Below are 55,741 nucleotides of genomic sequence, written 5' to 3'. Positions count from 1 at the left end.
ACACGTTGTAGCTGGTCGAGCCGTCGCTCGCGCGAATCTCGCGCTTGCCCCAGCCCGATTCGAGCGCGGCCTGGCCGACGATGAAGCGCGCCGGGATGCCGGTCGTCGCGCTCGCCGCCTGGGCCGGGCCGGCGAGGCGGTCGACGAACGCGTCGGCGTCCTGCACGCCGCTCGCGCCCTTGAGCGGCGGCGTCAGCGCGCTGCCGGCCGAGTAGCCGCGCGCGCCGGCGAGCCCGCCGTTGTTCGACGCGTTCGCGTACGCCCGCGCCATCGCGTTCATCGCGGCGAGGCTGCCTTCGTTGCCCGACGTGCCCGAGCCGGCCGCACCGAGGCCGCCGAGGCCGAGCCCGGCCGCGCCGGCATCGGCCGCCGGATCGGTGCCCGCGCCCTGCCCCGCGTTGCGCAGCAACTGCTTCATCAGCGCGTCGGCCACGCCGATTCCGCGCTTCGACATCTGCTGCGCGAGCTGCTGGTCGAGCATCGACGTGTACATCTTCGACGTGTGCGAATCGAGCAGCCCGCCGTCGGGCGTCGCGTCGCGCATGCTTTTGAGCATCATCTCGGTGAACATCGCGTCGAACTGGCCCGCGACCGCCTTCGCGCCGGCCTGCGGCGACTGCTTCGCCTGCGCGCGCAGCGCGTCGAAGCCCTGCACGTCGAGCGCGAAGCGCTGCGTGAGGTCGTTTGCGTTGGGGAGGTTCGCTGCCATTTAGATGATCTCCAGATCGGCGCGCAGCGCGCCGGCCGCCTTCATCGCCTGCAGGATCGACATCAGGTCCGCCGGCGTCGCGCCGAGCGTGTTCAGCGCCTTCACGACGTCGGCGAGGTTCGCGCCGGCCGTCACCATCTTCAATGCGCCGTTGTCCTGCTTCAGCTGGATCTGCGACTGCTGCGCGACCACCGTCTGCCCGTTCGAGAACGGCCCCGGCTGCGATACCACCGGCTGCGTGTTGACGACCACCGACAGGTTGCCGTGCGCGACCGCGCAGCTTTGCAGCGTGACCATCTGGTTCATCACGATCGAGCCGGTGCGCGCGTTCAGGATCACCTTCGCGGCGGCCTTGTCCGGGCTCACGTCGAGGTTCTGCAGGCGCGCCATGAACGCGACCTGCTGCGCGGAATCGGCCGGCGCGGCGAGCTGGATCGTGCGGCCGTCGAGCGCCGTCGCAGTGCCCGGGCCGAAGCTCGAATTGACCGCGGACACGATCCGCTGCGCGGTGCCGTAGTCCATGTCGTTCAGCTGCAGCTGCAGCACGCCGTTCATCTGCGCGATCGCATTCGGCACCGAGCGTTCGACGATCGCGCCGCCGACGATCCGGCCGGCCGCGAGCTGGTTCACCTGCACGCGGCTGCCGTTCGCGCTCGCGCCCGCGCCGCCGACCGCCATGTTGCCCTGCGCGAGCGCATACACCTGGCCGTCCGCGCCCTTGAGCGGCGTGAGCAGCAGCGTGCCGCCGCGCAGGCTCTTCGCGTTGCCGAGCGACGAAACGGTGACGTCGAGCGCCTCGCCCGGCCGCGCGAACGGGGGCAGCGTGGCGGTCACCATCACGGCCGCGACGTTCTTCAGCTGCATGTTGTTCAGCGACGACGTGCCGCCGTTGGCCGAACCGTTGTTGATCGAGATGCCGAGGTTCGCGAGCATGTTCGCGAGCGTCTGCGTCGTAAACGGCGTCTGCATCGTCTGGTCGCCCGTGCCGTCGAGGCCGACGACGAGGCCATAGCCGATCAGCGGGTTGTCGCGCACGCCCTGGATCTGCGCGAGGTCCTTCAGGCGCTCCGCGTGCGCGGGTGCCGCGCCGAGCGCGCAGGCCGCCGCCACGAGCACGGCAGCGAGCCGCACGACGGCAGGCACGCGCGACACGCGGAACGACATACGGGACGACAGGCGATGGAAAAGAGGCTGCTGCATCGTCGTCACCACGGTGCGATGTTGAGGAAGAAGCGCTGCAGCCAGCCCATCGTCTCGGCTTCGTTGATGTAGCCCTTCGCCGAGTATTCGATGCGCGCGTCGGCCACCTGCGTCGAGTAGACCGAGTTCGCGCCCGAGATCGTGTTCGGGTTGACGACCCCGGAGAAGCGCACGAACTCGTTGCCCTGGTTGATCAGCATCTGCTTCTCGCCGCTGACGACGAGGTTGCCGTTCGGCAGCACGTTGGTGACGGTCACCGTGATCGTGCCGTTGAACGTGTTCGCCGCGCTGGCGCCGCCGGTCGCCGCGAACTTGTTGTTGCCGGCCGCCGACAGGTTCGCCTTCGCGAACAGCCCGCCGAGGAAGCCGGCCGTCGGCACGCTGAAGTCGGTGTTGCCCTGCCGGTTGGTGTTCGCCCCCGACGACTTGGTCGCGTTGATGTTCTCCGCGATCACGATCGTCAGGATGTCGCCGATGTTGCGCGGCCGCTGATCCTCGAACAGCGGCCGGCCCGCGTAGCCCGGGTTGTAGATGGAGCCGGGCGCCTGCATCGACATCGGCATCGGCGGCTGCGCCGTCATCGGCTGCTGGATGATCGGGTCGCGCGGAATCTGCGCGCAACCGGCGAGCGCGGCCACCGCGACCGCGCACGCGGCGCGGACGGAGGCTGACGGGAGGAGGCGAACCTGCTTCATGGCGACGACGGGACTTTCCGGTTAGCTCTTCATCTGCGTGACGGTCTGCAGCATCTGGTCGGACGTCGTCACGGCCTTGCTGTTGATCTCGTACGCGCGCTGCGTCTGAATCATGTTGACGAGCTCCTGCACGACGTTCACGTTCGACGCCTCGACATAGCCCTGGTTGAGCACGCCCGCGCCGTTCAGGCCCGGCTGCGACACGTTCGGCGCACCCGACGACGTGGTCTCGGCGAACAGGTTCTCGCCCTTCGCCTCGAGGCCGGCCGGGTTGATGAAGGTCGCGATCTGCAGCGAGCCGATCTGCACCGCGTTGCTCGAGCCCGGCTGCGTGACCGACACGACGCCGTCCTTGCCGATCGTCAGCGACTGCGCGTTCTGCGGCACGGTGATCGCCGGCAGGATCTGGTAGCCGCTCGACGTGACGAGCTGGCCCTGCGCGTTGGTCTGGAACGAGCCGTCGCGCGTATACGCGTTCGTGCCGTCCGGCATCAGCACCTGGAAGAAGCCCGCGCCGTTGATCGCGACGTCCTTCGAGTTGCCGGTCTGCGTGAGGCCGCCCTGCGTGTACAGGCGCTCGGTCGCGACCTGCTGCACGCCGGTGCCGAGCTGCAGGCCCGACGGCAGTTCGGTCTGCTGCGTCGAGTTCGCGCCCGGCTGGCGGATCGTCTGGTACAGCAGATCCTCGAACACCGCGCGCGACGCCTTGAAGCCGTTCGTGCTGGTGTTCGCGAGGTTGTTCGAGATCACGTCCATCTGCGCCTGCTGCGCATTCATGCCGGTGGCGGCGATGTAGAGCGATCGGTTCATGTTGAATCTTCTCCTGGTAGCTACGGCCGTGCCGCTCAGCTGAAGTTGAGCAGCTGGTTCGCCGACTGCTCGTTCTGGTCGGCCGTCTGGATCAGCTTCGACTGCAGCTGGAACGCCCGTGCGTTGTCGATCATCGCGACCATCGCGGTCACCGGGTTCACGTTGCTGCCTTCGAGCGAATTCGGCGTGACGACCACGTTCGGGTCGGCGTCGGCCGGATTGCCGTCGGCGGTGCGGAACAGCCCGTCGTTGCCGCGCGTGAGCGTGGCCGGGTCGGGGTTCACGAGCTTCATCTGGTCGACGATCGCGACCGCCGTCGGCGGATCGCCCGGCATCAGCGCGGACACCGTGCCGTCCTTGCCGATCGTGACTTCCGCGTTCGGCGGCACCGAGATCGGGCCGCCGTTGCCGATCACCGGCAGGTTGCTCGCGTTGACGAGCTGGCCGTTTTCGTCGACGTGCAGGTTGCCCGCGCGCGTGTATGCCTCGCCGCCGTCGGCGGTCTGCACCGACAGCCAGCCGGCGCCCTGCACCGCGACGTCGAGCGGGTTGCCGGTGCGCGTGATCGGGCCCGGCGCGTAATCCGCGCCGGGCGTCGACGCGAGCACGTAGGTGCGCGTCGTCGACGGGTCGATGTTGCTGCCGTCGCCGAAATTCATCGGCACCGCGCGATAGGTCGCGAGCTGCGCGCGAAAACCCGTCGTCGACGCGTTCGCGAGGTTGTTCGCGACGATCGCCTGCTGGTCGAGCGACTGCGACGCGCCCGTCATCGCCGTGTAGATCAGTCGGTCCATGGCTGCCGGTTATCCGCGCATTACAGGTTGATCAGCGTCTGGTCGACGGTCTGCTGCGTCTTGATCGTCTGCGCGTTCGCCTGGTAGTTGCGCTGCGCGGTGATCAGGTTGACGAGCTGCGACGTCAGGTCGACGTTCGAGTTCTCGAGCGCGCTGCCCTGCAGCGAACCATGGTTCGTGCTGCCCGGCGCCGAAATCTGCGGCACGCCCGACGCGGACGATTCGGCGTACTGGTTGCCGCCGAGATTGACGAGGCCGTTCGGGTTGTTGAAGTTCGCGAGCACGATCTGGCCGAGCACCGCCGTCTGGCCGTTCGAGTAGTTGCCGGTCAGCTTGCCGTCGGCGCCGATCGAGAAGGTCGTCAGCGTGCCGCTCGCATAGCCGTCCTGCGCGAGGTTGTTCACGCCGTCCTTGCCGCCGTACTGCGTGGTGCCGGTCAGGTCGAGCGTGAGCTGCTGCGGCGTCGCCGAGCCGTCGGTGTTCGGGACGGTGAACTGGAACTGGCCGAGCGATGCGGTCGGCGTGGCCGGCGTGCCCGTCGTCGTGCTCTGGATCGCGCCGGACGAGTTGAACGTGACCGTGCCGAGATCCGTCGTGGCGCCGCCCTGCACGCCCGCGTAGGCTTCCCACGTGCCGGCCGCCGACTTCACGAAGTACATGTTGACCGCCTGCGAGCCGCCGAGCGAGTCGTACACCTGGATCGACGTCGAGTAGTTGTACGTCGTCGTGTCGGTCGCGCTGAACGGCGTCTTGGTCGGCACCGTGTCCTGCGAGTTCAGGTTGAACTGGCCGGTGATCCTGGTCGTCGCGGTCGGCGCGATATTGGTGGTCGGCGCCTGCAGCGGCACGGTCTGCGCGGTGTTGATCACGCCGCCCGAGCTCGCCGCGTAACCCATCAGGTTGCGACCTTGCGAGTCGACGATGAAGCCGTTCTTGTCGCGCTGGAACGTGCCGTCGCGCGAGTACGTCGTCACGCCGTTGTTCGACATCTGGAAGAAGCCGTTGCCGTTGATCGCGACGTCGAGCGACGAGTTCGTCGTGTTGATCGTGCCCTGGCCGAACTGCTGCTGCACCGATGCGAGCGACGTGCCGATCCCGATCTGCGTGTTGACCGACGTCGCGACCGAGTTCGCGTACATGTCGGAGAACTGCGCGGTGCTCGACTTGAAGCCGACCGTGTTCGCGTTCGCGATGTTGTTGCCGATCACGTCGAGCGCGTTCGATGCGCCGGCGAGGCCGCTCAGACCCTGTTGATAACCCATTTCGGTCTCCGTTTTCGAGAAAGCTGGATCAGTTGGTGGTGGTCGTGCCGCCGGACGACGACGACGCGGTGTTCGGGAAGATCGACGCGACCTGGGTCAAGCCCACCGTCGTGCCGTTCGACAGCACGAGCCCCGCCGTGCCGTCGGCCTGCTTGATCACGCTCTGCACCGTCGCGGCCGCGAGCACGGTCGGCGTATACGTCTTGCCGTCGCTGCCCGTGTACTGCGCGCTCACGGTGTAGGTGCCGTCCGGCAGCGTGTTGCCGGCCGCATCCGTCGGCGTCCAGTTGAACGGCACCGTGCCGGCCGACTGCTTGCCCGCGTTGATCGTGTTGACGACCGCACCCGACTTGTCCTTCACGGTGATCGTCAGGTTCGACACGTCGTTCGCGAGCGACACGCCGAACGGCGACGCCGCGCCGCTCTTCACGCCGACGCTGTTGCCCGGCGCGAGCACGTTGGTGCCGATCAGCAGCGCGGCCTGCGTCTGCTGGCCGGCCGCGAGCTGCGTCGACAGCGACGTGAGCGACGTGTTCAGCTGCGCGATGCCGCTCACCGTGTTGATCTGCGCGAGCTGCGACGTCATCTGCGAGCTGTCGACCGGGCTCGTCGGATCCTGGTTCTGCAGCTGCGTGACGAGCAGCTTCAGGAACGTCGCCTGCAGGTCGCTCGCCGACGTGCCGGTGCTCGACACGTTGTTGGTGTTCATCGTGTCGGTCGGCAGGGTCGACACGTTGGTGCCGTTGCTGCCGATCGTCGTGCTGGAGGAAGTCATCCTGGGTGGCCTTGTGTCGGAACTGTCGGGTCTGTCTCGGTGTGGAAGTGCGATCGGCGCGCGGCTTACGTGCCGATCGTCAGCGTCTTGAGCATCAGCGTCTTCGCGGTGTTCAGCGTTTCGACGTTGGCCTGGTACGAGCGCGACGCCGAGATCATGTTCACCATCTCCTGCACCGGATCGACGTTCGGCATCTGCACGTAGCCGTTCGCGTCGGCGGCCGGGTTCGCGGGGTCGTAGGTCGACTTCATCGGCGACGGATCGTCGACCACCTTCGTCACGCGCACGCCGCCCACGCCCTGGCCGGACGCGGTGCGCGCGCCGCCGATCGGGTCGGTCGCGAACACGACCTGCTTGGCCTTGTACGGCTTGCCGTCGGGGCCGGTCGCGCTGTCGGCGTTCGCGAGGTTCGACGCGGTGACGTTCAGGCGCTGCGATTGCGCGGACAGCGCCGAACCGGCGACGCCGAAGATGTTCATCAACGAGGGCATGGAGGCTCCTTGTTCGGGTTCGGAAGCGGCGCGCGCTTACGAGTTCGTCGAGATCGCGGCGATCATCGCCTTGATCTGCTGGGTCATCACGGTCATCCCGGTTTCGTAGTGCAGCGCGTTGTTCGCGAACTGCACGCGCTCGACGTCGAGATCGACCGTGTTGCCGTCGAGCGACGGCTGCAGCGGCATCCGGTACTGCGCGCGACCGTAGTCGTCCGCCGGGCCGCCCGTCGGAATCAGCTTCGCGGTGCCGGCCATGTGGCCCGGCGCCGTCGACACCATCGTCATCCCGCTCGTCACGCCGGCCGGCTGCGCCATCGGCAGCTGTGCGGCGTTGCTCGGCGCGAGGCCGCCGCCCGTCTGCTTCAGCGAGCGCGCGAGGGTCGACGCGAAATCGACGTCGCGGGCCTGGTAGCCGGGCGTGTCGGCGTTCGCGATGTTCGACGACAGCAGTTCCTGCCGATAGGCGCGCACGTCGAGCGCCTGTCGGCCGAACGCGAATTCGGCATCGAGTTTGTCCAGCATGTGTGCGTCTCTCCGTATGAAGCGCTGCACGCCCGTTGCGCCGGATGGCGGCCCAAGGGGCTTTTTTCCATGACAGCGATGGTAGGCGCCGCCCGCAACCGGCAATCGGACGAATAACGCGGCAAAGGCCCCCTCTATTCATCGTTTGCGCGACGGCCCGCGTCCCTAGAATGCGAATCGGATCAACGGCTTCGAGGACACGGCGATGACACGCGCATTTCGCGGAAACGACGGACGCGGCACGCGCATCGCGCGTGCATGCGCGCTCGCCGCGGCGCTGTGGCTCGCGGTGCCGCTCGCGCACGCGGACGACGGGATGATCGTGATTCCGGGACGCGGCGAGACGGCCGAGACCGCGCTCGCGCATGCGAACGCGGCGAGCGGCGGGCAGTTCGGCGCGAATGCGGGCACGGTTTCTTCGGCTTCGGCTTCGGCCTGGGCTTCGGGTACGGGAACGGCGACGACAGGCGGCGCCCGGGACGCAAGCGGCGGCGCCGGCATCAATGGCGCGGCCTCGGCCGGCTCGATGGTCGTGACGAGCGTTGCGCCGCCAGCCGCCGTGCCGGCACCGGCACCGGCACCGGCACCGGCATCGCGCCCGGTCTACGCCGCCGCGCGCGCGAACGCGGGCGATGGCGCGCGGCGCGCTGCCGAGCCGGGTGCCGTCGCGACCGTCGTCGCGGGCACGGCCGATGCCGCATCGAATCCGTCGCGATCGGCCATCGCCGCGCGCATGGCGGCGGCCCGCGCCGCTTCGGCCGCGCCCGCCGTTGCCGCCGCGCCGGCCCAGACCACCACCGCACCCCAGCCGGCGCCCCCGCCCGGCCAGCAGGATCCCGACACGATCCGGCGCACGGCCCTCGCATTCCTGCAGCAGCAGGTCGCGGGCCTGCCCGGCAAGACCACCGCGACGGTTGCCGCCGCATTTCCGCGCGGACTCGCCGCGTGCACGACGCTCGAGCCGTTCCTGCCGACCGGCGCGCGCCTGTGGGGCCGCACGACGGTCGGCGTGCGCTGCGCCGGCGCGCGGCCGTGGACGGTCTATCTGCAGGCGAAGGTCGCCGTGCAGGCCACTTATTACGTCGCCGCGCGGCAGATCGCCCCCGGCGAGCCGCTCACCGCGGCCGACCTGGTCGCGCGCGACGGCGACCTGACGGTGCTGCCGCTGGCGGTGATCACCGATCCCGCGCAGGCGGTCGGCGCGACCGCGCTGGCCCGGATCTCGGCCGGGCTGCCGCTGCGCCAGGACATGCTGAAGAGCGCCGCGTCGGTGTCGGCCGGCCAGACGGTCCGCGTCGTCGCGGCCGGGCCCGGCTTCACGATCTCGGCCGAGGGCAGCGCGCTCGCGAATGCGGCGCCTGGCCAGTCGGTGCGGGTCAGGATGGCGGCGGGCCAGATCGTCACGGCGATCGTCAAGGACGCCGGAACCGTGGAAATTCCGCTTTAGGGGCGGATCACGGCGAAAGAGTGTAAAGAATTGTTTATTCGGAGAATGTCGGGCTCACGATGCTAAAGTTCGGGCCGACCCGGCCGTTATCTGGGTCATACCGTACAGGAAACCCATCGTGAAGATCGATTCCACTCCGAACCCGAGCCCACTCGCGTCGACCGGCAACGGCGCGACCCGCGCGCAATCCGGCGCGGCTTCGTCGTCGTCCGCGCAGGCGGCCGACGCAGGATCGACCGGCGGCGACACGACCGTGAACCTGTCGGGTCTGTCCGGCCAGCTGCGTTCGCTGTCGGCCTCCGGCAGCGCCGACATCGACACGGCCCTCGTCCAGTCGATCAAGGACGCACTGAACAACGGCACGTTGACGATCGACGTGAACAAGATCGCCGACGGCGTACTGAATACCGCCCGCGACCTGCTGCAACAGCAGCGCTCGCAGGGCAACTGAGCCGGCCCGGGGCCCGTCACGCCCTGACCGGTCCCCTGGTTTGCCGGCATGCGCACGCGTGCCGGCGCGACGAGCATGACGCGATGAGAGAAGAGCTGCTGGCCACGGTCAACGACGAACACGCGACGGTCGAAGCGTTCGCGTCCCTGCTCGCCTACGAGGAAAAGGCGCTGACGACACCGGAGCCGCTCGAGATGCTGCCCGGCATCGTCGAAAGGAAAACCGAGCTGATCGACCGGCTCGCGCAGCTCGAGCGCACGCGCGACACGCAGCTGTCCGCGCTCGGCTTTCCGGCCGGCAAGAAAGGGATGGACCAGGCCGCCGAGCGCGATGCCCGCCTCGCCGGTCGCTGGCAGTTGCTGCTGCAGGCCGCCGAACGCGCGCGCCAGGCCAACGCGACCAACGGGATGCTGATCCGGATCCGGATGGACTTCAACGAGCGCGCGCTCGCGGTGCTGCGCTCGGCGCCCGCGCCGGCCGGTGTCTACGGCCCCGACGGGCGCGTGTCGGCGCTGATGCGCTGAGACCCCGACCGCTCCGGCTGCACCGACTCCACTGACGCCCCCGTCACGCCGGCGCAGCGACGCGCCGGCTGCGCATCGCGCGGCCCTGCCAAGGCCGCGCGCACCTTCCCCGTTTCAAAGCAGCGGACACGCGGTGACCTGCGTGCCGCGTTCCACGCAAAGCCGTTCGTAGTCGCGCAGGTACGCGCGCTCGTCGTCGTCCAGCATCTCGAGATCGATCAGGTCCCAGTCGTAGCCGACCGTGACGAGGTTCTCGAACGCCACGGTGTCGGACGCGTCGTCGTCCGCGCGCACGATCACGATGTTCTCGATCCGCACGCCGCCCTTGCCCGGCACGTAGATGCCCGGCTCGACCGAAATCACCGCGTTCGGCACCAGCCCGTACTTCGCGCCCGGCGCGAACCGCACACCGCCTTCGTGCACGTGGATGCCGACACCGTGCCCGGTGCCGTGGCCGAAATCGTAGCCGTGATCGCGGCACACCTGGCGCACCGTCGCATCGACGTCGCCGCCCGTCGCCGTCTTCGGAAAGCGCGTGACGAGCCCCTTGATGCACGCCTTCAGCGCGACCGTGTAGATCTCGCGCTGCCACGGCCTGGCGACCGTATCCGGCTGCGTGCGGCGCAGCACGACGCGCGTGCAGTCCGTCGCGAAACCGGCGTCGTAGTACGCGCCGCTGTCGAGCAGCACGAGTTCGCCTTCGGTCAGCTCGACGTCGGCGCTCGCCGCCGTGTAGTGCGCGAACGCGCTGTTCGCGCCGTTCGCCGCGATCGACGGGAACGTCAGCGCGACCGCCGAGCGGGCGCCGTATGCGTCGTTGATCGTGCGGGCCAGGTCGTACTCGGTATGGCGCTGCCCCGGCTCGCCGGCTTTCGCCCAGCGCATCGTTTCGGCGATCGCCGCCGAACTGCGCGCGAATGCGTCGCGGAACCGCTCGAGGACCGCCGGCGTCTTGGCGGCCCGCAGCGCCTCCACCGGGTTGAAATCGGCGTGGCGCGCGTGCGGCCACACGCGACGCACCGACTCGACGAGCGCGCAGTTGACCGATTCGAAGCCGTAGCACACGTGGTCGACCGCGAACCGCGCGAGGAAGCGCTCGAGTTCGGCGACGTCGCGCCGGATCACCTGCAGCGCCGGATACGACGTCACTTCGACCGGGCACCGGTCGCAACCCTCCGGCAGGAACAGCGCGACCTGCTCGCCGAGCGCGAACAGAAAGCCCAGGTGCGACGACGCATTCGGGATGTGATAGCCGCGGCTGTTCAGCAGATACGCGAGATCGTCGGACGCGCACGTGAAGAACGCGGTCTTGCCCGGCGCCGCGCCGGTGTGCCCGGCGAGTCGCCGGTTCAGCGCATCGACGTTGTGCGCGATGCTCGCGCCGGTCATCGCATCCGGCAGCTCGAAGATCGGCCGCTCGACCTCCCAGCCCGGCAGCGCGATCGCGCGGTCGATCTCGCGCTCGACGAAGCTCGTCCAGTCGAGCGACGCCGCCTGCGTGCGCTCGACCAGCCGGTCGCGCTGCGCGACGCTGATTCGCAGCGCGTCGTAGCCCACCCGCGCGAGCCGGCTCGCATGCGCGAGCAGCCAGTCGGCCAGCGCCTGCCAGATCGTCACGTTCATCCCGAGCTTCTCGATGCGCACGCGCGCCGGGTCGCATTGCTGTTCGGCCTGAAGGTGGTAGCGGCCGTCGACGAACAGCACGAACGGCGGCATGCCAAGCGCCTGCGCGGTTGCCGCGCTCAGGAAGATCCCGCAGCCGGCCGAGCCGTCGAAGCCCGACAGCGCGTAGCGCGGGTTGTTGCGGCGCGGCAGGTATTCGGTGATGTACTCGTCCTGCGACGTGACCACGACCGCGTCGAGCCGGGCGGCATCGAGCAGTCGCGACAGGCCGGCCTGCGTATCGGCGACGCACGCGTCGTACGGAGGAAGGCCGGAGAAGCTGTATTTCAGTCGATCGATCATCGGATACCCGTTATTGATTGTTGTAGGCGGCCGGCGGCGACACGCGCCGGCGCATGCGTGGCGCGACACACCGCCCGTGCGGGGACGCGCGGCGCGGAGCACAGCCGCGCGGCGGTGCCGTTCCATCGCCGGATTTTCGGGGAAATTTTTGTCTCACTTAACTTTGTTTGATGCGAGCGACAGAATCTAGAGCACGCTGAAATCGCGGTCAAGCCAAAATTTTCGTAGGGCTAAAATTTCCGACACCGCGCACGGCGGCGGCGCGGTCATGCGCGGCCGCGTCCGGCGCGCAACGTCCTCGCGCCGGCGTGCGCGGTACGCGCGGTACAATGCGCCGGCATCGTCGTCCCGACGGCCGTGCTTCGTGCGATTCGCGCAACGCCGCATCCCGGCGACGGCACCGCCCCTCTGCCCGCCTTGCGGCTCGTTGCCACGAAAGAGATTCATGGATTCAGACATCATGCGTATCGGCCAGCGCATTCGCCGCCTGCGCCGGGAAGCGAAGAAGACGCTGCTGGAAGTCGCGACCGAAGCAAACCTGTCGGTCGGGTTCCTGTCGCAGGTCGAGCGCCACCTCACCGGCATCTCGCTCTCGTCGCTCGTCAACGTCGCGAAGGCGCTGAACGTGCCGCTCGGCACGCTGATCGACCAGCCGCGCCAGGCGCAGCCCGACTCGCACGCGGGCCGCCGCGAGCCGTACGCCGTCGATGCCGCGTCGCAGTGGTACGAGCGGCTGTCCACCACCTTCGACGGCAGTCAGATCAACGCGCTCAAGGTCCGGATGATGGAGGGCTACCGTTCGGAATGGGTCGCGCACGGCGGCGACGAGTTCGTGTACGTGCTGACCGGACGGCTTTGCTACACGATCGGCAGGAAGGATTACCCGCTGTCCGCCGGCGACTCGCTGCACTTCGACGCAAGGAAACGCCACCGCGTCGCGAACGTCGGCGACGGGCCCGCCGAGATGATCGCGGTCGGCACGCTGCCGCTCTTCGACGACGACGATGCGGAGCTCGGATCCGCGGCAATGAAGATCAGGCTGCTCGCACGCGATGCCGGCGCAAGGCCGGGCGAGCCGCGCGTGAGCCGCCGCGAACCCGCGGCGAAACCCGAGCGCGACACGGATTCGAACGCGGCCGCGCCCGTCGACACGCCGGCCAAGCCGGCAACCGGGAAGCCGCGCGCCGCCACCGCCAAGCGAGCGGCTGCCGCCACGCCGCCTCGCCGCGCCACCGCCCGCACGAAGCAGTGACAGCCAGCTGCCGGGCGGCGCGCTCCGCCACCCGGCGCTCGTCCGTTATTCGGCGATCGCCAGCGCCTGCTTGACGGCCTCGATGCGCGCGCGATGCACGGCGTCCTTGATCTGCATCGCATCGTTGGCAAGGCCGCGCGCGATCGCGCCCGCGTCGACGCTGCGCGCCGCCACCAGCGCCACGCGCAGCCGCTCGGCCTGCGGATACGGCTGCGTGTCGAGCCCGAGCCGGCCGCGCGCATCCGATTCGCACGCCTGCAGCATCTCGGCGAAGCGCGCCGGCTTGCGCAGCGCGTCGCTGCGCTCGAAGAGCCGCACGAGCGCGGCCGCGCCCATTTCCATCACGCGATGCAGGTTGCCGTGCTCGCGCGCGACCACCAGCGCGAGATCGCGGCACTCGTTCGGCACGCGCAGCCGCTCGCACAGCGGCTTGATGAGATCGACGCTGCGCCCTTCGTGGCCGACATGGCGCGGCAGCACATCGGCGGGTGTGGTCGCCTTGCCGAGATCGTGCGTGAGCGCCGCGAAGCGCACCGGCAGCGAATAGCGCTGCTTCGCCGCGTAATCGACGACCATCATCACGTGCACGCCCGTGTCGACCTCCGGGTGGTAGTCCGCGCGCTGCGGCACGCCCCACAGCGCGTCGACCTCGGGCAGGATGCGCGCGAGCGCGCCGCACTCGCGCAGCACCGCGAACATCCGCGACGGCTTCGCCTCCATCAGCCCGCGCGCGATCTCCTGCCACACGCGCTCGGGCACCAGCGCGTCCGCTTCGCCCGCGTCGACCATCCGCCGCATCAGCGCGAGCGTGTCGTCCGCGACCGTGAAATCGGCGAAGCGCGCGGCAAAGCGCGCGATCCGCAGGATCCGCACCGGATCCTCGACGAACGCGTCGCCCACGTGCCGGAACACGCGCGCGCGCAGGTCGGCCTGTCCGTCGAACGGATCGATCACCGGGCCGACCAGCGCGCCTTCCGGGCTCACTTCGCGCGCCATCGCGTTGATCGTCAGGTCGCGCCGCGCAAGATCCTCCTCGAGCGTCACGTCCGGTGCGTAGTAGAACTGGAAGCCGTGATAGCCGGCCGCCGTCTTGCGTTCGGTGCGCGCGAGCGCGTATTCCTCCTGCGTGTCCGGATGCAGGAACACGGGGAAATCCTTGCCGACCGGCCGGAAGCCCTGCGCGACCATCTGCTCGGGCGTTGCGCCCACGACCACGTAGTCGCGGTCCTGCACCGGCACGCCGAGCAATTCGTCGCGGATCGCTCCGCCTACTGCGTAGATGTTCATGGCGTCGGTTCGTATTCGGCGATCACGTTGGTTTCGCGGCGCGCGGCATCGATCCAGCGTTGCACCGCCGGCAGCGCCGTCACACGCGCGGCATAGCCGGCTGCCTCCGGCGACAGCGCCGGCGCATACGTGTTGAAACGCATCACGACCGGCGCATACATCGCATCGGCGATCCCGAATTCACCGAACAGGAACGGGCCGCCCGATGCCTCGATGCATGCGCTCCACAGCGCGTCGATGCGCGCGACGTCGGCGAGCGCCTCGGGCGTCGCGCCGCGCCCCGGCATCGACGCGCGCACGTTCATGCCCATGTCCGTACGCAGCGCGGCGAAGCCCGAGTGCATCTCGGCCGAGATGCAGCGCGCATGCGCGCGGTCGAGCGGATCGGCCGGCCACATCGGGAATTGCGGATAACGCTCGGCGAGCGTCTCGGCGATCGCGAGCGAATCCCAGATCGCAAAGCCGTGGTCGTCGATCAGGCACGGCACCTTGCCGGTCGGCGAATACTCGCGGATGCGCGCGGCCGTGTCGTCGCGGCGCAGCTCGATCGCGATCTCGTCGAACGGGATGCCGAAATGCGCGAGCAGCAGCCACGGCCGCATCGACCACGACGAGTAATTCTTGTCTCCAATGACGAGTTTCATGGCGGGGTTCCGAAAAGCGCGTAGGTGAATAACGGAAGCGACGGCCCGCGACGCCTAGCGGCGCGAGCGGAACCAGTCGAAGCGTGAGCGCCGCGCGGCATGGCCGAGATACGCGGGCGCGATGCTCTCGAGACTCGCGGGCGCGATCCCGAGTTCCGGCGCGAGCGGCCCGGACAGCACGTTCGGCACCGACATCGACGCAAGATTGTCGCGCGTGATCACCGGCTCGCCGGGCAGGCATTCGAACACGCGCGCCTGCAACTGCGCAAGCGCGTCGGGCAGGCGCACGATGCGTGCCTGCCGGCCGACCAGCGTGCCGCAATAGCGCACCAGCTGCTCGAGCGTATAGACGGTCGGGCCGCCGAGCTCGTAGGTCTTGCCATGCGCTGCCGCGAGATCGAGCGTGTTGACGAATGCGCGCACCACGTCGCCGACGAACACCGGCTGGAATTGCGCGTCGGGCATCGCCAGCGGCAGTACCGGCAGCGTGCGCTGCAGGTTCGCGAAGGTGTTCAGGAACGCGTCGCCGGGGCCGAACACGACCGACGGGCGGAAGATCGTCAGCGCGAGCGAATCGGTCGCCGCGACCGCATGCAGCGCGGCCTCGCCGTCGCCCTTCGAGCGCTGGTACATGCTCGGGCCTTGCGAATCGGCGCCGAGCGCGCTCATGTGCAGCACGCGCCGCACGCCGACTTCGACGCACGCGGCGGCCAGCGCGGCCGGCAGCGCGACGTGCGCGCGCGCGAACCCGGGCCCGTAAGGCGTGCCGCGGCCGCCGTGCAGCACGCCGACGAGGTTGACGGCCGCATGCGCGCCGGCGACGAACCGCGCGAGCGTGCGCGTATCGAGCGCGTCGAGCTCGACGATCTCGATCGGCAGCATCTGCAGGTGGCGCGCATGCTCGCGCCGCCGCGTGCCGATCCGCACCTGCTTGCCGGCATCGATCAGCGCATTGACGAGCCGGCTGCCGATGAAGCCGGTGCCGCCCAGCAGCGCGACGGTCTGGCGATCCATGATGGTGACCTCAAAAGAACACTGCCGCGTCTCGCGCGGCAGTGTGAAGATTGCGGATCAGGGCGAGATCATGCCTAGACGCTTCTTCAACGATTGCGGTTTGCCCTCGAAGAGCGCCGCGTAATAGACGGTATTCGACAGCACGTTCTTCACGTAGTCACGCGTCTCGTTGAACGGAATCGTCTCCGCGAAGATCGCGCCTTCGACCGGCTGCGTCAACACCTGGCGCCACTGGCGCGGCCGGCCCGGGCCCGCGTTGTAGCCGGCCGTCGCCAGCACCGGCGAGCTGTCGAAGTTGTTGTAGATGTCCGCCAGATACCAGGTGCCGAGCTGGACGTTGGTATTGATGTCGTGCATCTGCGCGCGCGTGATCGTGCCCATCCCGAGCTTCTTCGCGACGAGCTGCGCGGTGGCCGGCATCAGCTGCATCAGCCCGCCCGCGCCGACCGACGAACGCGCGTTCGTGATGAAGCGCGACTCCTGGCGGATCAGCCCGTAGGCCCATTCGATGTCGAGGCCGCTCGACTGCGCGTAGCGCTCGACGATGTCGCGGTACGGCGACGGGTAGCGCAGCGTGAAGTCGTGCTCGGCCTTCGTGCGGTCGGCCGTGTTCACCGTGCGGTCGAGCAGGTCGATGCGCTTGCCGTATTCGGCGGCCGCGAGCAGCTGGCGATCGGTCATCCCGCGCAGCGGCCAGTTCCATTCGCGGTTGCCTTCGAGGCGCAGGTTCAGCCCGTAGAAGCGTTGCGCGAGCGCGAAGCCGGGGATCTTGCTCATCGCATCGACGTCGGCGTCGCTCACCTTCGTGCGCGGCGGGATCGACGTGCGCTGGCCCAGCTCCTCGCCGGCAAGCTGCCCGTAGAAGTTGAACTGGCCCGCGACCTGCTCGAATTCCTGGTTCGCCTGCAGCGTGTCGCCGCTCTGCTTGAGCGCGCGCGCATGCCAGTAGATCCATGCCGGATCGCTGCGCAGCGACGGCGGCATCTGTTCGATCGACCAGCGCACCATCGGCCAGTTGCCGGCGAGCAGCGCGGCGCGCGTGCGCCATTCGTAACCCGGGTTCGACAGCGGTGCGTTCGCGGATTTCGCATACCAGACCGATGCGAGCGGCGAGCGCTTGATCGCGCCCTGGTAGCCGATCGCGCCCCACGCGATCGCCTGCTCCTGCTTCGTCAGCGAGCCGGCGACCGACGTCAGCATCCCCGCTGCGGCGTCCGGGTCGTTGCGCGCCATGCGGCCGAGCGCGATCAGCGCGAGCTGGTGCGAGGCCGCGTCGGGGCCGATGCCGCGCGCGAGATACAGCGGCGGCGCGCTGGTCGCCTGGTCGAAGCCGGCCGGCCGCGCGCCGAGCGCGTCGACGATCTTCCCGCCGAGCGTCGTGTAGTTCTGCTCGTACGCGAGGCGGGCCTGCTGCCACACGTCGTCGCTCGTGAACTGCTGGTTGACGGTGAGCGCCGTAATCAGGTCGACACAGGCGTCGCCGTAGTATTTCGGCTCGACGAGCAGCGCGCGCGCCGCATCCGCGACGTTCTCGCCGCGCGCCGCGCGCGATTCGAGCGCGTAGCACTTGACCTGCGTGTCGTCGTCGAGCACGAAGCGCTTGTATTGATCGTCGAAGCTGCGCCAGTCGTGGCGCGCGCCGAGCACGAGCAGGTAGTCGTTGCGCAGGCGGTCGGCGATCGCCTGGCCGTCGTAGCGCTGCAGGAACGACTGCACGGGAGCGTCGGGGGCATCGACACGTGCGCGGCCCGTCGAATCGAACAGCTGCGGCTTGATCTGGAAATACTCGACGTAGGACGGAACCGGATAGTTCGGAATCATCGCCGCGAGCTGCGCGGCCTTCGCGGCGTCGTTGCGGCGCGCGGCTTCGCGCAGCTGCACGAAGATCTGGTCGTCCCCGGCGAGCGTGTCGTCATTCGGCGCGGCGCACGCGGCCGTGCCCGCGACGAGCGCGGCGGCCGAAAGCGCGAGCGCGACCGCGCGATATACTCGGAAAAGGCTGTTCGACATCGTTTTGAATGGAGCACGAAGTGAGCGAAAGCATAGCATGCAACCCTGTGCCGAACCCGAAGGTTGCACTGCGCAAAACGCTGTCCGGCGCGCGTCGCGACGCCGCGTCGCAGCCCGCCGCGAACGCCGCGCTCGACGCGCGGCTGCGCCTGTTGCTCGAGCGGCTCGCGCCGCGCACGATCGGTTTCTACTGGCCGCTGCCGGGCGAATTCGACGCACGCGACGCGGTGCTCGCGTGGTCGGCGGCAGGCTCCGGTCGCCGTGTCGCGCTGCCGGTGATCGGCGAGAAGCACACGCCGCTCGCGTTCCATGCGTGGAATGCGCACACGCCGATGCGCGAAGGGCATCACCGGATTCCGGAGCCGGCGTCGGGCGTCGTCGTCGTGCCCGACCTGTTGCTGATTCCGTGTGTGGGATTCGATCTCCAGCGCTACCGGCTAGGCTATGGCGGCGGCTATTACGACCGCACGCTCGCGATGTGGCCGGGCACGGCGCTGCCGGTGACGGTCGGCATCGCGTATGAAGCGTGCCGCGTGGATGCGCTGCCGGCCGAAGCGCACGATCTCGCGATGCAGTGGATCGTGACCGACGGCGCGCTTTACCCGGACCCGGCCGCCGGATGACGCGGCGCGCGACGTCGCTCGAGCGGCATGCCGCGCGTCACCGCGTTCGTCGTCCCGTCCGCAATCGTTTACAGCGACGCCGCCGCGCGCGCGGCCGTGTCGTAGAGGCCCGAGGCGTGGCGCAGCAGCTGCGCCGCGTCGCCGATCTGCTCGTTGGTGAGGCCGCTGTCCTTGAGCGTCTCGATCAGGCAATGCTCGCGCACCTCCCGATACTTCAGGCAGAGCTCGCGGCCCGCCTCGGTCGCGAAGAAGAACACTTCCTTGCCGCTCTTCTCGCTCTTCACGTAGCCGCGCGCGATCAGTTTTTTCAGCGCATAGGTGGCGACGTGCGTATCCTCGATATTGAGCACGAAGCAGATGTCGGCGAGCTTCTTCTTGCGTTCGCGATGGCTGACGTGGTGCAGCAGCGACACCTCGACCGCCGTCATGTCCTTCGCGCCGGCGGCCGACATGCAGCGCACCATCCATCGGTTGAATGCGTTGCCGGCCATGATGAGCCCGTATTCGAGTTCCGACAGCTCCGCGCTCGAATCGGAAACGAGGTGTTCGGATGACACGATCTTGGTCGCAGGACGCTTCATGGAAAGGCGGCGCAAGCCGGATGACAGGGTGTGCCGAGTGTACGCCAGAAGCCCGGCCATACGGGCTAGGCGAAAACGCTTATTGGGAAGTTGTCGATATTTTATTGACAATGTGCGCTAACATTGCCGTCCGAACCGTGCCAGTCCGATGACGCAACCCCGCATTTATCCGCTCGGCGATGCCGCCCTCGTCTGCGAGGTGCCGCCGCCCGCCACGCTCGATTGCCAGCGCCGCGTCTGGGCCGTCGCCGAGGCCGCGCGCGCGTGGCCCGACGTGATCGACGTCGTGCCGGGCATGAACAATCTGACGATCGTATTCGATGCGCTCGCCGCGACGGCCGAGTCGCTCACGCCGGCGCTGCGCGACGCGTGGGAAACCGCCGACGTCGAGCACGCGGACGGCCGCGAGATCGAGATTCCGGTCCAATACGGCGGCGCTGCCGGCCCCGACCTCGCGGCCGTCGCCGCGCATACCGGGCTGTCGGCCGACGAAGTCGTCGCGCGGCACGCCGCCGGCGAATACGTCGTGTTCTTCATCGGCTTCCAGCCGGGCTTCGCGTATCTCGGCGGCCTCGATGCGTCGCTGCACACGCCGCGCCGCGCGGCGCCGCGGCTCGAAGTGCCGGCCGGCTCGGTCGGCATCGGCGGCGCGCAGACGGGCATCTACCCGGCCACGTCGCCCGGCGGCTGGCAGCTGATCGGCCGCACGTCGCACGTGCTGTTCGACCCGGCGCGCCCGCAGCCGACGCTGCTGCTGCCCGGCGACCGCGTGCGCTTCACCATTGCCGGAGTCGACGCGACATGACCCAGAACTCAGCACCGGGCACGATCGAGGTCGTCCGCGCCGGCCCGCTGTCGACCGTGCAGGATCTCGGCCGCCGCGGCATGCGCCATCTCGGCGTCGCGCAGGGCGGCGCGCTCGACGGCCTCGCGCTCGAAGTCGGCAACCGGCTGGTCGGCAACCGCCCCGACGCGGCGGCGGTCGAAATCACGATCGGCCCGGCCGCGTTCCGCTTCACGCGCGCGACGCGCATCGCGATCACCGGCACCGAGTTCGGCGCGACGCTCGACGGCAAGCCCGTGTATTCGTGGTGGAGCCTGCCGGTCGACGCCGGGCAGACGCTCGTGCTGCCGGCCGCGAAGCGCGGGATGCGCGGCTACCTGTGCATCGCGGGCGGCATCGACGTGCTGCCGATGCTCGGCTCGCGCAGCACCGATCTCGCGTCGCGCTTCGGCGGGCTCGGCGGCCGCGCGCTGCGCGACGGCGATCGGCTTCCGGTCGGTGTGCCGCCGGCCGGCGCCGGCTGCCTCGCGGCCGATGCGCCCGAATTCGGCGTGAAGGCGCCCGCGTGGTGCGCGTTCGTGCGCGTCGACGAGCCGCCGCGCCGCCACCGGCCCGCGCATGCGCCGTGGGCGATGCCCGTGCGCGTGCTGCCGGGCCCCGACTACGCGTCGTTCGCGGCCGACGCCCAGCAGGCGTTCTGGGACGAGGAATGGCTCGTCACCGCGAACAGCAACCGGATGGGCTATCGGCTCGCCGGCGCCGAGCTGGTGCGCGAGCGGCCGGTCGAGCTGCTGTCGCACGCGGTGCTGCCCGGCACGATCCAGGTGCCGCCGAACGGCCAGCCGATCGTGCTGATGCACGATGCGCAGACCACCGGCGGCTACCCGAAGATCGGCACGGTGATCCGCGCGGATCTCTGGAAACTCGCGCAGGCGCGGCTCAATCTGCCGATCCGCTTCGTGCGCACGACACCCGATGCCGCGCGCGCCGCCCTGAGCGCTGAACGTGCCTATCTGCGGCAGATCGACGTTGCGATCGAGATGCGCGAGGAGACCCGCCGCCGCGCGCAATCGCGCGCGGCGTGACAATGGCGGAAGCAGGACGAAGGACGCGCCACGCCATCAGTGGACGAGGAACATCATGGAAATCGATCTGAATGCCGATCTCGGCGAAGGATGCGGATCGGACGAGGCGCTGCTCGACCTCGTCACGTCGGCGAACATCGCGTGCGGCTGGCATGCAGGCGGCGCCAACGCGATGCGCGACTGCGTGCGCTGGGCCGTGCAGAAGGGCGTGTCGATCGGCGCGCATCCGAGCTTTCACGACCCGGAGAATTTCGGTCGCAAGGAAATGCAGTTGCCGGCGAGCGACATCTATGCGGGCGTGCTGTACCAGCTCGGCGCGCTGTCGGCGATCGCGCAGGCCGAGGGCGGCCGCATCGCGCACGTGAAGCCGCACGGCGCGCTGTACAACCAGGCCGCGCGCGACCCGATGATCGCCGACGCGGTGGTGTCCGCGATCCACGACTTCGATCCGTCGCTTGCCGTGTTCGGGCTCGCGAACAGCGTGTTCGTCGCGGCCGCGCGGCACGCGGGGCTCGCCGCGGTGGAGGAAGTGTTCGCCGATCGCGGCTATCGCGCGGACGGCTCGCTGGTGCCGCGCAGCCAGCCCGGCGCGCTGATCGACGACGAGGAAGCGGTGCTCGCGCGCACGCTCGACATGGTGCGGGAGCGGCAGGTGCGGGCGGTGAGCGGCGAGTGGGTGCCGCTCAATGCGCAGACGGTCTGCCTGCACGGCGACGGCCCGCATGCGCTGGCGTTCGCGAAAAGGATTCGTGCGGCGCTGGAGGCGGCGGGAATCGATGTGGTGGCGCCGGGCGCGCTGGAGGCTGGCGAGGACGCGTGACGCGTCGTCTCGGCGAGCACGCCGCGCTGCCGCTCGAAGAATATCGCCGCACAAAAGAAAAAAGCGCCCTCGTGGCGCTTTTCCGTTGGCGCGATCGCTGCGGCTTCGCCGTCTGTCGATTCTCGCCCCCCGAAACCGTCTGTCGACGGTGACCGGAAAACCTTCCGGATTAAAAAACGTCCGCCGCCGCCCGATTTACTGCTTACCCCGGTTGGACGACGGAGCGTCGCTTATTCGCAAGTCGGCCTGCATGCCTTGTTGTTGTCCGACGATGGTTGGCCCCGCCGTACATGCAGACGCTTTCCGCGGCCGACACGTGTGCACCACGTGCCGGCAACGCGCTCACCCCGCGCTTTGTTTTCTGCTACCCCGTAGAACTTTTTCTATTCTTTTCATTTTTTCAACTTGTGGATCGAAGAATAGATATTGGCCGAACGGGATGTCAATCGTTTGAAACGCTATTTTCTGACGAATCGAGGGTTTTCCTTATCGAATCGCACGCCCATACAGGCGTTTGACGCTACGCGCGCAGCGTCGATCAAACAGGGGAGGATCGGTTCGGGCACGCCCGCGACGCTCAGTTCGCGTCGACGCTGTAACCTTGTTGACGCAACAATTCGAGCACGCCGCGCGGGCCGCCCAGATGCAGCGCGCCGATGGCGACGAATACCGGCCGGTTCGGCGCGGCGATTGCCGTCATCCGTGCAACGAAGCGCCGGTTGCGCTCGTACAGGATCTTGTTGTCGATCGACGCCGACAGCGTCTTCGAACGAGCCAGCCGCTCGCTCTTCGCGACCGCCCACGCGAAAATCGCATCGGCGTCGCCAATTTGCCACAGCCGGTGCAGCGCCTTGATGTCGTCGGCGTTCTGCGCGGGCGTCTGCACCATGTCCTGCGCGAGCATCTCGCGCTGCTCGGCGAGCGTCAGCCCGGTGAACGCGCGCATCTGCTCGGCCAGCGTCTCGAGCCCGATCACCCGGCCACCCTTCTTCTTCAGGAACACGTTCTGCAGTTGTGCCTCGGTGCCGTACTCGGTCTGCAGGCCGGCCGACAGCGAGTCGTAGGTCTCGACGACCAGCGCCGCCAGCCACGGCCGCATCCGGCGGATTTCCGCGAGCGCGGCCGGATTGCCGCGCAGGCGCCCCGCGAGGCGCTGCCACAGCGACTCCGGCAGCAGCCGCTGCAGGCACGGGTAGCGGCACACGCCGTATTTCGACACGTCGTCCTGCGATTCGAGCAGATCGTCGGGCGACAGCTCGAGCGCGAGCGTCGGCGATGCCGCGAGCGCGCCGAGAATGCGCGGCCGGAACGGCTGGGCGGGCGGATAGTCGGACGGGTCGCCCGTGTGCAGCGTGCCGAGCACGTACAGCGTGACCTTGCCCTTGGTCGCCACGTAGAACGGCATGCGCGCGGGCTGCACGCGAACCGTGCCGCGCGCGACCGTGCCGTTGGACACGGAAGGCGCGTGGAAGCCCGGCAGGCTCATGCCGGGCGGCGGAACCTGCGACGTATGGATCGGCGAACTGGCCGGCGCACGCCCTTCGGCACGCGCGGCCCCGACGGGAACGACGAGGCCGGCCGCGACGCACGCGCCGGCCAGCGCCGCGCCCGTGACCGTGCGCACGCTCCAGCGCCGTGCGTTGCGGCACGCGCGCATCATCCGCGCGCGGCCGGCCCCCGAACGGCGCACGCCGGACGCGCGCGCCGCCAAACCATCAGGCATTCGCCTCCCCCACCTCCTCGGCGCGATGGCAGGCCACGCGGCGTCCGTCGACGTCGCGCAGCTGCGGTTCCTCGACACGGCAGCGCTCGACCGCGTACGGGCAGCGCTGGTGAAACGCGCAGCCGGACGGCGGATTGAGCGGCGACGGCAGCTCGCCCTGCAGCTTGATCTGAACGCGGCGGTCTTCCTCGAAGATCGCCGGCGTCGCCGACATCAGCGCGCGCGTGTACGGATGGCGCGGACGTGCGTAGATCGTCGCCTTGTCGCCGAGCTCGGCGACGCTGCCGAAGTACATGACCATCACGTCGTCGGCGACGTGCTCGACCACCGACAGGTTGTGCGAGATGAACACGTAGCTCGTCTTGAACTGCTCCTGCAGATCCATGAAGAGGTTCAGGATCTGCGCCTGGATCGACACGTCGAGCGCGGACACCGGCTCGTCGGCGACGACGATCCGCGGATCGAGGATCATCGCGCGCGCGATCGCGACCCGCTGGCGCTGGCCGCCCGAGAACATGTGCGGATAGCGCTTCGCGTGCTCGGGCCGCAGGCCGACCGTGCGCATGATCTGCGCGATGCGCGCCGCGCGTTCGGCGGCCGTCAGGTTCGCGTTGATCTCGAGCGGCTCGGACAGCGTCTGCTCGACCGTCTTGCGCGGGTTCAGCGACGCGAACGGATTCTGGAACACCATCTGCACGCGGCGGCGCAGGTCGGCGACCGTCTCGCGGCTCGCGCCGGCCACGTCCTTGCCGTCGATCGTCAGGTGACCCGACGTGGGTGTTTCGATCATCGTGAGCTGGCGCGCGAGCGTCGACTTCCCGCAGCCGGATTCGCCGACGACGGCGAGCGTCTTGCCGCGCTTCAACGAGAACGACACGCCGTTGAGCGCCTTCACCGTGCCCTGCCCGAACATCCCGCGCTTGACCGTGTAGTGCTTCGCGAGCCGATCGGCGACCAGCACCGCTTCCTCGTCGTGCGGCGTGGCGCGGACTTCCTTATCTGCATTCATCGTGCGCCTCCCGTCAGGTCGAGGTTGGAAACATTGAGCGGCTTGATGCAGCGCGCACGCATCGCATCGTTGGCCGGCACCAGCGTATCGAGCGCCGGACGTGCCTTGCGGCAATCGTCGACGACGTACTTGCAGCGCGGCGCGAACAGGCACCCGGACGGGCGATCATCGCGGCCGGGCACCATGCCCGGCAATGCGGCAAGGCGACGCGCCCCCTGATTGTGCTCGGGAATCGCCGCGAGCAGCGCTTCGGTGTACGGATGATGCGGCGCACGGAAGATGTCCGGCACGCGATTGGTCTCGATGATCTCGCCCGCATACATCACCGCGACGCGCTGCGCGACTTCCGATACGACGGCGAGGTCGTGCGAGATCAGCACGAGCGCCATCCCGCGCTCCTTCTGCAGCTTCACGAGCAGATCCATGATCTGCGCCTGGATCGTCACGTCGAGCGCGGTGGTCGGCTCGTCGGCGATCAGCAGCTTCGGGTTGCACGCGACCGCCATCGCGATCATCACGCGCTGGTTCATCCCGCCCGACATCTGGTGCGGGAACGCGGCGATGCGATTCTTCGCGTCGGGAATGCCGACCTGGTCGAGCAGCTCGAGCGCGCGCCGGTGCAGCGCGTCGCCGCGCAGGCCTTCGTGCAGCTTCAGCACTTCCTTGATCTGGTAGCCGACCGTGTAGCTCGGATTCAGGCTCGTCAGCGCGTCCTGGAACACCATCGCGATGTCCTTGCCGACGATCTTGCGGCGCGCCTTCGGCGACGCCTTCAGCAGATCCACGCCGTTGAACGTGACTTCGTCGGCCGTCACCTTGCCCGGTGCGTCGATCAGGCCCATCAGCGCCATCATCGTCACGCTCTTGCCGGAGCCCGATTCGCCGACGACGCCCACCACCTCGCCCGGCGCGATCGACAGGTTGATCCGGTCGACGGCGGGCAAGCCGTTGAAATTCACCGCGAGATTGCGGATGGTCAGGAGATTCTGGGTCATGTCAGGCCATCCGCTTCAGTTTGGGATCGAGCGCGTCGCGCAGCCCGTCGCCGAGCAGGTTGATCGCGAGCACCGAAATCAGGATCGACAGGCCGGGCATCGTCACGATCCACCATGCGTTGTCGATGTAGTCGCGCGCGGACGCGAGCATCGCGCCCCACTCGGCGGTCGGCGGCTGCACGCCGAGGCCGAGGAAGCCGAGCGCGGCGGCGTCGAGGATGGCCGACGAGAAGCCGAGCGTCGCCTGCACGATCAGCGGTGCCGTGCAGTTCGGCAGCACCTGCGAGAACATCAGGCGCAGCGTGCCGGCACCGGCCACGCGCGACGCCGTCACGTATTCCTTCTGCAGCTCGCCGAGCGCGGATGCGCGCGTGAGACGCACGTAGGCCGGCAGCGCGACGATCGCGATCGCGAACATCGTGTTGGTGAGGCCCGGGCCGATGATCGCGACGACCGCGACCGCGAGCAGCAGCGACGGCAGCGCGAGCAGCACGTCCATGATGCGCATCACCGGCGTGTCGGCCCATTTCTGGAAGAACGCGGCGACCAGCCCGAGCACGATGCCGGGAATCAGCGCGAGCACGACCGACACGAAGCCGATCCAGAACGACATGCGCGCGCCGAACATCAGGCGCGAAAGGATGTCGCGGCCCGCTTCGTCGGTGCCGAGGATGAATTGCCAGTTGCCGCCCGCGAGCCATGCGGGCGGGATCTTCACGTAGTCGCGGTATTGCTCGACCGGGCTGTGCGGCGCGATCAGCGGCGCGAGGATCGCGACCAGGATCAGCAGCAGCACGACGATGCCGGCGCCGACGGCGCCGCGGTTGCGCGAGAAGTTGGCCCAGAACTCGCGCAGCGCGAGCGCACGGCCGCCGGCCGGCGCGGATTCGCTCGGCAGGGTGTTTTGCAGATTGCTCATGGAATTACCTCGTGTGGCGGATGCGCGGATTCAGCACGCCGTACAGCAGGTCGACGACCAGGTTCACGACGATCACGAGCGTCGCGATCAGCAGGATGCCGCCCTGGACGACCGGATAGTCGCGGCGGCCGATCGCATCGATCAGCCACTTGCCGACGCCGGGCCACGAAAAGAGCGTCTCGGTCAGCACGGCGCCAGCAAGCAGCGTGCCGATCTGCAGGCCGATCACGGTGACGACCGGGATCAGCGCGTTGCGCAGCGCATGCACGACGACCACGCGCGCGGGCGACAGCCCCTTCGCGCGGGCGGTGCGGATGTAGTCCTCGCGCAGCACTTCGAGCATCGACGAGCGCGTCATCCGCGCGATCACCGCGAGCGGGATCGTGCCGAGCACGATGGACGGCAGGATCAGATGGCTGAGCGCCGACTTGAATGAGCCTTCGTCCGGCGCGAGCAGCGCGTCGATCAGCATGAAGCCCGTAGGATGCGGGAAGTCGTATTCGACCGCGATGCGCCCCGACACGGGCGTCCAGCCGAGGTATGACGAAAACACCATGATGAGGATCAGCCCCCACCAGAAGATCGGCATCGAATAGCCGGTGAGCGCGGTGCCCATCACGCCATGATCGACGACCGAGCCGCGCCGCAGCGCCGCGATCACGCCGGCCGGCAGCCCGACCACGAGCGCGAACACGAGCGCGCAGAGCGACAGCTCGACGGTGGCCGGGAAGCGCGCGAAGAATTCGCCCGCGACGCTGGTGTTGGTGATGATCGACGTGCCGAGGTCGCCATGCAGCGCCCGGCCGATGTAGTGGACGTACTGCAAGGGCAGCGGCTGGTCGAGCCCGAGGCGTTTCATCGCCTCTGCATGCATCGCGGGATCGACGCCGCGCTCGCCCATCATCACTTCGATGGGATCGCCCGGTATCAGGTGAATCAGCGCAAACGCCAGGATGGTGATGCCGATGAAGGTCGGAATCACCATGCCCACGCGGCGCAACACGAATGTGAACATGATGCGTCTCGTATTTTCTCGTGGGAAATGTGCGACCGGCGACGAGGGGCTTTTGGCCCCTCGCCGCCGGATGAGTTCAAGCCGGTCTTCTCGATGACGACAGCTTACACGGGCCGCGTTACTTCACGCCGACTCCGTCGAAGCGCGCATAGCCGAGCGGCTCGATGCGCATGTCGACCACGTTCTTGCGTACCGGCTGGTAGACCGTCGAGTTCGCGATCGGCGAGAACGGCAGCTGCTGCGCGAAGATCTGCTGCGCCTGCATGTAGATCTTCGTGCGCGCGTCCTGGCCCGTCGTCGTGCGACCCTTCTGGATCAGCTCGTCGAACGGCTTGTAGCACCAGTGCGAGAAGTTGTTGCCTTTGATCGCCTCGCAGCCGAGCAGCGTGCCGAGCCAGTTGTCGGGGTCGCCGTTGTCGCCCGTCCAGCCGATCAGCATCGTGTCCTGCTCGCCCGTATGCGCGCGCTTGATGTACTCGCCCCACTCGTACGTGACGATCTTCGCCTTCACGCCGATCTTCGCCCAGTCGGCCTGGATCATCTCGGCCATCAGGCGGGCGTTCGGGTTGTATGCGCGCTGCACCGGCATCGCCCACAGCGTGATGTCGAACCCGTTCGGATAGCCGGCCTTCGCGAGCAGCGCCTTCGCCTTCGCGGTGTCGTTCGGCGCCATCTTCAGGTTCTTGTCGTACGACCATTGGGTCGGCGGCATCGGTGCGTTCGCGGCCTGGCCCGCACCCTGATAGACGGATTCGAGGATCGCCTTCTTGTTGATCGCCATGTCGAGCGCCTGACGCACTTCGAGCTTGTCGACCGGCTTGTGCTCGACGTTGTACGCGAGGTAGCCGAGGTTGAAGCCCGGCTGCGACGGCATGTCGATGCCCGAGTCGGCCTTCAGCGTCGCGATGTCGGCCGGGCGCGGATAGCTCATCACCTGGCACTCGTTGCGCTTGATCTTCTGCACGCGCACGCCCGGGTCGGGCGTGATCGAGAAGATCAGCTTCGAGATCTTCACTTCGCCCTTCTTCCAGTAGTCAGGATTCCCGTCGAAACGGATCGTCGCATCCTTCGTGTAGCTGCGGAAGATGAACGGGCCCGTGCCGACCGGCTTCTGGTTGATGTCGGCGGCCTTGCCGGCCTTCATCAGCTGATCGCCGTATTCGGCCGACAGGATCGACGCGAATTCCATCGCCATGTTCTGGATGAACGGCGCGTTCGGTTCGGCCAGCGTGAACTTCACGGTGTACGGATCGACCTTCTCGACCTTCGTGATCAGCTTGTCGAGGCCCATGTCGGTGAAGTACGGGAACGACACCGGGTAAGCCTTGCGGAACGCCTGGTTCGGATCGAGCATGCGCTCGAACGTGAACACGACGTCGTCCGCGTTGAATTCGCGCGTCGGCTTGAAGAAGTCGGTCGTGTGGAACTTCACGCCATGGCGCAAGTGGAACGTGTACACCTTGCCGTCGGACGAGACGTCCCACTTCTCGGCGAGGCCCGGCTCGACCTTGGTGCCGCCGCGCTCGAATTCGACGAGACGGTTATAGACGGTGAACGTGGCGGCGGTGAAATCGACGCCGGTCGTGAATTGCGCGGAATCGAAACCCGCCGGGCTGCCTTCTGAGCAGTAGACGAGCGTTTTGTTCGGGATCTGTGCGAATGCAGAACCCGCGATGCCGAACGATGCCGCTGCCACGCCTGCCATGGCGGTAACACGCAGGGTGTGCAACAGACGGTTGTATTCCATGTTTCCTCCAGGTCTCCAGATCGGAACCGGTCCCCCAGGGGCCGGGTACGCGGGATATTACTTGAGCTAGCGATTTTGCAACAAGCTGGAGAAAAAACTCTTCTAGACGCATTTGCGCGGGTTTTTGCGGATGTCTCGCGCGCGCGAAAAGTGCGTCTGCGCGCGCGAGCGGCGAATTCGCTCATCCCGCGCGTGTTTCCTTCTACGAACTAAACAATTCGTACGCGGACGCGAACGATGGCCGCGCCGGTTTCGGGGCCAATGCGCGCATCATTGCAGCTTTCGCAACGATGGCCGCGCGGCGATGCAGCCGTCAGACCGGCGCGTCGAGATCCGCGCTGCGCGCGGGCACGAACGCGACCGCGACGATCGACAGCGCGAGCCCCGCCATCACGTAATAGGTCGGCGCGAGCGGCGTGCCCGTCGCCTTGATCAGCCACGTGACGATGAATTGCCCGAAACCGCCGAACAGCATCACCGCGACGTTGTACGCGATCGACAGCCCCGTCGAGCGCACGTTGGCCGGGAACAGCTCGGCGATCATCGCGCCGAACGGCCCGTAGTAGCCGGCGAGCGTCACCGACAGCACGGCCTGCACCGCGATCAGCCGCGCGATGCTCGGCGCCGCGTCGAGCCACGCGAACAACGGATACATCAGCGCGAGCGTCAGCACGAGCGACCACAGCGACAGGCCCTTGCGGCCGATGCGGTCCGACCACGCGCCCGCGACCGGCGACAGCACCATCAGCAGCAGGTTGCCGACGATCACCGCGTAGAACGATTCCGCATACGGCAGCTTGAGCTGCTTCACCGCGAAAGTGGGCAGATAGCTGATCAGCACGTAGATCGTCACCGTCAGCGCGATCACCGAACCGAGCCCGCACAGCACCTCGCGCGGATGGCGCGTGAACACTTCGCCGAGCGTCGCGCGGCGTGCGCTTTGCTGCGCATGCAGGAATGCTTCGGAATCCGCGAGATGACGGCGGATATAGAAACCGATCGGGCCGATCACGAGCCCGAGGATGAACGGTACGCGCCAGCCCCAGCTGCGCAGCGCGTCGTGCGACAGCCCGCGCGTGACGGCCGCGCCGACGAGCGCGCCGATCAGCAGTGCGGCCGCCTGGCTCGCCATCTGCCAGCTGCCGTAGAACCCGCGTTTCGAGAACGGCGCGGCTTCGATCAGCAACGCGGTCGCGCTGCCGAATTCGCCGCCCGCCGAGAAACCCTGCAGCAGGCGGCCGAGCACGATCAGCAGCGGGCCGCCGATGCCGATCGCCGCATAGGGCGGTGCGATCGCGAGCAGGAAGATGCCGGCCGTCATCAGCAGGATCACGAGCGACAGCGCGGCCTTGCGGCCCGCACGATCGGCGTACAGCCCGAACACGATGCCGCCGATCGGGCGCATGAAGAATGCGACGCCGAACGTCGCGGTGGTCAGCAGCAGCGACGAGTATTCACTGGTCGTCGGGAAGAACAGCTCGGCGATCACGACGGTCATGAAGCCGAAGACCGTGAAGTCGTACCACTCGAGCGCGTTGCCGATCACGGCCGCCGCGACTGCCCGCCGGTTCAGCGCACGCTCGGGCCGGACCGTTTTCGTTGAATTCGCAATCGTCGCCATGCGTGCCTCGTCCTCGTGGATTCGCCGTATCGGCCGGCGCGGCGCGGGATGCCGCGGGCGCGCTTGGTGTGCAGCGAGTGTAGAAAGCGACGGAACCGTTTTCAAGCATAAAAAAGCCCGCCATCGTCCGATGGCGGGCGTTTTGCGGTTTTCGCCACATTGCGGCATTGCACGATGCCGCCGCGGACGTCAGCCCATCTTCGAGAATGCGCTGCACCAGCCCTTCGCCGACACCTGCTTGCCGGGAAATGCGCCGCACGGGCCCGATGCCGAGCCCTTCTTGCCCTGGTACAGCATGCAGGCCGCGCAATCCTGGCCCGCTGCGTATTTCGGATACTTCGCCTTGTCGACCTTCGTGGCATCGGCCTTGTAGCCGAGCGCCACCGCGGTCGGATCCGTTTCCGACAGCATCGGCGCATCGGCCAGCGCTTCGCGCGACAGCGCCAGCGCGGACACGGCGCCAATGCTCGTAATCAGGAAACTCCGACGGGTTGCTTTCATGGGGACTCGCTCCAACGTTATCGGTTTGAAAGCCGTTCTGGCGACGGCGTTCGACAGAATAACGCTCAAGCGGACAAATGTGCGCGCCGAAATGCCGGAGATAAGGGATTTCACACGCCCGGCCCGCACGCGTGCAGGCCGCGTGCGTCATGCACGCGAGGTCATGTCGCCGACACGCTGCGCGAGTGCAAGCGATGCGGTCAGCCCCGGCGATTCGATGCCGAACAGGTTCACGAGCCCGCGCACGCCGTGCTGCGCCGCGCCCTGCACGATGAAGTCGGCCGGCGGCTCGCCGGGCCCCGCGAGCTTTGGCCGGATCCCCGCGTAGGCCGGCTGCAGTGCGTCGTCGGGCAACCCCGGCCAGTATGTGCGGATCGACGTGTAGAACGCCGGCGCGCGCGCCGGATCGACTTCGTAGCGCAACGCATCGACCCACTCGACGTCCGGGCCGAAGCGCGCCTGTCCGCCCAGGTCCAGCGTGAGATGCACGCCGAGCCCCGCGCGATCGGGCATCGGATAGACGAGGTGCGAGAACGGCGCGCGCCCGGACAGGCTGAAATAGTTGCCGCGCGCGAGATAGAGCGGCGGCACCCAGCGCGGGTCGAGCCCGCGCGTGCGGCGCGCGAGCGCCTGCGCGCCGAGGCCCGCGCTGTTGATCACGCACGCGGCCTCGATTTCGGTTGGCGCGTCGCCGCCGGTACGCACCACGAAACGTCCGCCGCGCAGCACGTCGATCGACTCGACCGGCGATTTCAGCGCGCACATTGCGCCGTCGCGCTCGGCGTCGCCGAGCAGCGCCAGCATCAGCTGGTGGCTGTCGACGATACCGGTGCTCGGCGAGAACAGCGCCTCCACGCATTCGAGCGCGGGCTCGAGCGTCTGGGCCTCGGCACGCGTGAGCGGCATGAGGTCGAGCACGCCGTTTTCCGCCGCGCGCGCGGCGATCGCCTTCAACTGCTTCACCTGCGCGGCGTTCGTCGCGACGAGCAGCTTGCCCACGCGCCGGTGCGGCACGTGACGTGCGTCGCAGAACTCGTACAGCAGGTCGCGCCCGTGCACGCAGGACGTTGCCTTCAGCGAACCGCGCGGGTAGTAGAGGCCCGCGTGAATCACCTCGCTGTTGCGCGAGCTCGTGCCCGTACCGATCGCATCGGCCGCCTCGAGCACGATGGTTTCGCGCCCGCGCGCGGCCAGTTCCCGCGCAATCGCAAGACCGACGACACCCGCGCCGATCACCACACAATCCATCTGCTCCATGACGTTTCGCGTCGCTTGCGCATCAAGGGGAGAGAAGAGAATTGTACGTCCCGGTTCGCCCGCTTGCCGAACGCATCCCGATCGCCCCGCACGCGTCGCGCGATGAACGCACGGCGCAACGCGTGCGGGGCGGCGACGCGCGCGCCGCCCGCTCAGAATCCGATCGGCCGGCGCTTCGCCGCGCCCTCGTCGGCGCGAATGTCCGACGGTGCGATCACGTCGCGGCCGTCGAGCCGCGCGGCGCCGAACGCATGCAGCAGCGCACGGCGCATCGTGCGCGGCGGCGTCGCGGCGAGCACGTCGAGCGCGTCGTCGTCGAGCGTGTCGGGGAAGCGCCGCCCCCACGCGTGCGACGTGCGGATCTCGTCGTAGATCGTCTGCGCGATCCGGCGCGCGCCGGCCGCGTCCGGCGGCGCGATCTCGTACACGTTCATCCGGTTCAGCAGCGGTTCGGGAATCGCGTGCGCATCGTTCGCGGTCGCGACCCAGATCACGTTGCCCGCATCGATCGGCACTTCGGCGAATTCGTCGACGAACGCGCGCGCGGTGTCGTGCTCGAGCAGCGCGTACAACGCGCCGAGCGGATCGTATTGCGCATCGCTGCCGGCCTTGTCGATCTCGTCGACCGCGATCACCGGGTTCGCATAGCTGCCGTTGACGAGCGCATCGAACACCTTGCCGGGCTTCGCGTTCTTCCATTGCGACGACGCGCCCGACAGGATCCAGCCGGCCGTCAGCGAACTCATCGGCACGTAGTGATACGCGGTGCCGAGCATGTGCGCGAGCGCCTTCGCGAAATGCGTCTTGCCGATACCGGGCGGCCCGAGCAGCAGGATCGGCATCAGTTCGAGCCGGTCGTCCGTCTCGAGGCACAGCGCGACCTGCTTGCGCACGTCCTCGAGCGGCTCGGTGAAATTGGGCAGCGCGTCGCCGAGCTCGTCGAACGACGGCATCCGGTTCGGCTTCACGCAAAAGCGCAGATTGCCCGTCTTGAGCATCCGCTCGTAGGTGGCGCGCAGTGCGTCGCTCGCGCTCTCGTTCAGGTCGTTCAATGCGGTCTCGACCTGCTCGAGGTCGTACACCGTGCTGAAGGATGCCACCGCCAGTTCCTGCTTCACCATCTCCGTCGTCATACCAACCTCGCTACCGCTGCCGTCACACGATCATCAGACCCTTACGATTTCAGTGTAGCGATCCCGCATCGACGTGCAAGCAAGCAGCCGCCCCGGTCTGCTGCTAACACCGCGGGCGCGCTGCAGCGCAGCGCCGCGCGGCGTATGATCGATGATTCACCGGCCGCCGCGCCGGCCTCGCCACGGCGCCCGCGCGGCGCCGCGCGCTTCGTTTCGAAGGTATGCCGATGTCCGTCTCCGTTGCCGTCCCGCGCGTCGACACCGATGCGATCCACGCCGTCGACGCCGCGCTCAAGTCGCGCCGCGCGATTCGCGCGTTCCTGCCGACGCCCGTGCCGCGCGACACGCTCGAGGCGATCCTCGAAGCCGCGAGCCGCGCGCCGTCGGGCACCAACATCCAGCCGTGGCGCGTGTACGTCGCGACCGGCGCGACGCGCGACGCACTCGCCGCGGCCCTGAGCGCGGCATACGACGATCCGGCGCGCGACGAGAAATACGTCGCCGAGTACGAATACTATCCGCGCGAATGGGTGTCGCCGTATATCGACCGCCGCCGCAAGGTCGGCTGGGACCTGTACGGCCTGTTGAACATCGGTCGCGACGAAAAGGCCCGCATGCACGCGCAGCACGCGCGCAACTTCCGCTTCTTCGATGCGCCCGTCGCGCTGTTCTTCACGCTCGATCGCGTGATGACGCACGGTGCATGGCTCGACTGCGGAATGTTCCTGCAGGGCGTGATGACGGCCGCGCGCGCACGCGGCCTCGACACCTGCCCGCAAGCCGCGGTCGTGCCGTTCCACCGGATCGTCGCCGAGCATCTCGGCATACCGGCCAACGAGTTGCTCGTCTGCGGGATGTCGCTCGGCCATGCCGATCCGGATGCGATCGAGAACCGCCTCGTCACCGAGCGCGCGAGCGTCGCCGAGTTCGCGCGCTTTTTCGCTTGAAAACGCGTGACGCGCACCTACCTTTCGATCAGGACCGGATCGTGCTGCGAACCTGCGGCGATGCATCCTGTCACACGACCGCCCGGATCGATCGGGCGTAAGATGTGCGTCCGTTTCCCGCTACCCCGCGTTTCCGGAGAAGTTTCATGCTGAAACACGGCCTGGCCGTCCTGCTCGCGAGCGCCGCGCTCGCGGCCCATGCGCAGAGCCCCGCACCGGCCGCCGTCGCATGGGAGATCCAGGTGGTGCGCGACGGTCAGACGATCGACACGTTCCAGCAACGCACCACCGTGGGTCAAACCCGTACCGACACGCATCGCTATCCGTCCGCCGTGCCCGTCGGCTGCGGCAATGCCGCGCGCGTCGTGCCGACCGAACGCTCGCGCTCGGTGACGGTCGCGCCGCTCACCGTCGACGACGCCGCGCACACGGTGTCGCTCGCACTCGACGTGCAGGAAACCCTCGACGACGAAAATGCGACGCGCAGCGATCCATGCCTGCCGGCGTCGCCGCGGCAGATCGTCGCGAGTCATCCGGGGCTCGCGGTCGGCGGCGACGCATGGACCGACTGGACGCTCGTCGAGCAGCACCCGCATCTCGTCTACCGCGTGCGCGCGCACGTCGCGAAGGACTGAACGCCATGTCCGCCGACGCCTTGTCCCTGCCGTTCGCCGAGCCGCACGCCGCACCCGACGAAATCACCGCGGTCAGCTGGAACCTGCACAAGGGCCGCTCGCCGCTCGGCTTCACCGCATGGAACGCGATGCGCAACTGGATGCAGTCCACGCACGCCGACGTGTATTTCCTGCAGGAAGCGATGGCGCGCCGCATGCCGCGCCCGATGCTCGCGCCCGGCTTCGGCGCGCCGATGGACGACGCGGTCGACGACGTGTGGCACTGCCAGGCCACCGAGATCGCGCAGGCGCTCGACTGGCAGATCGCGCTCGGGCCGAACGTGTTCAAGCCGTCGTGGCGGCACGGCAATGCGATCCTGTCGCCGCATCCGCTCGACCTGGGCGGCCGCTGGGACATCTCCGCGCACCGTTTCGAGCGGCGCGGGCTGCTGGTCGCGCGCGCGACGCTCGCCGGCGCGCGGCCCGTCACGCTGCTGTGCGCGCACCTCGCGCTCACGCGCGCGGCGCGGCTGCGCCAGATGCACTGGATCGCGCACTGGATCGTGCGCAACGCGGGCGACGACCCGCTCGTGCTCGCCGGCGACTTCAACGACTGGCGCAACGATTCGGTCGCGCTGTTCGGCGAGATCGGGCTGTCCGAGGTCGCGACGCTGCTCGGCCAGTCGGGCCGCACGTTCCCTGCGTTCTCCCCGGCGCTCGCGCTCGACAAGATGTTCGTGCGCGGGCTGACGCCGCTCGAATGGCAGGCGCCGTCCGGCGAAACCGCGTGGCTGTCGGACCACCTGCCGTATATCGCGCGGCTGCGCCTCGATCCGCAGTGACGCGGCAGCGCGGCCGCTCGATGCACGCGAGTGGCGGCTTGCCCGCTTCGCGCCGCTGCCCGCCACGAGTTGCCTGCCGATCCTGCCGCAAATCGCTGGCGTCTAACCCGTCGCGGCGATCGCGCCCGGCCCGAACGGCTTCATGATTTGGCAGCCGTCGCTCGCGGGCCGGCGCAGCTGCTGTGCGAAGCTCGCCGCCGATCGATGAAAGCATATTGCAAGGTTTCGTTGCGCCAAATCCGCGCGGCCGCTCGGGTCAAGCCCGCATCTGCCCCAAGCAGGGTAAAATAACCAGTTCGTCAATCGTCTGTCATCGAGAAGGCGCGTGTCCGACGCGCCGGCCGGCCGATCCGCGATCGGGCCGACGCACTCGTTTTTTTTGCCCGTTTTTGGGCCCGTTACACGCGTTAGCGACGCGCGTCCGTTTTCAAAGCCATGAGCAAATACGACACCGCCACCGTCCAATCCGTCCATCACTGGACCGACACGCTTTTCAGCTTCACCTGCACCCGTGAGCCGAGCCTGCGCTTCAACAACGGCGAATTCACGATGGTCGGCCTCGAAGTCGACGGCAAGCCGCTCGCGCGTGCCTACTCGATCGTCAGCCCGAACTACGAAGAGCACCTCGAATTCTTCAGCATCAAGGTCCAGAACGGCCCGCTGACGTCGCGCCTGCAGCACCTGAAGGTGGGCGACTCGGTGCTGATCGGCAAGAAGCCGACCGGCACGCTCGTCGTCGACAACCTGCTGCCGGGCAAGACGCTGTGGATGCTGTCGACCGGCACGGGCCTCGCGCCGTTCATGTCGATCATCCGCGACCCGGAGATCTACGATCGCTTCGACAAGGTCATCCTGACGCACACCTGCCGCCTGAAGGGCGAGCTGGCGTACATGGACTACATCAAGCACGACCTGCCGGGCCACGAATACCTCGGCGACATCATCAAGGAAAAGCTCGTCTACTACCCGACGGTCACGCGCGAGGCATTCGACAACGAGGGCCGGATCACCGACCTGATCGCGACGGGCAAGCTGTTCACGGATCTCGGCGTGCCGGCGTTCTCGCCGGAAAACGATCGCGTGATGCTGTGCGGCAGCACCGCGATGCTGAAGGACACGACGGATCTGCTGAAGCAGGCCGGCCTCGTCGAAGGCAAGAACAGCGCGCCGGGTCACTACGTGATCGAACGCGCGTTCGTGGACTGATCGAACCCCGAATTTGTGCCGCATCAAGAACCGGAGCAAAAGCTCCGGTTTTTTTTCGTCGCTACTTGGCGAATTCGTAACAAAGCACGATCATTCCATGTCAAATCGTTACATTTGGATACGCGCGACGCGGGCACTTTCGTGTCGGTATTTTTCCTACAACAGCTTCACTCCGATTATTCACATTTACCCTTAAATGTCCGCCTGACATGACCTTTTCAGAATTTTTGAGATATGATTCGGGCCGCGTGGTCGCCGTTCCAAAGGTCATCGAAGGGTCGGAGTCAAACGTTACAAGATGTAACTTTTGTTACCCGGACATGGGGCGATTCTCTGGCAGCGACCGTCATCGAAACGGCAGCCGGGCCACGCAGCCAGCCGGTGTCTGAACCGCTTTCTGACAGCAGGGAGAGTCATGGATACGTTGCTCAACGCGCCTACCGGCGCTCATGCCCCGTTCCCTTCGCAGCCGCTCTTACACGGCTGCAACGCAGCCGCACCCACGGCCGAAGCCCTCCCCGAACGCGACACGTCCGCCGCCCGGATCGCGGCGCTGTCCCTCCAGCTGATGGCCGCCGACGAAGCAGCCCGCCGCCATCTCGCCGGCGAACTGCATGACGGGCTCGGCGCCGAACTCACCGCCGCCCGCTTCGCACTCGCAAACGTTCAAACGTGGCTGCCGGCCGATGCGCCGGACGGCTGCCTGCGCGCGCTCGAGCTGGCGCAGCAGGCGCTCGACTCCGCCACCGATGCCAACCGCCGCCTGATCGACGAGCGCGACACGCCGGCGCTCGACGGCGGCGTGGTCGGCGCGCTGTCGGCGTGGGTCGACAGCCACACCGCCCGCACCGGCCTGCGCACGAGCTTCGTCTGCGCGGCCGACGCGCGGCTCACGCAACTCGGCGGCGCCGGTGCGCTCGCGATCTTCCGCGTCGCGCAGGAAGCGCTGTCGAACGTCGCGAAGCATGCGCGCGCGACGTCCGTCGACGTGCGGATCGACACCGACGACTCGCATATGTCCCTGATCGTCACCGACGATGGGACCGGTTTCCGTCATGACCGGCGCGCCGGCTACGGCCTCGCCGGGATGCGAGCACGCTGCGAGGCATTCGGCGGCAGCTTCGACGCGAGCGCAGCACAAGCCGGCCGCGGCACGCGCGTCACCGCGCGCTTCGCGTGGGACTCGCTGTTCGCGGTGCCGGCGGCCGGGCGCCGCGCGTCGCACTCGTGAGGCCGTCATGAGCCTGAACATCCTGCTCGTGGACGATCACGCAATCGTCCGTCAAGGGATCCGCCACCTGCTGATCGACCGCGGCATCGCGCGCAACGTGACCGAAGCCGAGACCGGCAGCGACGCCGTGGCCGCCGTCGAACGCGAGGCCTTCGACGTGATCCTGCTGGACATCTCGTTGCCGGACACGAACGGCATCGAGGTGCTCAAGCGCATCAAGCGCAAGCTGCCGGGCGCGCCGGTGCTGATGTTCTCGATGTATCGCGAGGACCAGTACGCGGTGCGCGCGCTCAAGGCCGGCGCGGCCGGCTACCTGTCGAAGACGGTGAACGCCGCGCAGATGATCGGCGCGATCCAGCAGGTCGCGGCCGGCCGCAAGTACGTGAGCCCGGCGATGGCCGAGGCGCTCGCCGAATACGTGTCGTTCGAGAACGAGCCGCTGCCGCACGAGAAGCTGTCCGACCGCGAATACCAGACGCTCTGCATGCTCGCGTCGGGCAAGCGCCTCACCGACATCGCGAACACGCTGTCGCTGTCGGTGAAGACGGTCAGCGTGTATCGCTCGCGGCTGCTCGAGAAGATGCGGCTGTCGAACAACGCGGAACTGACGTTCTACGTGATGAGCAACCGGCTCGTCGACATGGCGCCCGCGTCGGGCGCCTGATTCATCGTCGTCGCGGCGCCGGCCGGCTGCACGCCGTGCCCGGCGCGCGGAACGCCGCCTACAAGCGCTTGTTTTATCGGACGATTCCCGCGCGCACCGCTGCGCCGCAGCGGGCCTTCCACGCCAAATCGGCTAAAATTGCGGGTTTTCACTCACTCGGCGGCGCCGGCCTCGCGCGCGCCGGACACTCATCCGCAATGTCCCTCTTCCGCAAGAAAAACGTCGATCGCATGATCGCCGGCGCGCACGGCGCCGGGCTCAAGAAAGCGCTCGGCGCAATCGACCTCACCTTCCTCGGCATCGGCGCGATCATCGGCACCGGCATCTTCGTGCTGACCGGCACGGGCGCCGTGCAGGCCGGCCCCGCGCTGATGCTGTCGTTCGTGATCGCCGCGATCGCGTGCGGTCTCGCGGCGCTGTCGTACGCGGAATTCGCTTCGACGATTCCGGTCGCGGGCTCGATCTACACGTACTCGTACGCGACGCTCGGCGAGCTCGTCGCGTGGATCATCGGCTGGGACCTGATGCTCGAATACGGCCTCGCGGCCTCGGCCGTGTCGGTCGGCTGGTCGGGCTACCTGCAGTCGCTGCTGCAGGGCTTCGGGCTCACGCTGCCGACCGTGCTGACGGCCGCGCCCGGCGCGGTTCCGGGCGTCGTCACGTGGTTCAACCTGCCGGCGTTCCTCGTGATGCTGGTGATCACGACGCTGCTGTCGATCGGCATCCGCGAGTCGACCCGCATCAACAACATCATGGTGTTCATCAAGGTGTCGGTCGTGCTGCTCGTGATCGCGGTCGGCATCTTCCACGTCACGCCGGCGAACTGGCAGCCGTTCATGCCGCACGGCTGGAACGGCGTGTTCGGCGCGGCGGCCGTGATGTTCTTCGCGTTCATCGGCTTCGACGCGGTATCGTCGGCGGCCGAGGAAGTGAAGAATCCGAAGCGCGACCTGCCGATCGGCATCATCGCGTCGCTCGCGGTGTGCGCGGTGCTGTACGTGACGGTCGCGGCGGTCGCGACCGGCATCGTGCCGTCGGCGCAATACGCGAACGTGTCCCACCCGATCTCGTATGCGCTGCAGATCGCCGGCGAGAAGTGGGTCGCCGGCTTCATCGATCTCGGCGCGGTGCTCGGCATGCTGACCGTGATCCTCGTGATGAGCTACGGCCAGACGCGCATCATCTTCGCGATGTCGCGCGACGGGCTGCTGCCGGCGGCGCTGTCGCGCGTGCATCCGCGCTACGCGACGCCGTTCCTGACGACCTGGCTCGTCGGCCTGTTCTTCGGGCTGATCGCCGCGCTCGTGCCGCTGAACGTGCTCGCCGAGCTGATCAACATCGGCACGCTCGCCGCATTCTCGATGGTGTCGATCGCGGTGCTGGTGCTGCGCCGCACGCACCCTGAACTGCCGCGCGCATTCCGCTGCCCGGGCGTGCCGGTGGTGCCGATCCTCGCGGTCGGCGCGTGCCTGTTCCTGATGCTGAACCTGCAGCCCGTCACCTGGGCCGCGTTCGGCATCTGGCTCGTGATCGGCCTCGTGATCTACTTCCTGTATTCGCGCCATCACTCGAAGCTCGCGCACGGTCGGCACGACGCGCATTGACCGCCGCCGCTGCGCGCGCCCCCGCGCGCAGCGGCACGATACCTCCCTCCCCCGACCGAACCGGTCCGGCCATCGCCCCCCTCGTGCGGCGCACGCCACGCGCCGCCGCGCTCCGCACGCACGCGATCGCTGCCCGATCGTCGTGATTTCTTGCCCGATCGTCCGGATTTGCCCGGGCGGGCTGCACGCTGCCAGCGCGTGCGCGCCGGGCGGTTCATAATCCGGCCATCGAACGACGGCCCGGCGGGCCGTCCGGCAACAGGGACAAGATGATGGAAAGCGTCGATCTCGATGTACTGAAATCCAGCGCGCGCTGGCTCGAAGAAGGGCGCCGCGTGCTGCTCGTGACGGTCGTGAAGACGTGGGGGTCGTCGCCCCGCCCCGAGGGCGCGATGCTCGCGGTGCGCGAGGACGGCCTCGTGGTCGGCTCCGTGTCCGGCGGCTGCATCGAGGACGACCTGATCGCCCGCGTGCATGCGAGCGGGATCGCGGCGGATGCACGCCCGGAAGCCGTCAAGTACGGCGTGACGGCCGAAGAGGCGCACCGCTTCGGGCTGCCGTGCGGCGGCACGATCCAGCTCGTGCTGGAGCCGCTCACGCGCGACAGCGGGATCGCCGCGCTGTGCGCGCAAGTCGAAGCCGGCCGCCTCGTCACGCGCACGATGACGCTCGCGACCGGCCGCGCGTCGCTGTCGCCCGCGCAGGCGACCGACGGGCTCGCGTTCGACGGCGAGCGGCTCGTGACGATCCACGGGCCGCGCTACCGGATGCTCGTGATCGGCGCGGGGCAGTTGTCGCGCTATCTGTGCCAGATCGCGGTCGGGCTCGATTATCAGGTGACGGTCTGCGATCCGCGCGAGGAGTACACGGATGCGTGGGACGTGGCGGGCACGCGCGTCGTGCATACGATGCCCGACGACACGGTGCTCGACATGAAGCTCGACGCGCGTTCGGCCGTGATCGCGCTCACGCACGACCCGAAGCTCGACGATCTCGCGCTGATGGAGGCGCTGAAGACGCCCGCGTTCTACGTCGGCGCGCTCGGCTCGCGGCGCAACAACGCCGCCCGGCGCGAGCGGCTGCTCGAATTCGATCTGAGCGAGGCGGAACTGGCACGGCTGCACGGGCCGGCCGGCATCTACATCGGCAGCCGCACGCCGCCGGAAATCGCGATCTCGATCCTCGCCGAGGTCACGGCCGCGAAAAACAACGTATCGCTGCCGACGATCCTGCAGGTCGAGGGCGCGAAGGCCGCGCGCGAGATCGCGGCAAACAGCGGCGCGACCTGCGGCCTCTGAGGCCGCTCGCCGGCGCGGCGCCCGGCCGCGCCGCAGGGCCGTCATGCGCCGACGGGAAACCGGCGCGCGTCGATGGCCGAATCAGGCGAGACCCGCGGCAAGCGCCGCCGCGACGGAGCCGGCCACGAGCACGACGCCGACCGTGCGGCGCTTGTTCAGCTCCGTCCACAGCAGCACGCCCGTCAGCGACAACAGGATCAGCGAACCCGCGATCGTGTCCATCAGCAGTACCCAGCCGAGATTCATGCCGACACCGCGATGCAGGTTGTTCAGCGTGGTCAGGAACGTATTGCCGGTACGCTTGACCGATACGTAGCCGTTCCCCACCCAGTATTCCGCCTGCAGGTTCTGGTGCGGACCGAACAGGCCCATCTGCCAGTGCTCCGGTTGCATCACGCGCTTGTCGCCCCAGGCGACGGGCTGCGCGGGCTCCTTGCGCACGCGGCCCGGCCGGCCGTCGAAGTGGAGTTCACGTTGCAGCCACTTCGTCATCGCGGCCGGCGACTTCGGCGCCGGGTCCGGCAACGCGATCTGCAACTGCTCGACCTGCGGCTCGCCGGTCGGGATCTTCAGCGGCGGTGCACGATGGTTGAGCAGCACGCCCGTCACGCCGAACAGCAGCCCGAGCACCGCGCCCCAGAGCCCGACCCAGCCATGCACCTTGCGCAGCCATTTGATGAAGGTCGCGCGACGCGAGCGCTGGCGGCGCGCCGCCAGTTCGGCATCGCTCAGGGGCCGTGCGGCCGGATGCAGCACGGTGACGCCCGCAGGGGGCCTGCCCGCCTGCGGCGGGGCGATCGTGTCGGGCGCGTTCACGCGAGAGTATCCATTCGGTCAAAGCAACGGGCGGCGCACGGAAAACGTGCACCGCCCGGGTAACATGAAAATGAGAATGGATATCATTACACAAATGGAGCGACGGCTCAATCTGCTGCTGTGCGGCTGGCGACACACGAAAATTCATCGGTAGCCGACATAGCGCGCAAATTGCACGTCGATCCCGGCGGATAGAAGAGAAATGCCGTCCAAATGACCGCGGAAGGCCGAAACTGCATTTCGCAGGAGAAACCGGGGCGCCGACGAACGATCAGCGGCGCAGCGGCGGCAGCGGAAAGCGCGGCGCGGCGTCATCCGGCCCGGGTTCGGTCCGATCGAGCGCGTACAGCCACGCCAGCAGATCCGCGACGGCCTGGTAAAGCTGCGGCGGAATCCGGTCGTCGAGATCGACCTGCATCAGCAGCGACACCATCTCCGGCGCGGTATGCACGTACAGCCCGGCATCGCGCGCACGCGCGACGATCATCTCGGCGAGCAGGCCGTAGCCCTTCGCCACCACGCGCGGCGCGGTGTCGCCGCCCTTCGGATCGTAGACCAGCGCGGCCGCGCGCTTGCGGGACGTCATGCTCATTCCGGCACCTCGCCGTCGGCGCCCGGCGTGCTGCCGCCGGTCGCGCTGCGCGCATATGCTGCGGCGGCCGCCTGCGCGACGAGCGCATCGAAGCCGTCCGGTTCGTCGCCGACCGCACGGATCGACAGTCCGCCGAGCTGCAGCCCCGATCCCTCGAACCGCTGCCGCAGCGCGGCCTCGTTCCGCGTGAGCCGGTCCGCGCCGGCCGAATTCGCGCGCAGCCGCGCGACCAGCTGCGCGCCGTTCAGCACCAGCTCCGCGTCGACCGTGCCGAGCGACGGCAACGTGAGCGTCAGCCGCGTGCGCCACGCAATCCCGTACCCGGTGTCGTCTGCGCCGCGCGACGCGTGTCCGCCCGGATCGTCGGGCTCGATCGTCCAGTCGAGCCGTGCGCCCGGCCATGCCTCGCCCGCCCAGCGAAACTGGTCGGTCGCGAGCGCATCGAGCTGCTGCCGGACAATCGGCACGGCGGCAGGATGCACGGGAGCCGGTGTCGGCGGATCGGCCGACGCGGCGGCCAGTTCGGCGCGCGCGGGCGTCCAGCGCGCGTCGGGGCGCTCGCCGAGCGGGTCGGTCGTCGCGGTCGCGGTCGTCGCCGCGCCTTGCCGAGCGGCGGCAGCCGCGTTCTGTGCAAGCTCGCGCGGCACCGCACCGCCCGATGCGGGCACGCCCGGCTGCGTGGCCGTTCGCGCCGCCGTCGGCAGCGGCAGGCGCTGCGCGAGCAGTTCGTCGAGCACGTCGGGCGCCTCGTGCTGCGCGGCATCCGGGGCGGGCTGTACCGGCGCGGTCGTGAGGCGCGCCTGCGGCTCGCGCATCAACGCCGCGAGCGGGCGCTGGCCGGCCAGCCACTGCGCGAGATGGGATTCGTAAAACAAACCGCTTTCGCTCACGGCCTGCGCGAGCGCCGCACGCAGCGCCGCGACAGGCGATGCGGCCGCCGCATCGCGCGCGGCTGCGACGTCTGGCGCGGGAGCGGCGGCCGAAGGCATGGCGGCGGATGCAGCCGGACCTGCGGCCGGCTGCCCGTCGGGCGGCACGGCCGCCGCCGTGCCCAATAGCACGGCAGGATCGGCCAGCAGCGGCGTGCGCCCGGCGATCACGGGCGTCGCGACACCGCCCGAGCGGGAGATCGCGTCGAGCACGAGCGCGACATCGGACAGCGCGGTCTGCGCGGACGCCGGCGGCGGCGCCGGCGCGGCCCCTGGCGAAGACGACGACGGCGCGCCGGTGCCCGGCGTGCCGACCTGCACGGCCGCGCCGCCGCCGGCGGGCGCCGTCACGGGGCCGGTCAGCAGGCTGTCGAGGCGACTCGCCAGCAAGGCGGCCGCAACGGAGTCGATACCGGTCATGATCGGAGCCTGCTCACCTCAGCCACATCGTTGCAAATCCGGGCACGCGGCAACCGCCGCCCCGGCAAACGGGCACTACCCGCGAGCGCGGTAGAGATCGGTCAATACCTGGGTGGAGCGCCGCGCGTCGAACAGCGCGGACAGCCGCGCGACGTCCGGGCTCGCGAGATCGCGGATCGCGGCGTCGTCGGCAAGGATGCGGCGGATCAGCCCGAGCTTGCGGCCGAGATCCGCCTGGTCGAGCGCGACGCCCGGATCGGCCTCCTTCAGCCCGTCGACGAGACGCAGGAATTCGGCCTGCAACTCCGGCAGCGCGCTCCAGTCCGCGCCGCGCGCCGCGGACAGCATGCGGCCGGACACGGCCGCGAGCGCCTCGTAGCGAGCGAAGTATTCGGCCTTGAGATTCATCGTGCCGCGCCCGCCGCCTGTTGCGCGGTCATGCGCGCGACTTCGGGCGCGATGCCCGTCCACGCTTCCTCGAGCGTCGCGAGCAACCCGTCGACCTCGACCAGCATCGCGTCGCTCGCGTGCATGTTGGCTTCCAGCAGGCGACGGCCGATATACGCGTACAACGCATCGAGGCGCCCGGCGATCTGGCCGCCCGCGTCGTGGTTCAGCGACGCCTGAAGGCCGCTCTCGACGATCCCGATCGCCTTGCCGATCGCTTCGCCGCGTGCGGGCACGTTGCCTTGCTGCAGGTGCATGCGCGCAAGCGCGATCGCCTGGCGCGCGCCCTGGTACAGCATCGCGATCAGCCGGTGCGGGGAGGCGCCCATCACCCCCGTCTCGACGCCGACACGCGCGTACGCACTGGCTCCAGCGTGTCCTGGGGAAAACATGCGCTTCTCCTTGTGATGCGTTGGCTATGCGGTAGCCGCCGCCCTGCTATGCACGACGCGGCCTTGTTCCAGAGTTATCGGAAGGGAATTGAAAAGCTTTAGGTGCACGGGCCGCCGGGTGGGCGAGCCCGGGGGCGGGTCGCCGGCGGGGGTCCCGGGTGGTCCGTCGCCGGTTGGCCGTCCCCGGATGCCCGTCCCCGGATGCCCGTCGCCGGTGGCCGTCCCATCAAACCGACATCTGCATGATGTCGTTGTATGCGCTCACGAGCTTGTTGCGGACCTGCAGCCCGAACTGGAAACCGATGTTGGCCTTCTGCATGTCGACCATCACGTCGTTCAGCGACACGTTCGCCGCGCCGACCTCGAACGCCTGCGCCTCGCCGAGCGCGTGCTTCTGGTCGCCGCTGATCTTGTCGAGCGACGCCTTCATCGCGCTCGCGAACGTGCCGGCCGTCGCCGCGCCCGAACCGGCGAGCGCCGCCGTCGGGCTCGCGACCCCGCCGCTCGCCTGCGCGGCCATCGCCTGCATCTGTTGCAACACCGAACCGATTCCGCTGACGTTGGCAGCCATGCTGTCCCCAGACATATGAGAGAAGAAACCCGGACGCACCGGCCGGTCAGGCGGCGCCGCACGACGCGCACCATGCCGGATCGCGAAAAAGGATAGCAGCGCGGCGCGCGCCAAAGCCGCGAAAGTACGGGGGAAACCCCGCTCTTTTCGGTCGATCGGAGTCGGGCCCGGGTCCCGATAATCGCATCGTGTCATTGTCCGTCCGCTCGTCCGAGCGGCTCAGTCGTCCCGCTCCGGAGAAATTCCACGCATGGATTCGCAGGCCAACTCGCTGATCAACCCCGACGCCCGCGCGGGCCTCGCCAGCCCGGTGCCAGGCGCCACCGCGGCCGCCGCGTTGCCGGGAGCAGGCGGCGCCGGCGCGGACTTCGGGTTCGGCGGCTTCGCGGAACGCATCCCCGGCATCACGCGGATGAAGGGCAACCCGAAGCTGCCGTTCGTGATCGCCGTCGCGCTCGCCATCGCCGCGATCACCGCGCTCGTGCTGTGGAGCCGCGCGCCCGACTATCGCGTGCTGTACAGCAACCTGTCGGACCGCGACGGCGGCGCGATCATTACCGCGCTCCAGCAGGCAAACGTTCCATACAAGTTCGCCGACGCCGGCGGCGCGATCCTCGTGCCGTCGAACCAAGTGCACGAAACGCGCCTGAAGCTCGCCGCGATGGGCCTGCCCAAGGGCGGCTCGGTCGGCTTCGAGCTGATGGACAACCAGAAATTCGGCATCAGCCAGTTCGCCGAGCAGGTGAACTACCAGCGCGCGCTCGAAGGCGAGCTGCAACGCACGATCGAATCGATCAACGCCGTGAAGACGGCGCGCGTGCATCTCGCGATCCCGAAGCCGTCGGTGTTCGTGCGCGACAAGGAAGCGCCGAGCGCGTCGGTGTTCGTCGACCTCTATCCGGGCCGCGTGCTCGACGAGGGCCAGGTCCAGGCGATCACGCGGATGGTGTCGTCGGGCGTGCCCGACATGCCGGCCAAGAACGTGACGATCGTCGACCAGGACGGCAACCTGCTGACGCAGACCGCGTCGGCCACCGGCCTCGACGCGAGCCAGCTCAAGTACGTGCAGCAGGTCGAGCACAACACGCAAAAGCGCATCGACGCGATCCTCGCGCCGATCTTCGGCGCCGGCAACGCGCGCTCGCAGGTCAGCGCGGACATCGATTTCTCGAAGCTCGAGCAGACTTCGGAAAGCTACGGCCCGAACGGCACGCCGCAGCAGGCCGCGATCCGCAGCCAGCAGACCAGCACCGCGACCGAACTCGCGCAGGGCGGCGCCTCGGGCGTGCCGGGTGCGCTGTCGAACACCCCGCCGCAGCCGGCTTCGGCGCCGATCGTCGCGGGCAACGGCCAGAACGGCCCGCAGTCGACGCCCGTCAGCGACCGCAAGGACCAGACGACCAATTACGAGCTCGACAAGACGATCCGCCACGTCGAGCAGCCGATGGGCAACGTGAAGCGGCTGTCGGTCGCCGTCGTCGTGAACTACCAGCCGGTCGCCGACGCGAAGGGCCACGTGACGATGCAACCGCTGCCGCCCGCGAAGCTCGCGCAGATCGAGCAGCTCGTGAAGGACGCGATGGGCTACGACGAGAAGCGCGGCGACTCGGTCAACGTCGTGAACAGCGCGTTCTCGACCGTCGGCGATCCGTACGCCGACCTGCCGTGGTGGCGCCAGCCCGACATGATCGCGATGGCGAAGGAAGCCGCGAAGTGGCTCGGCATCGCGGCGGCCGCGGCGGCGCTCTATTTCATGTTCGTGCGCCCGGCGATGCGCCGCGCGTTCCCGCCGCCCGAGCCGGCCGCGCCGGCACTCGCGGCGCCGGAGGATCCGGTCGCGCTCGACGGCCTGCCCGCGCTGGAACAGGCGGACGAGCCCGATCCGCTGCTGCTCGGCTTCGAGAACGAAAAGAACCGCTACGAACGCAACCTCGACTACGCGCGCACGATCGCCCGCCAGGATCCGAAGATCGTCGCCACCGTCGTGAAGAACTGGGTGTCCGATGAACGCTGAAGGCCTGACCAAGAGCGCGCTGCTGCTGATGTCGATCGGCGAGGAAGAGGCCGCTGAAGTATTCAAGTTCCTCGCGCCGCGCGAGGTGCAGAAGATCGGCGCCGCGATGGCCGCGCTGAAGAACGTCACGCGCGAGCAGGTCGAGGAGGTGCTGCAGGAGTTCGCGAAGGAAGCGGAGCAGCACACCGCGCTGTCGCTCGACTCGAGCGAATACATCCGCTCGGTGCTGACCAAGGCGCTCGGCGAGGACAAGGCCGGCGTGCTGATCGACCGGATCCTGCAGGGCAGCGACACGAGCGGCATCGAGGGCCTGAAGTGGATGGACTCGGGCGCCGTGGCCGAACTGATCAAGAACGAGCATCCGCAGATCATCGCGACGATCCTCGTGCACCTCGACCGCGACCAGGCGTCCGAGATCGCATCGTGCTTCACCGAGCGGCTGCGCAACGACGTGATGCTGCGGATCGCGACGCTCGACGGCATCCAGCCGGCCGCGCTGCGCGAGCTCGACGACGTGCTGACCGGCCTGCTGTCCGGCAGCGACAACCTGAAGCGCAGCCCGATGGGCGGCATCCGCACCGCCGCCGAGATCCTGAACTTCATGACGAGCAATCACGAGGAAGGCGTGCTCGAAAGCGTGCGCCAGTACGACGCCGACCTCGCGCAGAAGATCGTCGACCAGATGTTCGTGTTCGAGAACCTGCTCGACCTCGAGGATCGCGCGATCCAGATGGTGCTCAAGGAAGTCGAGTCGGAGACGCTGATCATCGCGCTGAAGGGCGCGCCGCCCGCGCTGCGCCAGAAATTCCTCGCGAACATGTCGCAACGCGCGGCCGAGTTGCTCGCCGAGGATCTCGACGCGCGCGGCCCGGTGCGCGTGTCCGAAGTCGAGACGCAGCAGCGCCGCATCCTGCAGATCGTGCGCAACCTCGCCGAGAGCGGTCAGATCGTGATCGGCGGCAAGGCGGAAGACGCATATGTCTGATTCCGCGCGCGACCGCGCCGGTACCCTCACCGCGTACCAGCGGTGGGAGATGGCGTCGTTCGATCCGCCGCCGCCCCCGCCGCCGCCCGACGACGCGGCCGCGGCCGCCGCCGCGCTCGCCGAGGAACTGCAGCGCGTGCGCGATGCCGCGCATGCCGAAGGCCATGCGGCCGGTCACGTCGAAGGCCAGGCGCTGGGTTACCAGGCCGGTTTCGAGCAAGGCCGCGAGCAAGGCTTCGAGGCCGGCCGGGCCGAAGCCCGCGAACAGGCCGCGCAACTCGCGGCGCTTGCCGCGTCGTTCCGCGAAGCCGTGTCGAACGCCGAGCACGACCTCGCGTCCGAGCTCGCGCAGCTCGCGCTCGACATCGCCCAGCAGGTCGTGCGCCAGCACGTGAAGCACGATCCCGCCGCGCTCGTCGCGGCCGTGCGCGACGTGCTCGCCGCCGAACCGGCGTTGTCCGGCGCGCCGCATCTCGCGGTGAATCCGGCCGACCTGCCCGTCGTCGAGGCGTATCTGCAGGACGATCTCGACAAGCTCGGCTGGAACGTGCGCACCGACGCGTCGATCGAGCGCGGCGGCTGCCGCGCGCACGCCGCGACGGGCGAAGTCGACGCGACGCTGCCCACCCGCTGGCAGCGCGTCGCCGCCGCGATCGGCAAGGTGAGCGCGTGGTGACGCCCGCGCCGACGCCCGAATCGATCCTGCACGACGGCATGACGCCGCTCGAGCGCGAGCTCGCGCTCGCGTCGTTCGGCCCCGAGACTACGCACGGCTTCGCGCATGACGCGCCGGCGCACGCGGCGCACGCGGCGCACGCGGCGGATCCCGCGGCCGACACGCCGCGCGCGCCGCACAATCCGCATCTCGCGCACTGGCGCACGCATCTGAACGGGCTCTCCGCCCGCAGCCATCGCGCGCTGCCGCTGCGGCCGTGCGGGCGCCTGACGCGCGCCGCGGGTCTCGTGCTCGAGGCGATCGGCCTGCGCCTGTCGGTCGGTGCCGAATGCACGATCGAATTGCCGCCCGGCAGCACGCTGCCGCATGCGGAAGCGGAAGTCGTCGGGTTCTCCGGCGATCGCCTGTTCCTGATGCCGACCACCGACGTCGCGGGCGTGCTGCCCGGCGCACGCGTGTGGCCGCTGGAGGCCGCACCGGTCGCCGATCCGCTCGCGGGCGCAAAGCGGCTGCCGGTCGGCTGGGAAATGCTCGGGCGCGTCGTCGATGCATCGGGCCGCCCGCTCGACGGCCTCGGCCCGCTCGCGTCGAAAGTTGACGCGCCGCTGTCGGCGCCGTCGATCAACCCGCTCGATCGCGAGCCGATCCACCACGTGCTCGACGTCGGCGTGCGCGCGATCAACGCGCTGCTCACCGTCGGCCGCGGGCAGCGGATGGGCCTGTTCGCCGGCTCCGGCGTCGGCAAGTCGGTGCTGCTCGGCACGATGGCGCGCTACACCAGCGCGGAAGTGATCGTGATCGGACTGATCGGCGAACGCGGCCGCGAAGTGAAGGAATTCATCGAACAGATCCTGGGCGAGGACGGGCTCGCGCGCTCGGTCGTCGTCGCGGCACCGGCCGACGTGTCGCCGCTGCTGCGCATGCAGGGCGCCGCGTACGCGACGTCGCTCGCCGAGTATTTCCGCGACCAGGGCAAGCATGTGCTGCTGCTGATGGATTCGCTCACGCGCTACGCGATGGCGCAGCGCGAGATCGCGCTCGCGATCGGCGAGCCGCCCGCGACCAAAGGCTATCCGCCGTCGGTGTTCGCGAAGCTGCCCGCGCTCGTCGAGCGCACCGGCAACGGGCCCGAAGGCGGCGGCTCGATCACCGCGTTCTACACGGTGCTGACCGAAGGCGACGACCAGCAGGACCCGATCGCCGACTCGGCGCGCGCGATCCTCGACGGCCACATCGTGCTGTCGCGCGCGCTCGCCGAAGCCGGCCACTATCCGGCGATCGACATCGAGGCGTCGATCAGCCGCGCGATGACCGCGCTGATCGACGACACGCATCTCGACCGCGTGCGGCAGTTCAAGCAGATGCTGTCGCGCTACCAGCGCAATCGCGACCTGATCGCGGTCGGCGCGTACGCGCCCGGTCGCGACGCGCAGCTCGACCGCGCGATTGCGCTCTACCCGCGCATCGAATCGTTCCTGCAGCAGGGCTTTCGCGAATGCGCGCCGTTCGCGTCGAGCCTCAACGCGCTCGATGCGCTGTTCGACGTACACGGAGGCTGACCCCGATGGCACACGGCTTTCCCCTTCAACTGCTGCTCGATCGCGCGCAGGAAGATCTCGACACGGCCGCGAAGCAGCTCGGCACCGCGCAGCGCGACCGCACCGCCGCCGCCGAACAGCTCGATGCGCTGCTGCGCTATCGCGACGAATACCACGCGCGCTTCGCGCAGTCCGCGCAAAGCGGCATGCCGGCCGGCAACTGGCGCAACTTCCAGGCGTTCATCGATACGCTCGACGCGGCCATCGCGCAGCAGCGCAACGTGCTGGCCGCGGCGGAAGTCCGCATCGACGAGGCACGCCCGAACTGGCAACAGAAGAAACGCACCGTCGGTTCATACGAAATCCTGCAGGCGCGCGGCGTCGCGCAGGAAGCGCAGCGTACGGCCAAGCGCGAACAGCGCGACGCCGACGAACACGCCGCGAAGATCCTGCGCATGCGGGCCGACGCGGCCCGTTCAGCGTAACCGCTCACCGCTTTCGAACGAGAGAATCGTCATGCCTCCACTGCCCCTGCTCGGCGTGCTGCTCGACACCGCCGGCACCGCGCTCAAGGCGATCCGCGACGCGGGTTCGTCCGCTTCGTCCAGGCCCGCCGGCAACGATGCCGCAAGCAGCCCGGCCGCCATGCCGTTCGCGCAGACGCTGAAGCAAAGCGTCGTCACGCGGCACGACGCGGCAACCGCCGGCACGCCGGACGCCCCGACGAAACAGGCTTCGTCGGGCTCCTCCGCCGGCACGAAGTCCGCCGACCGCAACGACGACCCGTCGACCGAAGACGCAATCGCGCCCGTCAATCCCGACGCGGCCGCGCTCGCCGCTGCAGCCGCCGTGCAGGCACAACTGCAGGTACGCGCGAACGATGCGGTCCCGGCCGATGCCGATACGGCTGCCGCCGCCGCAACAACGACGGCCACGGCCGTGTCCGGCCAGCCCGATGCCACGGCCGCGCTGACGAATCATGCAAGCAAGGATGCGGGCGCCGAGCCCGCCGTGCCGGTGTCCGGTCGCGACACGCTGCAGGCGGCGCTCGCGAAGCTGACCGGCGGCGCGGGCGCGATCGCGATGCCCGCGACCGGCACGGCAGCGACAGCGGCCGCGCCCGCGACGACGACGGCCGCATCGGCCGCCGGCGCATCGCCGACGCCGACGCAGAAAGTCCCGGCCTTCGACCGCACGCTCGCCGATGCGAAGGGCGCGCTCGCGACGCAGCAGGCACCCGCACAAGCGACCGCACCGGCGTTGCAGGCCGGTGCCACGGCCCAATCCGCCGCGCAGCATGCATTCGCGGCCGTCGAAGAAACCGCGAGCCCGGCCGCCGACGCAACGGCCGCTGCCGCCGCAACGGCTGCGGCAGCCGCACAGGCGAACCTCCAGGCATCGCCCGCCGCAAGCTCGATCGCCGCGGCCAACGCACACGTGCTGGCGCCGCACGTCGGCACCGCCGACTGGACGGATGCGCTGAGCCAGAAGGTCGTGTTCCTGTCGAACGCGCACCAGCAAAGCGCCGAGCTGACGCTGAACCCGCCGGACCTCGGCCCGCTGCAGGTCGTGCTGCGCGTCGCGGACAACCACGCGCACGCGCTGTTCGTGTCGCAGCACGCGCAGGTGCGCGACGCGGTGGAAGCCGCGCTGCCGAAACTGCGTGAAGCGATGGAAGCGGGCGGGCTCGGCCTGGGCAGCACGACCGTCAGCGACGGCGGCTTCGCGTCGCAGCAGCAGAACCCGCAGCAAAGCTTCGCCGGCGGCCGGCCGTCATCGCGCGCGCGCGCCGGATCGTCAACCGTCGACGCACCGGTCGACGTCGCGCAATCCGCAGCGGCCGGCGCGAGCGTGAGCCGCACCGGCCTCGTCGATACGTTCGCCTGAGCATCGCGTCGCGCGCGCCGATATGGGTCGGTGCGCGCCGCTCAGCGGCCGTGCGCGGCCGCGGCCGTCTCGCCGCGCGGCACGACGCCCCGGCGTGCCGCGACGATGAAATCCGCCGCGCGCTCGCCGATCATCACCGACGGCGCATTCGTGTTCCCGCCGATCAGCGTCGGCATCACCGACGCATCCACCACGCGCAACCCTTCGACGCCCCGCACGCGCAGTTGCGGATCCACGACCGCGCGCGCATCCGAGCCCATCCGGCAGGTGCCGACCGGGTGATAGATCGTGTCGGCATGCGCGACGATCGTCGCGCGCAACTCGGCTTCGCTCTGGTCGGCCCGCGTGTACAGCTCGCGCCCGCCTTGCGACGCGAGCGGCGCCTGCGACAGGATCCGGCGCATCGCCTGCGCGCCGCGCACCAGCAGATCGAGATCGCGCGGATCGCTGAAGAAGCGCGGATCGATCAGCGGTGCATCGCGCGCATCGCCGCTCGCGAGCGCGACCGTGCCGCGGCTGAACGGGCGCAGCGCGCACACGTGCAGCGAATAGCCGAAGCCCCAGTGCATCTTGCGGTTGTGGTCGTCGACGAGCGCCGTGCAGAAATGCAGCTGCAGGTCCGGACGATCGAGCGACGGGTCGCTCTTGATGAAGCCGCCGGCCTCCGCGACGTTGCTCGTCATCATTCCCGTGCGGCTCGAGAAGTAGCGTGCGAGCGCAGGCGTCATCTTCGCGATCCCGCGCAGGCAGACGCCGACCAGCTCCGAAGAATTCACGCGCGTGTTGATGATGAAGTCGATATGGTCGATCAGGTTGGCGCCGACGTCCGGCGCGTCGTGCACGACGGCGATCCCGTGCCGGCGCAGTTGCTGAGCCGGACCGATCCCCGAGCACATCAGCAGCTGCGGTGAATTGAACGCGCCGGCCGACAGGATCACTTCCGCGCGTGCACCGAGCGTCTCGACGCGTCCGTCGCGCGACACCGCGACGCCGACCGCGCGCTTGCCGTCGAAGCCCACGCGCAGCACCGTCGCATCGGTGATCACATGCAGGTTCGGCCGCTCGCGATCGTAGATATACGCGCGCGCGACGCTGCAGCGCGAGCCGTCGCGATGCGTGACCTGATAGAAGCCGACGCCTTCCTGCGTCGCGCCGTTGAAGTCGTCGTTGAGCGGATAGCCGGCCGCGTGCGCCGCCTGGATGAATCGTTCGGAGAACGGATTGCGAAAGCGCAGATCGGACACCGTCAGCGGGCCGTCGGCGCCGTGCCATGCATCGGCGCCGCGCGTGTTGCCTTCCGCGCGGCGGAAATACGGCAGCACATCGTGCCAGCCCCAGCCCGTCGCGCCGAGTTGCGCCCACTCGTCGTAGTCGGCCGGATGGCCGCGCGTGTAGATCATCGCGTTGATCGCGCTCGAGCCGCCCATCCCGCGCCCGCGCGGCTGGTAGCCGCGGCGGCCGCCGAGGCCCGGCTGCGGCACCGTCTCGTAACCGTAGTTCGTGCCGAGCTTGAACGGCACGAGCGCCGCGATCCCCACCGGCATGTTGACGAGCAGATTGCGCGCCGTGTGCGAGCCGGCCTCGATCAGTGCGATGGTCGCGTCGGGGCATGCATCGGCGAGGCGGCTGGCGAGGCTCGAGCCGCCGGATCCTCCGCCGACGATGATGTAGTCGTATTGCATGTCACGTCTCCTTCGTGTCATGGACGGCGCCCGGTGCAGCCCGGCTCCCGCTTGTAATGTTCGGGCATTGTAGGAATGGCGGTCGTGCGCGCGGCGCGCCGATTCAAGAGCGATTCCTCTAAACGCCCGCGTGAACTAAATTTAAGATGTATCGACTGATGCGACGCGATGCAGCGGCCAACAGAAGCCGCGCCGTCGCGAAACTGGGGAGACGACGATGCAGCGCGACGTTCTGCAGGCCGCGTGCCGACCGGGTTGTCCGGACGCACCGCGCGCGGCCCGCATTTCATTTCAAACGGACGCCCCGACGGTGACGTGCAACACCGTGCGCGCGGCCGGCCGAAATCGAACGACGTCGCGTATCGCCGACCGTTTGGACGGCTCGTCGCACGCGCGACTCGGCGTGCCGATGCGTGCGTCGCCGCGCGCGTCACGCTGCGCTGCTTCGGTGCACGCTCAGGTGCGCGCCACGCGCCGTCGAGCGCCGGCAAGAGATCGCATGCGGCCGTCCCCGCGAACCGTGCAATCCCGTTTTCGCGCCCGAACACCGTCGCGCGGATGCGACGCTTGCCGCGTTCAACGCGCTGTTTTCGACCGTGCATCGCATCCGGCACCCTGCCATGCGATGCGCGCCATCCTGACCCGCCCCGCCACGCTCACCGAGCGGGTACGTGCGGCCTGACTGCTGGCCCGCGTGCCACGCCCAACTGGAGGAGAC

At 68.8% G+C, this 55,741-nt stretch carries 54 protein-coding genes (1 of these 54 cut by a window edge); 22 read left to right on the top strand and 32 right to left on the bottom strand.

The genetic code is table 11. From position 1 onward, the window contains the following. The 9 genes from flgJ to flgB all read right to left on the bottom strand — a co-directional run. Positions 1 to 709: the 5' portion of a flagellar assembly peptidoglycan hydrolase FlgJ gene (gene flgJ / locus HW466_RS18015; protein WP_059504549.1), read on the bottom strand. 290 nt of this gene lie to the left of the window's left edge; only the first 709 of its 999 coding nucleotides appear in the window; its start codon is at positions 707 to 709; its stop codon lies beyond the left edge, outside the window. Next, positions 710 to 1,909 carry a flagellar basal body P-ring protein FlgI gene (locus HW466_RS18010; protein WP_060347115.1) on the bottom strand — a complete coding sequence of 400 codons (1,200 nt, stop codon included), beginning with the start codon at positions 1,907 to 1,909 and terminating at the stop codon, positions 710 to 712. A 5-nt stretch (positions 1,910 to 1,914) separates the two neighbouring features. After that, positions 1,915 to 2,604: a flagellar basal body L-ring protein FlgH gene (flgH, locus tag HW466_RS18005; protein WP_060347105.1), complete on the bottom strand. Its 690-nt coding sequence runs from the start codon at positions 2,602 to 2,604 to the stop codon at positions 1,915 to 1,917. Between the two features lie 21 nt (positions 2,605 to 2,625). Further along, positions 2,626 to 3,414 (bottom strand): flagellar basal-body rod protein FlgG, encoded by a 789-nt coding sequence (gene flgG / locus HW466_RS18000; RefSeq protein WP_014895799.1) that lies wholly within the window; start codon positions 3,412 to 3,414, stop codon positions 2,626 to 2,628. 35 nt (positions 3,415 to 3,449) lie between these two features. Further along, positions 3,450 to 4,208: a flagellar basal-body rod protein FlgF gene (gene flgF, locus HW466_RS17995; protein WP_059448501.1), complete on the bottom strand. Its 759-nt coding sequence runs from the start codon at positions 4,206 to 4,208 to the stop codon at positions 3,450 to 3,452. Between the two features lie 20 nt (positions 4,209 to 4,228). Then, complete coding sequence (gene flgE, locus HW466_RS17990) at positions 4,229 to 5,470, bottom strand: flagellar hook protein FlgE (RefSeq protein ID WP_059771818.1); 1,242 nt, start codon at positions 5,468 to 5,470, stop codon at positions 4,229 to 4,231. 28 nt (positions 5,471 to 5,498) lie between these two features. Further along, positions 5,499 to 6,245, bottom strand: coding sequence for a flagellar hook assembly protein FlgD (gene flgD, locus HW466_RS17985; RefSeq protein WP_059448499.1), 747 nt, complete (start codon positions 6,243 to 6,245; stop codon positions 5,499 to 5,501). Between the two features lie 65 nt (positions 6,246 to 6,310). Continuing rightward, entirely contained in the window at positions 6,311 to 6,736 is a 426-nt protein-coding gene (gene flgC, locus HW466_RS17980) for a flagellar basal body rod protein FlgC (protein ID WP_059448498.1), read from the bottom strand. A gap of 36 nt (positions 6,737 to 6,772) precedes the next feature. Further along, positions 6,773 to 7,261, bottom strand: a complete 489-nt coding sequence (flgB, locus tag HW466_RS17975; RefSeq protein WP_059448497.1) for a flagellar basal body rod protein FlgB — start codon at positions 7,259 to 7,261, stop codon at positions 6,773 to 6,775. Between the two features lie 205 nt (positions 7,262 to 7,466). On the opposite strand from flgB, the gene flgA reads away from it, so the two are divergent. The 3 genes from flgA (at position 7,467) to HW466_RS17960 (ending at position 9,683) form a co-directional block, all read left to right on the top strand. Then, a complete protein-coding gene (gene flgA, locus HW466_RS17970) occupies positions 7,467 to 8,708 on the top strand; it encodes a flagellar basal body P-ring formation chaperone FlgA (protein WP_176316091.1) in 1,242 nt (413 codons plus the stop codon). A gap of 118 nt (positions 8,709 to 8,826) precedes the next feature. Continuing rightward, the gene (gene flgM / locus HW466_RS17965; protein WP_059448495.1) at positions 8,827 to 9,159 is read left to right on the top strand and encodes a flagellar biosynthesis anti-sigma factor FlgM; all 333 of its coding nucleotides are present in this window, start codon (positions 8,827 to 8,829) and stop codon (positions 9,157 to 9,159) included. Between the two features lie 83 nt (positions 9,160 to 9,242). Beyond that, complete coding sequence (locus tag HW466_RS17960) at positions 9,243 to 9,683, top strand: flagella synthesis protein FlgN (RefSeq protein ID WP_151006331.1); 441 nt, start codon at positions 9,243 to 9,245, stop codon at positions 9,681 to 9,683. A 114-nt stretch (positions 9,684 to 9,797) separates the two neighbouring features. On the opposite strand, the gene HW466_RS17955 is transcribed toward HW466_RS17960, so the two are convergent. Next, a complete protein-coding gene (locus HW466_RS17955; protein WP_151006332.1) occupies positions 9,798 to 11,648 on the bottom strand; it encodes a M24 family metallopeptidase in 1,851 nt (616 codons plus the stop codon). 445 nt (positions 11,649 to 12,093) lie between these two features. Here HW466_RS17955 and HW466_RS17950 point away from each other — a divergent pair, with 445 nt between their 5' ends. Continuing rightward, the gene (locus HW466_RS17950) at positions 12,094 to 12,900 is read left to right on the top strand and encodes a helix-turn-helix domain-containing protein (RefSeq protein WP_060130635.1); all 807 of its coding nucleotides are present in this window, start codon (positions 12,094 to 12,096) and stop codon (positions 12,898 to 12,900) included. A gap of 45 nt (positions 12,901 to 12,945) precedes the next feature. On the opposite strand, the gene HW466_RS17945 is transcribed toward HW466_RS17950, so the two are convergent. Genes HW466_RS17945 through HW466_RS17930 form a run of 4 tightly spaced genes read right to left on the bottom strand, consistent with a single transcriptional unit; the run spans position 12,946 to position 17,855 of the window. Beyond that, positions 12,946 to 14,187: a multifunctional CCA addition/repair protein gene (locus tag HW466_RS17945; RefSeq protein ID WP_059771807.1), complete on the bottom strand. Its 1,242-nt coding sequence runs from the start codon at positions 14,185 to 14,187 to the stop codon at positions 12,946 to 12,948. Continuing rightward, positions 14,184 to 14,831, bottom strand: a complete 648-nt coding sequence (locus HW466_RS17940) for a glutathione S-transferase family protein (protein ID WP_059542543.1) — start codon at positions 14,829 to 14,831, stop codon at positions 14,184 to 14,186. The genes HW466_RS17945 and HW466_RS17940 overlap by 4 nt, the downstream gene beginning before the upstream one ends. Positions 14,832 to 14,885: 54 nt before the next feature. Further along, complete coding sequence (locus HW466_RS17935; protein WP_060130638.1) at positions 14,886 to 15,845, bottom strand: complex I NDUFA9 subunit family protein; 960 nt, start codon at positions 15,843 to 15,845, stop codon at positions 14,886 to 14,888. Positions 15,846 to 15,902: 57 nt separating this feature from the next. After that, positions 15,903 to 17,855 (bottom strand): lytic transglycosylase domain-containing protein, encoded by a 1,953-nt coding sequence (locus HW466_RS17930; protein WP_060348134.1) that lies wholly within the window; start codon positions 17,853 to 17,855, stop codon positions 15,903 to 15,905. An 8-nt stretch (positions 17,856 to 17,863) separates the two neighbouring features. Between HW466_RS17930 and HW466_RS17925 the strand changes: the two genes are divergently transcribed. After that, complete coding sequence (locus tag HW466_RS17925; RefSeq protein ID WP_174905928.1) at positions 17,864 to 18,478, top strand: 5-formyltetrahydrofolate cyclo-ligase; 615 nt, start codon at positions 17,864 to 17,866, stop codon at positions 18,476 to 18,478. A gap of 68 nt (positions 18,479 to 18,546) precedes the next feature. Here HW466_RS17925 and HW466_RS17920 read toward each other — a convergent pair whose 3' ends face one another. Continuing rightward, a complete protein-coding gene (locus HW466_RS17920; protein ID WP_059448486.1) occupies positions 18,547 to 19,059 on the bottom strand; it encodes a winged helix DNA-binding protein in 513 nt (170 codons plus the stop codon). A gap of 148 nt (positions 19,060 to 19,207) precedes the next feature. Here HW466_RS17920 and pxpB point away from each other — a divergent pair, with 148 nt between their 5' ends. The 3 genes from pxpB to pxpA are packed head-to-tail and all read left to right on the top strand — an operon-like array spanning position 19,208 to position 21,748. Further along, a complete protein-coding gene (gene pxpB, locus HW466_RS17915; RefSeq protein WP_060130641.1) occupies positions 19,208 to 19,864 on the top strand; it encodes a 5-oxoprolinase subunit PxpB in 657 nt (218 codons plus the stop codon). Further along, a complete protein-coding gene (locus HW466_RS17910; RefSeq protein WP_059448484.1) occupies positions 19,861 to 20,928 on the top strand; it encodes a 5-oxoprolinase subunit C family protein in 1,068 nt (355 codons plus the stop codon). Before pxpB ends, HW466_RS17910 begins: the two co-directional genes overlap by 4 nt. Before the next feature lie 55 nt (positions 20,929 to 20,983). Continuing rightward, the gene (gene pxpA / locus HW466_RS17905; RefSeq protein WP_059448483.1) at positions 20,984 to 21,748 is read left to right on the top strand and encodes a 5-oxoprolinase subunit PxpA; all 765 of its coding nucleotides are present in this window, start codon (positions 20,984 to 20,986) and stop codon (positions 21,746 to 21,748) included. A 577-nt stretch (positions 21,749 to 22,325) separates the two neighbouring features. Here pxpA and HW466_RS17900 read toward each other — a convergent pair. The 10 genes from HW466_RS17900 to HW466_RS17855 all read right to left on the bottom strand — a co-directional run bounded on the left by HW466_RS17900 (position 22,326) and on the right by HW466_RS17855 (position 33,668). After that, entirely contained in the window at positions 22,326 to 23,471 is a 1,146-nt protein-coding gene (locus HW466_RS17900; protein WP_059805227.1) for a TraB/GumN family protein, read from the bottom strand. Next, complete coding sequence (locus tag HW466_RS17895; protein WP_059448481.1) at positions 23,464 to 24,480, bottom strand: peptide ABC transporter ATP-binding protein; 1,017 nt, start codon at positions 24,478 to 24,480, stop codon at positions 23,464 to 23,466. Before HW466_RS17895 ends, HW466_RS17900 begins: the two co-directional genes overlap by 8 nt. Further along, on the bottom strand, positions 24,477 to 25,475 hold the full coding sequence (locus HW466_RS17890) for an ABC transporter ATP-binding protein (RefSeq protein WP_059448480.1): 999 nt from the start codon (positions 25,473 to 25,475) through the stop codon (positions 24,477 to 24,479). Before HW466_RS17890 ends, HW466_RS17895 begins: the two co-directional genes overlap by 4 nt. 1 nt (position 25,476) lies before the next feature. Further along, on the bottom strand, positions 25,477 to 26,394 hold the full coding sequence (locus HW466_RS17885) for an ABC transporter permease subunit (RefSeq protein ID WP_059448479.1): 918 nt from the start codon (positions 26,392 to 26,394) through the stop codon (positions 25,477 to 25,479). Positions 26,395 to 26,398: 4 nt separating this feature from the next. Next, entirely contained in the window at positions 26,399 to 27,409 is a 1,011-nt protein-coding gene (locus HW466_RS17880; protein ID WP_059448478.1) for an ABC transporter permease subunit, read from the bottom strand. Positions 27,410 to 27,527: 118 nt separating this feature from the next. Continuing rightward, positions 27,528 to 29,156 carry an ABC transporter substrate-binding protein gene (locus HW466_RS17875; protein WP_059504513.1) on the bottom strand — a complete coding sequence of 543 codons (1,629 nt, stop codon included), beginning with the start codon at positions 29,154 to 29,156 and terminating at the stop codon, positions 27,528 to 27,530. Positions 29,157 to 29,469: 313 nt separating this feature from the next. Then, a complete protein-coding gene (locus HW466_RS17870) occupies positions 29,470 to 30,777 on the bottom strand; it encodes an MFS transporter (protein ID WP_151005427.1) in 1,308 nt (435 codons plus the stop codon). A gap of 189 nt (positions 30,778 to 30,966) precedes the next feature. Then, positions 30,967 to 31,278 carry a high-potential iron-sulfur protein gene (locus HW466_RS17865; protein WP_059448475.1) on the bottom strand — a complete coding sequence of 104 codons (312 nt, stop codon included), beginning with the start codon at positions 31,276 to 31,278 and terminating at the stop codon, positions 30,967 to 30,969. A gap of 147 nt (positions 31,279 to 31,425) precedes the next feature. Next, complete coding sequence (locus HW466_RS17860) at positions 31,426 to 32,535, bottom strand: NAD(P)/FAD-dependent oxidoreductase (protein WP_059504511.1); 1,110 nt, start codon at positions 32,533 to 32,535, stop codon at positions 31,426 to 31,428. Between the two features lie 152 nt (positions 32,536 to 32,687). Beyond that, positions 32,688 to 33,668, bottom strand: coding sequence for an AAA family ATPase (locus HW466_RS17855; protein WP_059448473.1), 981 nt, complete (start codon positions 33,666 to 33,668; stop codon positions 32,688 to 32,690). Positions 33,669 to 33,895: 227 nt separating this feature from the next. Here HW466_RS17855 and HW466_RS17850 point away from each other — a divergent pair, with 227 nt between their 5' ends. The 8 genes from HW466_RS17850 (at position 33,896) to HW466_RS17815 (ending at position 42,074) form a co-directional block, all read left to right on the top strand. Continuing rightward, positions 33,896 to 34,615: a nitroreductase gene (locus HW466_RS17850; protein WP_174905927.1), complete on the top strand. Its 720-nt coding sequence runs from the start codon at positions 33,896 to 33,898 to the stop codon at positions 34,613 to 34,615. A 146-nt stretch (positions 34,616 to 34,761) separates the two neighbouring features. Then, positions 34,762 to 35,250 (top strand): hypothetical protein, encoded by a 489-nt coding sequence (locus tag HW466_RS17845; protein WP_059504507.1) that lies wholly within the window; start codon positions 34,762 to 34,764, stop codon positions 35,248 to 35,250. A 5-nt stretch (positions 35,251 to 35,255) separates the two neighbouring features. Then, positions 35,256 to 36,071, top strand: coding sequence for an endonuclease/exonuclease/phosphatase family protein (locus tag HW466_RS17840; protein WP_059448471.1), 816 nt, complete (start codon positions 35,256 to 35,258; stop codon positions 36,069 to 36,071). Positions 36,072 to 36,506: 435 nt separating this feature from the next. After that, a complete protein-coding gene (locus HW466_RS17835; protein WP_059448470.1) occupies positions 36,507 to 37,277 on the top strand; it encodes a ferredoxin--NADP reductase in 771 nt (256 codons plus the stop codon). Between the two features lie 415 nt (positions 37,278 to 37,692). Then, positions 37,693 to 38,508, top strand: coding sequence for a quorum system sensor histidine kinase RqpS (gene rqpS, locus HW466_RS17830; RefSeq protein WP_059504505.1), 816 nt, complete (start codon positions 37,693 to 37,695; stop codon positions 38,506 to 38,508). A 7-nt stretch (positions 38,509 to 38,515) separates the two neighbouring features. Then, entirely contained in the window at positions 38,516 to 39,172 is a 657-nt protein-coding gene (rqpR, locus tag HW466_RS17825) for a response regulator transcription factor RqpR (protein WP_059448468.1), read from the top strand. A gap of 197 nt (positions 39,173 to 39,369) precedes the next feature. Then, positions 39,370 to 40,776, top strand: a complete 1,407-nt coding sequence (bcaP, locus tag HW466_RS17820; RefSeq protein WP_059798859.1) for a branched-chain amino acid transporter BcaP — start codon at positions 39,370 to 39,372, stop codon at positions 40,774 to 40,776. Between the two features lie 272 nt (positions 40,777 to 41,048). Then, positions 41,049 to 42,074 (top strand): XdhC family protein, encoded by a 1,026-nt coding sequence (locus HW466_RS17815; protein WP_059448522.1) that lies wholly within the window; start codon positions 41,049 to 41,051, stop codon positions 42,072 to 42,074. Positions 42,075 to 42,155: 81 nt separating this feature from the next. Here HW466_RS17815 and HW466_RS17810 read toward each other — a convergent pair whose 3' ends face one another. From HW466_RS17810 to fliE, 6 genes are all read right to left on the bottom strand, one after another. Further along, positions 42,156 to 42,890, bottom strand: a complete 735-nt coding sequence (locus HW466_RS17810) for a PepSY-associated TM helix domain-containing protein (protein WP_059504503.1) — start codon at positions 42,888 to 42,890, stop codon at positions 42,156 to 42,158. 271 nt (positions 42,891 to 43,161) lie between these two features. Continuing rightward, on the bottom strand, positions 43,162 to 43,482 hold the full coding sequence (locus tag HW466_RS17805) for an EscU/YscU/HrcU family type III secretion system export apparatus switch protein (RefSeq protein ID WP_059448466.1): 321 nt from the start codon (positions 43,480 to 43,482) through the stop codon (positions 43,162 to 43,164). Further along, a complete protein-coding gene (fliK, locus tag HW466_RS17800; RefSeq protein WP_174905926.1) occupies positions 43,479 to 44,831 on the bottom strand; it encodes a flagellar hook-length control protein FliK in 1,353 nt (450 codons plus the stop codon). Before fliK ends, HW466_RS17805 begins: the two co-directional genes overlap by 4 nt. Positions 44,832 to 44,906: 75 nt before the next feature. After that, the gene (locus HW466_RS17795) at positions 44,907 to 45,239 is read right to left on the bottom strand and encodes a flagellar protein FliT (protein ID WP_059448464.1); all 333 of its coding nucleotides are present in this window, start codon (positions 45,237 to 45,239) and stop codon (positions 44,907 to 44,909) included. Then, complete coding sequence (gene fliS / locus HW466_RS17790) at positions 45,236 to 45,670, bottom strand: flagellar export chaperone FliS (protein ID WP_059448463.1); 435 nt, start codon at positions 45,668 to 45,670, stop codon at positions 45,236 to 45,238. Before fliS ends, HW466_RS17795 begins: the two co-directional genes overlap by 4 nt. Before the next feature lie 226 nt (positions 45,671 to 45,896). Further along, positions 45,897 to 46,241, bottom strand: coding sequence for a flagellar hook-basal body complex protein FliE (gene fliE, locus HW466_RS17785; protein WP_059448462.1), 345 nt, complete (start codon positions 46,239 to 46,241; stop codon positions 45,897 to 45,899). Positions 46,242 to 46,491: 250 nt separating this feature from the next. Here fliE and fliF point away from each other — a divergent pair, with 250 nt between their 5' ends. The 6 genes from fliF to HW466_RS17755 are packed head-to-tail and all read left to right on the top strand — an operon-like array spanning position 46,492 to position 53,341. Continuing rightward, entirely contained in the window at positions 46,492 to 48,255 is a 1,764-nt protein-coding gene (gene fliF / locus HW466_RS17780) for a flagellar basal-body MS-ring/collar protein FliF (protein ID WP_059504497.1), read from the top strand. Further along, positions 48,245 to 49,240: a flagellar motor switch protein FliG gene (fliG, locus tag HW466_RS17775; RefSeq protein ID WP_059448460.1), complete on the top strand. Its 996-nt coding sequence runs from the start codon at positions 48,245 to 48,247 to the stop codon at positions 49,238 to 49,240. The genes fliF and fliG overlap by 11 nt, the downstream gene beginning before the upstream one ends. Further along, positions 49,233 to 49,916, top strand: a complete 684-nt coding sequence (gene fliH, locus HW466_RS17770) for a flagellar assembly protein FliH (RefSeq protein ID WP_059448459.1) — start codon at positions 49,233 to 49,235, stop codon at positions 49,914 to 49,916. Before fliG ends, fliH begins: the two co-directional genes overlap by 8 nt. 38 nt (positions 49,917 to 49,954) lie before the next feature. Next, complete coding sequence (fliI, locus tag HW466_RS17765) at positions 49,955 to 51,475, top strand: flagellar protein export ATPase FliI (RefSeq protein ID WP_239006223.1); 1,521 nt, start codon at positions 49,955 to 49,957, stop codon at positions 51,473 to 51,475. 5 nt (positions 51,476 to 51,480) lie between these two features. Beyond that, a complete protein-coding gene (gene fliJ, locus HW466_RS17760) occupies positions 51,481 to 51,939 on the top strand; it encodes a flagellar export protein FliJ (RefSeq protein ID WP_059448457.1) in 459 nt (152 codons plus the stop codon). A 31-nt stretch (positions 51,940 to 51,970) separates the two neighbouring features. After that, entirely contained in the window at positions 51,971 to 53,341 is a 1,371-nt protein-coding gene (locus HW466_RS17755; protein WP_174905924.1) for a flagellar hook-length control protein FliK, read from the top strand. Positions 53,342 to 53,382: 41 nt separating this feature from the next. Here HW466_RS17755 and HW466_RS17750 read toward each other — a convergent pair whose 3' ends face one another. After that, positions 53,383 to 55,023, bottom strand: a complete 1,641-nt coding sequence (locus tag HW466_RS17750) for a GMC family oxidoreductase (protein WP_151005991.1) — start codon at positions 55,021 to 55,023, stop codon at positions 53,383 to 53,385. Positions 55,024 to 55,741: the final 718 nt, after the last annotated feature.

Source organism: Burkholderia territorii (assembly GCF_902833055.1).
GTDB lineage: Bacteria > Pseudomonadota > Gammaproteobacteria > Burkholderiales > Burkholderiaceae > Burkholderia > Burkholderia territorii.
The sequence above is the reverse complement of the archived record's forward strand: the minus strand, read 5'-3'. Positions and strand labels throughout refer to the sequence as shown.

Coding starts and splice junctions, on each gene's coding strand:
- HW466_RS18010 (WP_060347115.1), bottom strand. CDS start 1,909: ATGCAGCAGCCTCTTTTCCATCGCCTGTCGTCCCGTATGTCGTTCCGC.
- flgH (WP_060347105.1), bottom strand. CDS start 2,604: ATGAAGCAGGTTCGCCTCCTCCCGTCAGCCTCCGTCCGCGCCGCGTGC.
- flgG (WP_014895799.1), bottom strand. CDS start 3,414: ATGAACCGATCGCTCTACATCGCCGCCACCGGCATGAATGCGCAGCAG.
- flgF (WP_059448501.1), bottom strand. CDS start 4,208: ATGGACCGACTGATCTACACGGCGATGACGGGCGCGTCGCAGTCGCTC.
- flgE (WP_059771818.1), bottom strand. CDS start 5,470: ATGGGTTATCAACAGGGTCTGAGCGGCCTCGCCGGCGCATCGAACGCG.
- flgD (WP_059448499.1), bottom strand. CDS start 6,245: ATGACTTCCTCCAGCACGACGATCGGCAGCAACGGCACCAACGTGTCG.
- flgC (WP_059448498.1), bottom strand. CDS start 6,736: ATGCCCTCGTTGATGAACATCTTCGGCGTCGCCGGTTCGGCGCTGTCC.
- flgB (WP_059448497.1), bottom strand. CDS start 7,261: ATGCTGGACAAACTCGATGCCGAATTCGCGTTCGGCCGACAGGCGCTC.
- flgA (WP_176316091.1), top strand. CDS start 7,467: ATGACACGCGCATTTCGCGGAAACGACGGACGCGGCACGCGCATCGCG.
- HW466_RS17960 (WP_151006331.1), top strand. CDS start 9,243: ATGAGAGAAGAGCTGCTGGCCACGGTCAACGACGAACACGCGACGGTC.
- HW466_RS17955 (WP_151006332.1), bottom strand. CDS start 11,648: ATGATCGATCGACTGAAATACAGCTTCTCCGGCCTTCCTCCGTACGAC.
- HW466_RS17950 (WP_060130635.1), top strand. CDS start 12,094: ATGGATTCAGACATCATGCGTATCGGCCAGCGCATTCGCCGCCTGCGC.
- HW466_RS17945 (WP_059771807.1), bottom strand. CDS start 14,187: ATGAACATCTACGCAGTAGGCGGAGCGATCCGCGACGAATTGCTCGGC.
- HW466_RS17940 (WP_059542543.1), bottom strand. CDS start 14,831: ATGAAACTCGTCATTGGAGACAAGAATTACTCGTCGTGGTCGATGCGG.
- HW466_RS17935 (WP_060130638.1), bottom strand. CDS start 15,845: ATGGATCGCCAGACCGTCGCGCTGCTGGGCGGCACCGGCTTCATCGGC.
- HW466_RS17930 (WP_060348134.1), bottom strand. CDS start 17,855: ATGTCGAACAGCCTTTTCCGAGTATATCGCGCGGTCGCGCTCGCGCTT.
- HW466_RS17925 (WP_174905928.1), top strand. CDS start 17,864: ATGGAGCACGAAGTGAGCGAAAGCATAGCATGCAACCCTGTGCCGAAC.
- HW466_RS17920 (WP_059448486.1), bottom strand. CDS start 19,059: ATGAAGCGTCCTGCGACCAAGATCGTGTCATCCGAACACCTCGTTTCC.
- pxpB (WP_060130641.1), top strand. CDS start 19,208: ATGACGCAACCCCGCATTTATCCGCTCGGCGATGCCGCCCTCGTCTGC.
- HW466_RS17910 (WP_059448484.1), top strand. CDS start 19,861: ATGACCCAGAACTCAGCACCGGGCACGATCGAGGTCGTCCGCGCCGGC.
- pxpA (WP_059448483.1), top strand. CDS start 20,984: ATGGAAATCGATCTGAATGCCGATCTCGGCGAAGGATGCGGATCGGAC.
- HW466_RS17900 (WP_059805227.1), bottom strand. CDS start 23,471: ATGCCTGATGGTTTGGCGGCGCGCGCGTCCGGCGTGCGCCGTTCGGGG.
- HW466_RS17895 (WP_059448481.1), bottom strand. CDS start 24,480: ATGAATGCAGATAAGGAAGTCCGCGCCACGCCGCACGACGAGGAAGCG.
- HW466_RS17890 (WP_059448480.1), bottom strand. CDS start 25,475: ATGACCCAGAATCTCCTGACCATCCGCAATCTCGCGGTGAATTTCAAC.
- HW466_RS17885 (WP_059448479.1), bottom strand. CDS start 26,394: ATGAGCAATCTGCAAAACACCCTGCCGAGCGAATCCGCGCCGGCCGGC.
- HW466_RS17880 (WP_059448478.1), bottom strand. CDS start 27,409: ATGTTCACATTCGTGTTGCGCCGCGTGGGCATGGTGATTCCGACCTTC.
- HW466_RS17875 (WP_059504513.1), bottom strand. CDS start 29,156: ATGGAATACAACCGTCTGTTGCACACCCTGCGTGTTACCGCCATGGCA.
- HW466_RS17870 (WP_151005427.1), bottom strand. CDS start 30,777: ATGGCGACGATTGCGAATTCAACGAAAACGGTCCGGCCCGAGCGTGCG.
- HW466_RS17865 (WP_059448475.1), bottom strand. CDS start 31,278: ATGAAAGCAACCCGTCGGAGTTTCCTGATTACGAGCATTGGCGCCGTG.
- HW466_RS17860 (WP_059504511.1), bottom strand. CDS start 32,535: ATGGAGCAGATGGATTGTGTGGTGATCGGCGCGGGTGTCGTCGGTCTT.
- HW466_RS17855 (WP_059448473.1), bottom strand. CDS start 33,668: ATGACGACGGAGATGGTGAAGCAGGAACTGGCGGTGGCATCCTTCAGC.
- HW466_RS17850 (WP_174905927.1), top strand. CDS start 33,896: ATGTCCGTCTCCGTTGCCGTCCCGCGCGTCGACACCGATGCGATCCAC.
- HW466_RS17845 (WP_059504507.1), top strand. CDS start 34,762: ATGCTGAAACACGGCCTGGCCGTCCTGCTCGCGAGCGCCGCGCTCGCG.
- HW466_RS17840 (WP_059448471.1), top strand. CDS start 35,256: ATGTCCGCCGACGCCTTGTCCCTGCCGTTCGCCGAGCCGCACGCCGCA.
- HW466_RS17835 (WP_059448470.1), top strand. CDS start 36,507: ATGAGCAAATACGACACCGCCACCGTCCAATCCGTCCATCACTGGACC.
- rqpS (WP_059504505.1), top strand. CDS start 37,693: ATGGATACGTTGCTCAACGCGCCTACCGGCGCTCATGCCCCGTTCCCT.
- rqpR (WP_059448468.1), top strand. CDS start 38,516: ATGAGCCTGAACATCCTGCTCGTGGACGATCACGCAATCGTCCGTCAA.
- bcaP (WP_059798859.1), top strand. CDS start 39,370: ATGTCCCTCTTCCGCAAGAAAAACGTCGATCGCATGATCGCCGGCGCG.
- HW466_RS17815 (WP_059448522.1), top strand. CDS start 41,049: ATGGAAAGCGTCGATCTCGATGTACTGAAATCCAGCGCGCGCTGGCTC.
- HW466_RS17805 (WP_059448466.1), bottom strand. CDS start 43,482: ATGAGCATGACGTCCCGCAAGCGCGCGGCCGCGCTGGTCTACGATCCG.
- fliK (WP_174905926.1), bottom strand. CDS start 44,831: ATGACCGGTATCGACTCCGTTGCGGCCGCCTTGCTGGCGAGTCGCCTC.
- HW466_RS17795 (WP_059448464.1), bottom strand. CDS start 45,239: ATGAATCTCAAGGCCGAATACTTCGCTCGCTACGAGGCGCTCGCGGCC.
- fliS (WP_059448463.1), bottom strand. CDS start 45,670: ATGTTTTCCCCAGGACACGCTGGAGCCAGTGCGTACGCGCGTGTCGGC.
- fliE (WP_059448462.1), bottom strand. CDS start 46,241: ATGGCTGCCAACGTCAGCGGAATCGGTTCGGTGTTGCAACAGATGCAG.
- fliF (WP_059504497.1), top strand. CDS start 46,492: ATGGATTCGCAGGCCAACTCGCTGATCAACCCCGACGCCCGCGCGGGC.
- fliG (WP_059448460.1), top strand. CDS start 48,245: ATGAACGCTGAAGGCCTGACCAAGAGCGCGCTGCTGCTGATGTCGATC.
- fliH (WP_059448459.1), top strand. CDS start 49,233: ATGTCTGATTCCGCGCGCGACCGCGCCGGTACCCTCACCGCGTACCAG.
- fliI (WP_239006223.1), top strand. CDS start 49,955: ATGACGCCGCTCGAGCGCGAGCTCGCGCTCGCGTCGTTCGGCCCCGAG.
- fliJ (WP_059448457.1), top strand. CDS start 51,481: ATGGCACACGGCTTTCCCCTTCAACTGCTGCTCGATCGCGCGCAGGAA.
- HW466_RS17755 (WP_174905924.1), top strand. CDS start 51,971: ATGCCTCCACTGCCCCTGCTCGGCGTGCTGCTCGACACCGCCGGCACC.
- HW466_RS17750 (WP_151005991.1), bottom strand. CDS start 55,023: ATGCAATACGACTACATCATCGTCGGCGGAGGATCCGGCGGCTCGAGC.